We start from the raw sequence: 57,671 nt of genomic DNA, 5'->3' as shown, positions 1-57,671 counted from the left end.
GGCTTTGACGCCATTATCATTAACGCCAACAACACGCGCGCATTCGGATCGGTGGTGCGTAAAGCCAACGAAGCCAATGTTGTCGTTCTGTCGTTTGACAACGTGATTGATGACCCCAACCAGATCGCGATCAACGTTGATCAAAAAGGACTTGGAATGTCGGCCGGTAAGTTCCTTCTGGAGCAAAGCGGTGATGGTCCGGCCAAGTTCCTGCATGTCCGCGGTCCGGCTGGCCAACCCGTCGACATTGCACGTAATGAAGGTTTCCATGAGGTGATCAAGGAATCCGGGCGTGATATCGAAGTCGTCGATGTCGTTGGAAACTGGGCGCCAGGTGATGGACAAAAAGTGACGGCAGATGCCATTGCGGCCGGCGGTGTATTTGACGGTATTTACGTTCAGGGCGGCTCACAAGGTGTTGCCACCGCAATGCTCGATGCAGGCGTGTTCAAGGCCCCGATTTCCGGCGAAACCGAGAACGCATTTCGTCAACTTTGCAACAGCGCAGAGCTGAGCTGCCAGTCGGGTGGAACGGGACCGGCACAGTCATCTGTGACCATCAAAACCGCCATTGCGGCCTTGAAGGGTGAAGTCGTTCCGTCAGAAATCGCGCTTCCGACCTCGATTTCCTATTCCCCGTTCAAGGAAGGTGTCGAGATGTTCCCGAAACTGCCGGGCAGCTTCTTTGCGGGTAACAATTTTGAAGCCTGCAACATTGGCTTCACGGCTGAAGAAATCGCGTCTCAGACAGGCGAAAACAACTAACAACAATAAACGTTCGGATACCGTCGATGCCGCGCGTGGCGTCGACGGTATTCAATAAAGTTAGGAAAACTGCCGTGTCAGAGAGCAAATCTCCTTATCTATTGTCGATGTCGGGCATAACCAAACGTTACGGTGGTGTCCGCGCACTGGAAAATGTCAGCTTCGATATGCACCGCGGATCAATCCATGCGCTGCTTGGTGAAAACGGTGCAGGGAAGTCGACGCTGATCAAGATCCTTTCGGGCGTTGTGCAGCCCGATAGCGGAACGATCGAACTTGATGGCAACACCGTAAGCTTTGCAAATCCACAACAGGCCAATGATCTGGGCGTGTCTTGCATTTTTCAGGAATTGTCGCTGCTGCCGGACCTGACAGTAGCCGACAACATTGGCATTACTCGTCCGCCACTTAAATTCGGAATGATCGATTATCGGGCCCAGCGCCGCATCGCCGAAGAGGCCCTTGCGCGCGTAGGCGGCGAAAACATTGATCCGATGGAAACGGTCAGCAATCTTTCACTGTCGCGGCGCCAGATGGTTGAAATCGCCAAGGCACTGGCACGCAACCCAAAAATTCTGATCTTGGATGAAGCGACGTCTGCCCTGACGGCGGCCGATGTCGATAAGGTCTTTAAGATGCTTCATCGGCTTCGCGATGAAGGGATGGCGATCATCTATATTTCGCACCGCATGCCCGAAATTGCTGAACTGGCCGATACCTGTACGGTTTATCGCAATGGCACGAAAGTCGAGACATTCAAAAACGGCACAAAATCGGACAGCGCCGTTGTCGAGATGATGATCGGCCGCGAATACAGCAGTGTCTATCCGGCAAAAAGCACCCGACCCACCGCATCCAAGCCGATCCTGAAGGTCTCAGACTTTTCCTGGAACGATGAACTTAATGGCATCGATCTGGAAATGCGGCCGGGGGAAATTGTCGGGCTCGGTGGTTTGGATGGGCAGGGGCAACGACAGCTGCAGTTGGGGCTGTTTGGGACCCTGATCGGGGCGAGCGGATCGGTGGAAATCAATGGCGCGCCGGTAAAGTTGAACAGCCCGAAGATGGCGAAGTCAGATGACATCGGCATTGCTTTGGTGCCCGAAGACCGCAAATACGAAGGTCTGATGTTGTCGATGACTGTGCGTGAAAACCTGTCTTTTGCCGCGGTCGAAAAAATGAGCCGGATGGGCGTTGTTGATAAGCGCGCAGAAGAGGCCGCTATTGACGAGATGATCGCACTCCTCAAGATCAAGGCAGATGGCATTGACGGTCCTGTCGGGGCGCTATCCGGCGGTAACCAGCAGAAAGTCGTTATCGGCAAGTGGCTGATGACCAAGCCACGCATCATTCTGTTGAACGATCCGACACGTGGAATTGATGTAGGCACCAAGCAGGAAATCTATCAACTGTTGCAGAAACTGGCCTCAGAAGGATGTGCAATCCTTTTGTATTCAACCGATTACGACGAGTTGATTGGCTGCTGTGACCGTGTGCTGGTGATGTATGACGGCAGGATCGTTCGAACCCTTGCCGGGGAAGACCTTAACGAAACAAATCTGGTGTCAGCCGCGCTTAACCTGCCGGAACAGGCAGCGAAGAGACCTGAACCAAAAAAACTACAGGAAGCGTCGCTATGACTGTGAGCTCAGAACCAGCAGATCTGGTTTCTCGCCAAAAATACTTCGGCTGGGTTGGCCGCTTGTCGGCGGCACAGCGCGGTATTCTGATCGCAATGCTTATCTTTGCCGCCATGTTCATCGTCTATGGCTGGAAGCAGGCAGCGGGCCTGACGCCCAACATGATAAATACCGCGGCCAACAAGGGCGCATTGCTGGCACTTGTCGCCATGGCGCAAACCTTGCCGGTTATTACCCGCGGGCTTGACCTGTCGGTCGGGGCAACATTCGTTCTGGCGAACTGCCTTGCTTCGACGATTGTTGTTGATGGGCCGATCGCAACCACGTTCGGCATTTTTGGTGTCCTGCTGCTTGGGCTGGCTTGCGGGGCAGTAAATGGCTTGATTATCGTCTATGGACGGTTGCAGCCGCTGATCGCGACACTGGCCACCAGTGCGGTTTATTTCGGTATTGCACTTGCCGTTCGACCCCAACCGGGTGGATCGGTCAATTTTGAACTTGCCGACTTCATGACGCGATCATCTTTTGCCGTGCCGCATAGCGTTTTGCTGTTGCTGGCCGTCGTTGTGTTCATCTGGATCCCGTATCGCCGATCAGTTCTGGGAAGGGCCGCCTTTGCCATCGGTTCGTCCGAACAGGCGGCGTACATGTCCGGAATTCCGATCAATCGCGCGAAGATGCTGGCCTATACCCTAAGCGGTTTGCTGGCATCGATTGGTGGCATCCTTTTGACAGCATTGACCTATTCGGGCGCGGCAAAGATGTCTATTGCCAATGAGTACACACTCAACTCCATCGGCGCAGTTGTCATTGGTGGCACGTCTTTGTTTGGCGGTGTCGGCAGTGCAGTTGGCTCGATTTTCGGGGCCTTTGTCATGCGGACTGTTGGTGATCTGTTGATCGTGTTTGACATCAACCCAGTCTTGCAGCCGCTTTTCGTCGGCGTCGTACTGCTTGTTGCGGTCAGCCTCGGGTCGCTGCGTGTGCTCCGAATTAAGAACAGACTAGATATTTATCGGTAAGGCGGAAAAATGAGTGTTTCAGGCGTAATCGCAAGGCAATTTGATCGGGCAACCCTTATTGCATTTGCATGTGTGATTGTTCTGCTTCTGATCGGGGCAATGGTTGAACCTGCCTTTCTGTCACCGAAATATTTGATCCAGCAGCTCCATACCGCGTCCTTCCTGGGTGTGGTGGCAAGCGGGGTGATGCTGGTCATTCTGCTCGGGCATATTGATCTATCCATTCCCTGGACAATCGGCGTTGGTGGCATGATGGCAACCGGTGCCACCGGATTCCTGGGACCGGAGTGGGGCGTTACACTTGCTGTTCCATTCGGTGTTTTGTGTGGTGCATTGATCGGGACAGTAAATGGCCTGGGTGTGGCATATTTGCGTGCGCCAGCCATGATCTTCACGCTTGGTATGAATGCTGTGGCCCAAGGCCTTATGGTTTATCACACCGGCGGTTTTGCCCCGCAGGATCGGGCGACCGAATTCATGCGGGAACTGGCGGTCGGGCATTTCATTCCGGGCATTCCCAATCCGCTTCTGATCTGGATCATTCTGGGGGCAGCGATCGTCTTCATGCTGAACCGGTCCGTTCTTGGTCGACGGATCTATGCCGTCGGAAATCAGGAACGTTCAGTTTTTCTGAGTGGCGTTGATACACGCAAGGTCATTTTGGCTTGTTTTATCTTTTCCGGTGCGTCTGCAGCGTTGACGGGCGTTCTACTGGCGGGGTGGGCCAATAGGTCCTATCAGGCGATGGGCGATCCCTATCTTTTGCCGACCATTGCGGCGATTATTCTTGGCGGGACGAATGTTCTGGGTGGTCGCGGCAAGTATGTTGGGACGGTTGCCGGCGTCATTTTGATTACCATCCTGCAATCGATGCTCTCGGTCGTTCAGCCGCAGCGGTATTTTGCCCAACTCGGTGTCGATATTCCTGCCGATACCTTCCGACAGGTGGTGTTCGGAGTTGTGATCATCGGGATGTTGTTGATTTATGGGCGGCAACAGTTGGTGCGTTAAGGGCTTTGCGCTTAGGGGCGTAAACTTTCGGACATTAGATACATTTAGCAAAGGACGTTCAATTGCCTAACTGTGCCGCAGACAAGCACCAAGATGCATTCGGTATGGTGGAACCTTATCAGGTTCTCGACAGTCGGTTCCGCGACCTTGTGTTGCCAAATGTCAGGCTGAGAAAAATCTCTGGCGGGCATTTGTGGACAGAGGGACCTGTTTGGTTTCCAGCGCATCAATGCCTGTTGTTCTCTGACATTCCAAATCAGAAGATTTTCCGTTGGATGTGTGATGGTTCGGTCAACGTGTTCCGGGATAATTCAGACTTTGCCAACGGCAATACGATGGACGTGAACGGTCGTCTGATTACCTGTCAGCACGGCACAAGATCGGTTACACGAACCGAACATAACGGCGCAACCACGACACTTGCCGATGGATTTGAGGGCAGGCGGCTTAATTCGCCAAACGACGTTGTGGTCAAATCCGACGGGTCGATCTGGTTTACGGACCCGACCTACGGAATATTGTCGAACTATGAGGGCTACAAGGCCACACCGGAACAGAAATACAACAATGTATTTCGCCTTGATCCTGAAACGGGCACTTTAGCCAGCGTGACACCCGAGTTTCATAAACCAAACGGTTTGGCATTCTCAAATGATGAGACGCTGCTTTATATCGCGGAATCAGGCAGCAGCCATGACGAGGAAGTTCCCGCCGTCATTCGGGTTTACGATGTTGTTGACGGGAAAAGACTTGAGAACGGTCGTGACTTTGCCAAGATCGATCAAGGTCTGCCGGACGGGATCAGAGTTGATTGCTATGGCAATGTCTGGAGTTCTGCGGCCGACGGCGTGCATTGCTTTGATCCGACAGGTGTTCTGCTTGGCAAGATACTGGTGCCCGAAACAGTATCGAATTTAACGTTCGGCGGTGCACGGGGGAACGAGCTTTTGATTACGGCAACTACAAGCGTCTACGCCATACATGTCAACAGCGAAGCATTGGTTCGATAGACTAAGTCGTTGGCGGACTTTAGACCCGACGCAGTGGCTTAGTAGTCGTCGAACCTGAAAATAAGCGAGGTGTTGATGCCACCGAATGCAAAATTGTTGCTCATCAAATGTTCGGCTTGGATGTGTCTGGCACTGCCTGAAATATAGTCCAGCTCGGCGCAGGCGGGATCGACCTCTGACAGGTTTGCAGTCGCCACGAAATTGCTTTCACGCATCATTTCCAGCCCCAGCCAAGCTTCAATCGCACCGCACGCACCAAGGCTGTGGCCAAAGTGGCCCTTAAGGGTGTGTATCGGGACCGCACGATCGAAAACAGCACGAGTAGCTTCACTTTCTGCGATGTCTCCGTGGTCAGTTGCCGTGCCATGTCCACTGACAATGTCGATGTCGTTGCCACACAGCCCTGCATCATCAAGAGCCCCCTGAAGGGTGCGGGCCATTGTTTTGCTGGCTGGGTGCGTTATGTGTGAGCCATCCGAGTTGGTCGCAAACCCGACAATCTCGCCCAGAATTTTTGCTCCGCGTGCCTTTGCGTGCTCATATTCTTCAAGGATCAGAGTGCCCGCACCTTCGCCGATCACCAATCCATCGCGTTTGACGTCATAAGGACGGGGTGTTGCTTCTGGCGTATCATTGCTGACGCTGGTTGCAAAAAGTGTATCAAATACGGCCACCATGGTAGGGCATAGTTCTTCGGCACCACCGGCGATCATGACATCTTGCTTGCCATATTTGATTGCCTCGTACGCATATCCGATCCCCATGCTGCCAGATGTGCAGGCGGTTGATGTGGGAATGATCCGCCCGGTAATCCTGTAAAGGACACCGATATTGACCGCTGCTGTATGGCTCATCATCTGAATGTAGCTGGTGGCGGTGATGGCGTTGCTATCGCCGTGTTCCATCAGGCGGGTAAAGCCAAGGACAGGCGGGGTGCTTCCAAATGACGATCCATATGCGATGCCGAGCCGCCCGCCTTCGAACAATGCGGTATCATTCCGCAAACCCGCCATTTCAAGCGCGTCGTCGGTTGCAGCGACAGCCATCTGCGCGACGCGCCCCATGCTGCGCAACTGTTTCCGGTTAAACCGAGTTTTGAGCGAAAAGTTCGGAACAGGTGCGGCAAGACGGGTACGCAGATCGTATTTGTCATCCCACTCCGACATTCGCGCAATGCCGGTCTCGCCAGCTTGTATGCGGGCTTTGATGGTTGGCCAGTCGTTGCCAAGTGCTGTAATGCCGGACATTCCGGTGACGACAACGCGGCGGGTCATAGCATGCCCCCATTCACACTGATGACCTGACGGGTGACATATGATGCATCGTCGCTGCACAGGAATGAAATGGTCGCGGCGACTTCATCTGCTGTTCCGTAACGGCGCATCGGGATCATGGCCTTGACCTCATCTTCGGGCAGGTCTTTGGTCATCTGTGTTTCGATGATCCCGGGTGCCACAGCATTGACGGTGATTTTACGTTTCGCGAGTTCCAGGGCGAGGGACTTTACCGCCCCGATGATCCCGGCCTTTGACGCCGAATAATTCACCTGGCCGCGGTTGCCTGCAATTCCTGCAATTGATGTCAGGGCCACGATGCGCCCACCTTTACGCTTCTGAATAATTGGCATCAATAGCGGCTTGATAACGTTGTAAAATCCGTCAAGATTAGTGTGAATGACGCTGTCCCAGTCATCGTCTTCAAGGGCGGGAAATGGACCATCCCGTGTGACACCAGCATTCAGAATGATGCCATATGGTGCGCCATGTTCGGCGATATCGTTTTCCAAGGCTTCGCGTGTCGCGTCCCGATTGGAGATATCAAACTGAACCAGGCGGGCCTGAACCCCGGATGACAGAACATCTTTTGCGACAGTTTCAGCGCCATCACGATCAGAGTTATAATGAAGAACGATGTCAAAGCCATCCCGTGCAAGACGTCGTGCTGTTGCGGCACCTATGCCCTTGCTGGCGCCTGTTACCAATATGGTCCTGGTCATTGGTCTGTTGTTTCTTGGTTGTTGTCCGAAGGTGATGTCAAAGAAGTTTCATTGTCTTTGGGCTGATATACATTGATGCGTGCGGCGACAAGTATTTCCTCGCCCAAACGGATCTCCCCGTCAAACACACCCATTTCACCATCTTCAAAGATGTTGCTTATGTGAACCGACAGGGTGCGGCCAACCGGGAACCAGTTGCGTGACAGCGTGACCTTACGCGAACCCAGAAGGTATCCGATACGTGGTGTCGCGTCAGGATCATTGTTTTTTGCGCGCCAGCCGCTATAGGCGGCAACAGTCTGTGCAATATATTCAATGCCCACATAGCTCGGCACACCTTTTTGGGGAACGCAGAACATGCTGTTGGCCGTGATGTCGACTTCAGCGGTCATTGAGGTTTCGTCAGCGGACATCGCCCGATCAATCAACAGCATCGGCTTGGCATGCATGACCAGTTCACTGATCGGGGGCAGGGCATGATTAAGGCGCTGTGACATGTTGCTCATGAGGTCGTCCATCCCTTTCCAAGGATGACAGAGACATTGCTGCCTCCAAAGGCAAATGAGTTGCTCATCATTGCCAGGCGATCAGCCGGCGCCAAGGATTGCTGTGCAGAAACAAGGTTCAATTCCGGAATGTCATCATCCCTTTCGCCATCCCAGCGGTGCTGCGGGAGCGGTGCACCAGTCTTGTTTTCGCTCAGCGAAAGCCAAAGAATTGCAGCTTCGATTGCGCCAGCTGCCCCCAAGCTATGCCCGGTCAGGGGTTTGGTCGAACTGGCCGGTACGTTTGATCCGAGAACTTCTGTAACGGCCTTGGCCTCCATAACATCATTAAGTGGCGTTGCCGTGCCATGGAGATTGATATAGGCGATCTCGTCTGCTGTCAGGCCTGCATGCGCCAAGGCGGTGCGCATGGCACGTGCCGCACCAACGCCATCCGGGTGCGGGGCGTTGGGGTGATAGGCGTCCGAGCTTTCACCAACACCAAGCAATTCGATATCGCCGGCATCCTTGCGCAGAATGAAGAGGGCGGCACCTTCACCAATATTGATGCCGTCGCGATTCCGGCTCATCGGGTTGCAAATCGACGTGGACAGCGATTGCAACGTATCAAACCCGCCAACGGTCAGCCGACACAAACTGTCAACGCCCCCAACAAGAACGGCATCGCAGATATCCGCCTTTAGCAATCGCATGCCCGATGCAAAAGCCTTCGCACTCGACGAGCAGGCCGTAGAAACGGAATAGGCAGGGCCCCCAAGCTTAAAGGCATCCCTTAAAAATGCCGATGGGGATCCTATTTCCTGATGTTCATAGCGGAAGGTATCAGGAAACGCGCCGGTTTCGACGCGATGCTGATAGTAATTGGTGCCTTCTTCAATCCCGGAGGTGCTTGTTCCGATCAGAACGCCAATCCGTTGCCGGCCATAGGTGGCAATCAGCTCTTCAATCTCATCCCCGATCTGGCTTGCGGCAGCCCACAGAAGACGATTGTTGCGGGTATCATGGGCTGATAATTGCGGCGGCAGTGCAGGCAGGTCTGCCGTAACAGAGCCAAGAATGGCGTCACGGTCCGGTAAAAAACCGCTGCGTTTTATCATGTCTGCCGGTCTGCGCCCGGCAAGTGTCGCCGCGGTCTCTGCCTTGCCATTTCCCAGCGCAGAAATGATGCCGAGCGATGACAGATAAAATGCATGCCGGGCCATACTTAATTCCCGGTCCGTATTGAATTGATCTTGATGCGATAGTTGAATTGCTGGTTTTGGAGAATGGCCTGACCTTGCCAGACGTCTTTGATCGGATGTTCGATGGTGGCGTATTTGCGGCCCGTATCGTCAAGCCGAATGGTTCGTTCACCAAATCCTTCATGAACCGACATATTATCGGGCAGGGCATCTTCAACAGCATCAAGTGGCCAATAGGTCATGACAATGTCCGCAAGAAGTCTGTTGGTATCAAATTCTTGCGGCAGCCAATTCGCATTCTGGATTATGATTTGCTCAGCGGTCCAGTCGATTTCAACAGCACGACGGCCAAGATCATCAATCAGAACAATTCGCGCGCGATCGGACTGAATATTGATGCGCCCCTGAAAGGTTGCGGTCCCGGACTGGGTTTGATTGTTCCATGTTGCTTCAACCTGTTGGGCAACATCAATTGTCTCGTCTTCATCCCAAGGGGCAGCGGGCAGCGTAAACTCAAGCCCATCAGCCAAGGCAACCTTATGCCCAGCATTGCCTGAAAACACTTCCGGCAGGGTTACCTGAGGCAGGTTCATTGTCTCACACGCCGACAGGCCGATCATGCAGGCCAAGATCATTGCGGCTTTTAGGATGCGGGAGCGCATAGGTCGTGCAACATCTCAAGATAACGGTCGGTTTTGGCAACCAGCGGATTTTCCATGTTCCATGCATAACCTGCCAGGATGGAAACGACCATACGTTTCAGTTGGGAATCATCATCTGGTTGTTCAAAAATAATTTTCTGCAAGCGGCCGTCATACCATGCATCGACATAAGATCTGAAGGTTTCCACGCCTTGGATCAATGGTTTGGCAAAGCCCGTTTCCCAGTCGATGTCCGTGCGTCCCTGATGTCGCGCGATCAACATATCCGCAGCCAATTCCGCAGAATGAAGGGCAATTGTAACACCTGACGAGAATACCGGATCAAGAAAACCGGCAGCATTGCCAAGCAACACGTACCCATCGCCGCACAGCTTTTCAGATTCCGCATTGTATCCAGCGATTGATTGCAATTGTCGGGTTTGTTTCGCATTTGCCAGCAAATGACCAAGACGGGTTTCGGATATCAACCGGTCAAAGATATCCTGTTCACGCATACCGGCAAATTCAGGGTCGCCATCAGGATAAATAACCCCAACGGATGCGGTGCCATCTGAAAACGGGATCAGCCAGTACCAGATATCGTGACGATCAGGATGAACGGTGATCAGGATTTTGTCACGGTCGTAGCCAGTATCGTCAATGCGGTCCATGACATGGGTAAACAATGCTCGGCGGGAAATTGATTGCGGTGCACGGGCAAGTCCCAGAAGCTTTGGTAAAACACGGCCATAGCCGCTGGCGTCGACAATAAAACCAGCCCGCAATTCGGATGTTGCGCCAGCTTTATCCTGATAGGTGATGAGACAATCACCATCTGAGGTCTCTACCGCTGTGACCGTATGACCAAATCGAAGGTCAACACCGGCGCGTGCGGCCTCGTTGGCAAGGATATGATCAAATTCCGCACGCTTTACCTGATAGGTTGTCCCCCAACCAGTGGTCTCGAAATTCTGGCGGAAATCAATAGTGCGATGTTTTTTGCCGCACTCAAAGACAGCGCCGTTTTTGTGCTGGAAACCCGCTTTTTCAAGGGCGGGCAGAAAACCGGCACGTTCAAGCACATTCATGCAATTGGGCAGCAGACTTTCGCCGATGACGAAGCGTGGAAACTCCTGCGCCTCAAGCACTGTGACGTGAAGTCCTGCATCGTGAAGCAGTTTGGCCACTGTACTGCCAGCGGGACCGGCGCCAATGACGGCGATATCGCAATCTTGTCTCAATTTGCCTGTCCTGTTGTTGTCGTGAGCTTGTTTGGTGCTGTCATCCAGAAGGCAAGGAACCAGGCGCCAACCAATCCGATTGCTATCACAGTGCCGATATCGCTAACCAACGGGACTGAACTGGTCGCCAAAAGTCCGAATGCAAGAACGCTGCTAATCAGCGACAGAAAAACAGCAAGCTGGGTATGGGTTGCTTGTTCCCCCTCATTTCCTTCACTGAGGAAAAGGACATAATCCGCGCCAATCGCAAAGACGAGGAACATCGCCATTGTTGTAAAGAAACTGATCGAAACACCCAACACAGTCCCGCCAAGGAGCGCAAACAAGATCGCGCCGGCAGGGGCGGAAAAGATACGGATACCTTTTTGAACGCCATAGCGCAGCGAGGCAAGAAACAGCGCAATCAGCAGAACCGAGCCAAGTGCGACATAGGCCCAATAGCGGTATTCAGCGAATTGAGCGCTGATCGTTTCCGTCGGGCTGATCAGGCGGGCTTCCTCAAAAGGCTCAAGAACCTTGGCGACTGCAGCGCCATCTGAAACACCACGCAGCCGGATGATATCAGATGCACCGGTTTGAAGAGTAGTCACCTCTGGCAAGGTATTGCCTACCTTATCAGGACTAAGGTACGGCGCGTCCAAATCCGGGGTGTTGAGGGAAATTTGCAGAACTTCAGCCAATGCAGGGGCGAATGGCTGGTAAAGGTTGTTTCGAACCAGTTCTCTGTTGGCTTTCTGGCGCGCAATGGATGGGACAAAATCTGATAATGCGATAGCACCCTGAATTTTCCCATCGGCGATCAGCGGCGAGATGGCTTGGCGAACCGCCTCGGATGTCTCAAGGCGCTGCTGTGCGTTTTTGCCGTTAATCCTGATAAATGCCGGGCTTCCGCCCAAGCCAAGGGTTTCAGATATGGTCCGGGCGTCTGAAACCAGGGTCGGATTGCTTTGGCCAAGTGCGCGTATGTCATCATGGCCGGGAACAAGATAGGCAGTAACGGGAAGGGCAGCGATCAGGATGCCTGCCACAATCAATCGCAGCCGTGCTGAAACAACAACGTAGGACAAGGCGACCATAAGGTTGTTGTGTATGGCCGCGATCGGCGAGTTAGTCCGAACTTCACGGGCCGGAAAAAGCGGAAGCAGGAATTTTACTGAACAATAGGCCGAAAGCAGCCCGGCAATCGAATAGATGGCGATTTGAAGCAACAAACTGGTGGGGCTCAGTCCCAGCGCGATAAAGCCGATCACCGAGGTTAAAAGCCCCAAACCAAGACCGCTTCGGATTGCGTTAAAACGATCATCGGGCCCCGTCTTACCCGTCGGAACCACAAGACAATGCAGGGCATAGTCAATTGAGATCCCGATCATTGTTGCGCCGAACACCAAGGCAATCGCATGAATGGTGCCGAAAAAGGCCGTCAAGGCTGTGGCACCCGCAATCAGTCCACTTCCGACAACCACAATCGCGCCGATAAGTGGTAACACCGAAAAGAAGGTCAGGCCGATCATGATTGCGATCCCAAGTGTCGCAATCAAAGCAATGGTTTGAACGTCACTTTTGGCCGTGGCGGCTTCGTTCACAGCAAAGAATATCTGACCGGTTTTAATGATCGTAAGTTCGGGGGAATTTTGGTGCGCGTCTGTGATAATCCGGTTGATCTGATCAACCCAGTTTTTTGCGTGGCTGCCAGATTGGTCATTTTGTAGCGAGACAATCAACGGAAGATAAATGCGATCAATTTTGGTGACGATGTCATTCCCGGGGCCGAGTTTTGTCGCCAACCCAGTCAAAAATTCCGGCATCAGCAGGAACGGGTCCAGCTTTAGTGTCGTGCTGGTAAAGGATGATGCAGGCGAATAGAGCTGTTGAAGTGTGCGTTGATACAGCTGCTCTGCTTGTCCGTTGGCAAGTGCAGTCCTGTCACTGTCAGACAACAACCCGCTGGCATAGGGGCCATAGAGGCTGCGCACGTCTTCAAGGCGTCCGGCGTTTTGTCCTGGCAGCGTGACGCTTTCAGTGCCTGCAATCTGCGAGATTTCTGTTTTGAGCTGTTCGGCAAGGGCCTCTAGCTGATCCCGGTCAGTAGTATGCGACAGCATCAAAATCGCCTGTCGACCATTTTCCCGTAGCAGGGCGCGTACCGCATCAATATCGCTGAGGCCATCCTGATTGCGCTCCTGTTCCTGGCCAATCAATGACAGAAAGTCAGCATCCAATTGGGTCCGGTCTGTCGCAAACTGCCAAACAGAGAAGCTGGCCATCACGAGAAGACAAATGATCCAAATGAATGCGCTGCGCATTATTCGGGTATCCCGTCTGTGAAGAGTTTGGCGAATTCAGGGGGAAGAGGAAGCATTCCGATCACCTGATCATCAAACGTAATGACATCCTGATCTGACGATGGTTTTTTGATCGTCACCGTTTTCACAAAGATATCGCCAGACGCCGCGATCCGGTTCACCTGGGTCGCGACAGCACCGTTAGCTTTCGGCGTTAGGATGGCTTCCCATGTGTTTGATTTTTTGGTGTTTTCGGTAATATTAAACTGGCTTTGCAAGGTTTCCCAGTTACCTGACAAAACCGAAGAGATCATGCGGACGAACTGTCGTGTCTCTGATCCGCTTGCCATGGAATTTCGGTCACCATTTGGGGTAATCGTAAAAATTCCATCATCCTCAAGGACGGTTATTCCGGGAAACGGGAAAGTTGTTTTCCAGATCAAACCATTTTGAGGCGATATAACGAATTCACCACGCGACAGCAGCGGCTTTTCAAATCCGTCCAGATGACGGGCAAGCTCAAACCTGCCGCGAAGGTACTCGTTCTCATCAAGCGGTGCGGGTTTTGCTGTCTCTGCGTGCAATGCCCGCTGCCCTGTCGACAGACCGACAATGACGATTGCACACAGTGTGATCAGAACAAGAAAACGGTGGGTCACAGGAGAACCTCCATCTTTTCGATGAAGAAATCCGGGCTGCGATACAGCATTTCGCCGCTGTCTTTTTCAACAGCGACCTGAATGGTAAATCCCTTGGTCAGTTTCTGGCCCGTTTTCGCATCCGTAACCAGATAGTCGATCTTCAGGCGGTTTTCATATTCCCGCAGGGTTGCCGTGATCGTGATTTCCTGACCAAAGCGACACGGGGCGACATATTTGACGCGCATGTCGACGATTGGCCAGACAAAGCCGGACTCATCCATCTGCGGGTAATTGTAGTCAATCTTGTCGAGCAGGGCACACCGGGCATTCTCGAAGAACTGAACATAGTTGCCGTGCCAGACCACATTCATCGGGTCGAGATGATAAAACTGTACGATTTCAGTGACAGATGCGCTGATCATCAAACGCCCTCATTGCCACATATGGCGTGTTCCTGGTGGTTATTCATTTTTATCCTTCTTGTCTGCCCAGAAATCGTAAAAATTGAACCATTGCAGCGGTTGTTTCACAACAAGCTTTTCCAGCCAGCTTGCATATGTTTTTGCATATGTCGTGATTGTGGCTGTGCGTGTCTTGCGCGGCAAGTCTATGCGCTCAGCCAGTTTTTCCCAAGAAATGTTGAAACGTTTGCCATCTCGCCAGGCCGCGACCATGTAGACCGGGCACCGCAGAAGGTGAGCAAGGATAAATGGCCCCTGCGGGAATGGGGCATTCTGGCCGATAAAGGGCACAGAAACCGTTTTATCCCGGGCGCCGATGGCCACACGGTCAGCAGCAATCACGATCCATTCACCACGTTCCACCTTTTCACGAAGAAGCATCGCGGTATCCGGGCCGATATCGCTAACCTCGATCAAGTCGACCTGGCTTTCCGGGGCAAGCTTTTGAAGCACGCGGCCAAATCGGGCGGCGTTTTTCTGATGAAGCAGCACATTGACCCGAAAGTTACGATCACGGCTGGCGATGGCGCGAACGAGCTCGATATTGCCAAAGTGCGAGACAAAGAGGATTACCGCCTGATCCCGGGGGATGTAAGAAAAAAGACTGTCCGCATCTTCAGGCAGGTCAAGATCATCAATGTTCATTTCGCCGCACCAGGCAGCGATTTTATCAAGGGCGGATTCCCCGAACTTCATGAAATGGCCAAAGCAGTCACGCCAGGTCGGCTTGGGATCGCCATTATGCTTTGCTACGCGTTCAAGGAAGTCTCGCGATGCCGCCCGTGCTGTGCGCCCTGTCACGAAGAAATAGGCAATGATCGGCGACATCACTGCCAGACAGAGCTTTCGTCCACCAAAACGATAAACCTGTCCCAGTAAACGCATGCCCCAATAAATGCCGCGTTCATCGATTTCAGACCAATGATTTTCGGTGTTTGCGTTTGTGGGTGACTCAAACTTTCCGCCCTTGGCAATGAAGCGTGGAAGCCTTGCAAGCATGCCACACACCAGTCGGGTATGCATCCAGCTGATCAGAACGTTATCGCGCCACATGCGGAAGTTCGACGTGTTTCCAACCGGGTAGGTGACGTTGATGGGCATATGGATTACGGGCACGCCCTGCCAGAAAAGGCGAACCATGATTTCGGTGTCGAAGTCCATCCTGTGGCCGATGCCATGGCGTTTCCAGATATCAAGGCTTGGGCCAATGGGATAGATGCGAAACCCGCACATGCTGTCGCGGATATGAAGCGACAGTGTTTCAATCCACACCCAGACATGGGTCACCCAGCGGCCGATCTTGCGCCCGGTGGGGATGCTGTCATCATATATCGGAAGTCCGGTAATAAGGGCTCCGGGCGATTGTTGCGCAAGTTTGACCATGTCATCAATGCGATCAAGTTCATGCTGACCATCGGCATCAATCTGAAAGGCATGGGTGAACCCATGACGCTTGGCCGCGGCCATGCCCGTCATCACGGCCACGCCTTTGCCAGCATTTTCATCAAGCCGTTGGCAGAAAATACCGCTAACAGGTGCATGTAACCTGCTTACGGTGTTTCGGGTTTCGGTGTCCGAACCATCATCGACGATAAAAACCGGGATGTCGTGCGCACGAATGCGCGTTACGACACTTTCCAGCGCGGAACTGTGGTTATGGGTGGGGACGACGGCACAAAGCTTCATGCGGCGTCACCATCATATTTCAATATGCCCGAGCTCAGATCGCCGTCACTGTCCGAGAAGTAACGGAATTTTACTTTCTGGCGACTTGCATCAAGGCGCATTTCCAAGTTCACAACATGCCCCGGGAGGATCGGTTTTCGGAACTTAAGCTGGGAAACCTCAGAGGTCGTTTCCGGCGTTCCGAACATGGAAGACGCATAGGACGTCGCCCAATGCAGTTGGGTGACGCCTGGTAAAATCGGCATGTCCGGGAAATGACCGGCAAAGTAAATCAGGTCTTCGCGCAGCCTCAGTTTGAGCGCGACCTGATCGTCGGTTTGAAAAGTATCCAGAATATCGGGTTCTGTTGGCCTTTGTGCGAACACAGCGCGTAACAGATGAAGCGGGCGCTTGCCCTGGCTGTCTGTTGGGATCTGGTCAACAAACCGCCAGCGCTGCGGCAGAGCGGCGTCTTCTTCAAAGTCGGCGATCTCACGACGTAACAAACGGCCCATCCGAAAAGTGCCCAATTCTTTGTGCCGGGCAACCCCCGCATCGCTAAGAACAATGATCGCACCAAGTCGGCGATCCTTATCGTCGGGAAGTAAAACAACCGCCTCCGATACCAGATCAGAGACCATCAAATGTTGTTCCACCGAACTCAGTGAAACACGTTTTCCTTCAACCTTTACAATTCGGTCGGCACGCCCCAGCAAGCGAAACTTCCCGGAAGTCTGGTCAATATCGGCTTTGTCTTCGGTTTGATACCAGTCTGACTGGGCAATATGCGGTCCCTGCACCGCAAGGCATCCCTTATCATTCAGACGCGGTTTTACGCCGGGCAGGGGCGTCCAGTCTGTTTCAGTGGACGTTTGGCGCCGATAAGCAATGCCGCCGGTTTCCGTGCTGCCATATATTTCGATAGGGCAAGTCCCGAACATGTCCCGCGTCGCTTGTGCATGTTTGTAGTCAAGTGGTCCGCCGGACGAGAAAATCAGAGATGGTCGTGCTATATCGGCCAGACCCGGATGCAGGTTTTTGAGATGTGCGGGACTGGTGATCAGGACATCTCCCTGATTGAGGTCACCCTGCATCATTTCCCAGAATGGCGCAGGGTCAGCGGTGAATATCCGGCCAGACATAACCGGCCAGATCACACGAAAGATCAGGCCGTAAATATGCTGGTGCGAAACAAGCCCGACAATCCGTGCGCTTGGTGAAATCATCGGTGACCACAGCGGGTCCTGAATGGTGACTTCTTGCTCAATCTGTTCAAGTGTTTTCGTGATGGGCTTCGGAAGGCCTGTACTGCCGGATGTAAAAAACACGGCAAAACAACGTGTTGGAGTCGGTATTGTGTCTGGTTGCTGAGGACAGGTTGCTTGACCAGCTTTCATCAGATCTTCGATTGATGCGTCATCAAGGAAAAGATCAAACTGATCATCGATGGTGCCGAGATAGGCGGGTTTGTCGGTCGCAGGCAGGATTACCGTCGAGCCACGCTGCCATATTGCCATCAGGGCAATCGCGAACAGATGTGCAGATTGACAGTGAACTGCGATGCGTTTTTCACCCGGAAGGTTTGCTGCAAGTGTGATGGCATCCTTCATCAACTCCGCACGCGTAATTAGCCGTTCACCAACAATGCATTGGGGCCTATTGCGGCTTTCTGTCTGGTAAAGGGCTGTCAAAAATCCGGTCATACTCGATGATCATTGATATGATGTTGGTGGCGGGCTTTGATGATGCGGCGAACAGGCCATTCCCCGACGAACAAACTCGCAATCAAAATATATGAAATCAACCCGTTATATAGGGTCCATGTTTCAAGTGTTGCGTAAAGTGCGGTCCACAAGGCAACCAGGCCATTCGCAATAAAAAACGCGATCCATACTTTGGTCAGTCCGCGGGTGTACATCACCCCGAATGTATCTAGTTCCGGTGTTTGCAGGCGGGCGAACCGCTCAATAATCGTCATCCCAGAGAACAGCGACAGCGTAAACACCAGGGCAAGCGTCGCACTGATAATGACCGGGTAGAAACGCAAAGCCAAGATCTCGCTGGCAAAGCCTGCTGCGCCGAGGATGACAGCAACGATGCCGGCAATGAGTCCCGCACCATATTTATTGGCGATGAAGAACATAATAGCGCGTGCAATGACAAAGATGATGGCCGCGATCAGGATAATACGTGGGGAAACCGCGCCCAAACCGAAATACACGATAACCGGATAGGCGATGCCCAACAGGGCAATAACGATGGTCAAAATCCGTTTAGGAACTGACCAGGTCATGAATTTTCTCTACCACATCATCGACCGTACGCACCGACCGGAATTCCATGGCCGGGATTTTCTTGCCGGTAATTTCCTGAAACTTCACAATAAGATCAACCGCATCGATACTGTCGAGATCAAGGTCTTCCATCAGGCGGGCATCGGGCTGGATGTCCTCGGCCGGGACTTCGAACATATCGACAAGGTAATCGTGGAGCTGCTGATAAACGTCTTCACGGCTATGCATGATCACCCCTCCTTGCCGGACTGTTCGATGAAGCGCGCAAGGTTGCGGACCGAAGCGAAGTGGGTTTTGACATCTTCGTTCTTGGCATCAATACGTACGTCGTACTTCTTCTGAATGGCGACCCCGAGTTCGAGCGCATCAATGGAATCAAGTCCAAGCCCCTCGACAAAAAGCGGTTCTTCGCCGTCAATTTCTTCGACTGTGACGTCTTCAAGGTTAAGCGTCTCGATAATAAAGGCTTTAAGTTCGTTTTCCAGCGCGGTCATTCTTCAGTCTGTCCACAAAATAATCCCTGATGAACCGGGTAACATACCGGGCCTGTTTGGCACGGCTGAGCTCCGGATCATGCAAATCCCCAAATGCAAGCGGCTTATCCGCCACGATACGATAGCGTATTTTCGATGGTGCGATCCTATACCACGGTACCCCTTTTTTCAGAGTATCGTGATTACAGTGCACAACCACCGGAATCAAGTCGGCTTGTGTTTCTATCGCGATGTTGGCAACGCCACGTTGGAATTTCCCCAATGTTTGGTTGCTTGGCGTGCGGGTTCCTTCCGGAAAAATCAGGACGCACGCACCATCACTCAGATGATATTTCGCCTGTTTAATCAGGTGTTCCGGGTTGTCATCATTGCGAATAAAGCCGGCAGCCCGCACGACACCGAACAAAAACGGATTCCGAAACAGCTGGTGCTTTACGACACATTGGCACTTATCACGCTGTGCCAGGATCATCACAACATCAAGCAGAGTAGGGTGGTTCGCGATGATGATCGACCCGTTTGCTGCACGAAGCTGCGCAATATTCTTGGTTTCGACCGAGGCGACGCCAATTACATCAAGCATTCTGGCAAAAACTCGGAAACCGCGACAAATCACGAGCTGCGCATAGCGCCTTCGCTTTTCGCGGTCCTGAAGTACCAGCATCATGGCCGGAAAAATCGTAAGCGCCATAAAAAGCCCGCCGAGCCCGAAACTGGCAAAGGCAAAGCCCGTGGCTACAAGGCGCCAGTACCAGTTAAAGCCTTTTTGGGTGCCTTTGCGCTGAGGTCCTGGCCGCTGAGCTATATTGTCAGTCATTTTTGGTAACGGTCCAACAGCCGTTGGTTCCGGAAAGTGTGTGTTTTCCTAGACCGCTTTCCAAAAACTCGACAAAGCGTTCTGCCTCGAGAGGTGCCGATATCCGGGGCGTTTCCGAAGTCGTGCCGAATTCGGCCGTGTAGCTGTTGGATTGGCTGGCATGTGATAAAGGTTCGAGCCGCACGGCCAGCGCGGTTCCAGTTTGGTCACCCTGTTCAAGATGTCTGTAAACAGCAGGCAGCGGCAGGTCGATATAGCACAGTATGACGGGCAGGTTGGTGTCATTGATCTGACAAATTGCCTCTGTCATACCGGCGATAAGGCTATCCGGCCCGGCGGCAACGGCAGTATGGCTTTCAGTTATTGACCAATTAATCGATGCGATGCCCACCAGCGCATTGTGAACCGACATGCCAAAGTCGGCCGGAGACAGTGCTTCGTCCGTTATGACCTGGTGCAGAAGCTTTACAGTGCGTTCAATATTTCCGTGTCTTGATGCAAACACGATGTATGGATTGTCGTCTGTGCGCAAGGTTGTCGCCAAGACCTCTGCTGCGGCACGGCCATACAGATCCAGTCGGCGTTTCCATGCCGGTTTCAAACCGCCAGCCAAGTCAGCCTTGCCGATCCCGGTTTTGCTGGATTGAAGCAGCCCGGGCGTTCCGTATTTCAGATCAGCGTGATCGTTAGACCCGCACCAGAACGCCCAGTTTGTAAAGCTGACTTGCACTGCCATAAGTGGCGCGGTCAGTTGGCAAGTGCGGCTTTGGCCGACACTTCACGCAAGATATCCTGACGCAGGTTATTGACCCAACGATTGTAATTGTAATGGATCGAGGTGCCGTCATAGTTCAGGTTTGTACTATCGGCATAGACGATGGAGAATTCGGTTTTGTCAAAGCCGATTCTAACTTTTGCCATGTGCGAGCGTGGCGAGTAGGTGGCGAACAGTACGCCGTCCGCCTGACGGGTAATGATCCAGTCACGGTCGGACGCGGCTTTGATGATGCTTTCTTCAATTTGCGCAAGGCTGAGCTTTTCAGTGCCGGCCGGGAATGCATGGTGAGTGACATTTTCGATAGGTGCCGTACGGCAGGCCGCGACAAGAAGTGTCAACAAACCGACGACGGCAAACTTTAAACGGCGCATATCCAACCTACCAATTTTCGATATTATGTTGTGCATCCGATGCGGATGATTGTTGCATGTTACAACAATACTTAATTGTGTAATGAAACCATGATGAACCATTCAACCAAAACTTGGCCTTCAGACGAAAATTTCCCATCAGTTCCCGTTAATGTTGCGGGAAATGGAAGTGTTTTATGGTCCATTTTGCGATTGGAGCATGGGGCGAACGCAAGCCGTCGCGCACAGCGCCTGCGATCGTCAAGTGCCGCGCAATCAATGCTGCGTAACCTCGCGCTGAAGCATTTAGGACCTTCGCAGGCATTTGAGGTGTCCAAGGAGCCGTCGGGCAGGCCGGTAGTCAGGCTTTCAGATAAAGCCCTGATGGCAAGTATCAGCCATAGCCGAGATTTGGTCTGCGTCGCACTCGGATGCGATGAACAAATCGCGGTTGGCATCGATGTTGAGTTTCACGAACCTGACAGAAATATTGAGGGTATGATCCGGTCGCTTGGCTGGGCCGATGTGGGACTGTCGGCAGGAGCATTTTATAATGAGTGGTGTCTCTATGAGGCACGGTTTAAAGCGACCGGCATTACCGCTCGAAACGAGCAGCCTGAGATGTGCGTTTGTGCCTTGGCGGTGCCGGCGCAGTATAGCGGAATGTTGGTGTGGGCGTCAGAACCCAGCGATAGTTCAAATCGATAATTTGTCATAATATATATTATAGAACTATTCGGTGCTGTGTCGCGTTAGGGCATTTCGACCTCACCTCTGAAGTCTTAGGTGCTTAGTTCACCTCAATAACCAAGCCATCATAAGCTGGTTCGACGTGATCTGGCGTGTCTGCCATCGCCTGTGCGTAGTCAAACTGGATGCTCATGTGCGTCATGTAGACTTGCTTGGGCTTGAACTCTTCGACCCAGCCCAGAAGTTTTTCGAGATGTGCGTGCGTGTTGTGCGGACGATGCCGCAAGCAATCCACGACCCAGACATCCAGATCATAGAGATGATCTTTGGATTCTTCAGGGAACTCAACCACATCCGTTGAATAGGCAAACTTCCCTATCTTGAAACCCAGGGTCTCGCCATAGCCGTGGTCTTGGCTGAACACCGTGATTGGAACCCCTGCTGGCGTGATTGGCCCCGTGATGACATGCGGGATCAATACCGGCTTGAAATAGAACTCAACGCCTTCTGGCAGTGGCGTGAAGACATAATTGAAGCGATGATCAATGTCCGAGATTGTCTGTGCATTTGCATAGATATCAATCGGACGCTCCATGGCGACATTCAACCAGCGAACATCATCAATGCCATGCACATGATCGGCATGTGAATGGGTAAACAGGATGGCATCGACGTGGTCGATCCCGTGCGTCAGCGCCTGCTGGCGAAAATCCGGTGTCACGTCGACAAGGATCTTTTTCCCGGCTTCCTCGATCAGGATCGAGCTGCGTAAACGTTGGTTTTTCGGATTGTTCGGGTCGCACTTTCCCCATCCAAGGCCAACCGATGGCACACCATTTGAGGAGCCGCAGCCAAGGATGGTTACCTTCGTCACTGTTATTCGGCTCCCAGCGCAAGCAGGTTTTTCCGATCAGCTTTTGTGAACAGTGTGAAGAAGTTATCCGTCGTTATTCGCGTGATTTCTTCGATGTCAACACCCTTGATTTCGGCTAGCTTCGCCGCCGTATGGGCAACGTAGCTCGGTTCGTTCGGTTTGCCGCGCTTGGGCACTGGTGCGAGATACGGCGCGTCGGTTTCCACCAGCAGCCGATCCAGCGGTACGTCTTCAACAGCGGCACGAATTTCCTTGGCCGAATTAAAGGTAATGATGCCTGAACAAGAAATATAAAACCCGATCTTCAGAGCGCGCTGCGCCAGAGCAGCGGAGCTCGAAAAGCAGTGAATAACGCCGGTAAACGGCCCCTTTTCATATTCTTCTTCCAGAATATCCATGGTGTCGTCATCGGCATCACGGGTATGGACGATCAAGGGCAAACCCGTTTCGCGGCAAGCCGCGATATGGGCACGAAAGCTTTGCTGCTGCGCATCGCGCGGGGCATTGTCATAGAAATAATCAAGACCGCTTTCGCCGATGCCGATGACTTTCGGGTCGGATGCCTTTTCGATCAGGGCATCCGGGCTTGAAAGCCCCTCCTCGCCCGCTTCGTGTGGATGAACTCCAATCGTGCAATAGATATGATCAGATTGTTCGGCAACCGCGCGGACCTTGTCAAAGGTCGTAAGTTTCACGCCGATGCTGACCATCATGCCAACGCCGGCATTTTTGGCCCGCGCAAGGGTTCCGCTCAGATCATCGGAAAACTGCGGGTAGTCCAGATGGCAGTGGCTGTCGACAAGGGCGACATTCATGCCTTCTCTCCTTCATCCTCGGTCTCGACATAGCGCGGGAAAACGCCAGCCGGTTTCGGAATTTCCGACCCCGGTTTCAGGGCGTTGTTCGGTCCAAGCGCATCAAACCCGCGCTGATCATCGGCCAGCACCAGCTGATCAAGGATTTTGGCCGCGGAGTCCGGCATGATTGGCTGTACAAGGATGCCGACGTGGCGAATGACCTCGGCCAGGACATACAAAACCGTCTCCATGCGCGCCGGATCGGTCTTTTTCAGGCCCCAAGGCGCCATTTCATCGACATAGCGGTTGGCATCACCCACAAGGCTCCAGATCGCTTCCAGCCCCTTGTTGAACGCCTGTTCGTCAAAGAGCGGACGCACGGTATCAAGCATGCCGTGTGCCTTGGCGAGGATTTCCTTGTCTGCGTCGGTGAACTCGCCCGGTGTCGGGATCGCAGCATTACAGTTCTTGTGGATCATCGACAGAACACGCTGGCACATATTGCCAAGATCGTTGGCCAGTTCGCTATTCATGCGGTTGACCATGGAACGATGGGAAAAGTCACCATCATTGCCAAACGGCACTTCACGCATCAGGAAATAACGCGTCTGATCCAGACCATATTTATCGGTCAGGTCATACGGGTCAATCACATTACCGATCGATTTGGAGATCTTCTGGCCTTCGTTGGTCCACCATCCGTGCGCAAAGACTCGCTTCGGCGGTGTGATACCGGCCGCCAGAAGGAAGGCAGGCCAGTAAACAGCATGGAAACGCAGGATATCCTTGCCGACCATATGCAGGTCAGCGGGCCAGTATTTTTCAAGTTTGGCCGGATCTGCATCCGGGTAACCGATCGCGGTCAGATAGTTGGTCAGGGCATCGAGCCAGACATACATGACGTGGTCTTCGTCACCTGGCACCGGAACGCCCCACTTGAAGCTGGTGCGTGATACGGAGAGATCATGCATGCCACCCTTCACAAAGCTTATCACTTCGTTGCGGCGTGATTGCGGTGCGATGAAGTCCGGGTTCTGTTCGTAGAACTCCAGCAGGCGATCACCCCAAGCAGACAGCTTGAAGAAATAACTCGGTTCAGACACCCACTCCACCGGTGCGCCGGTTGGTGCGAGTTTTTCGCCGTCTTTTTCGATCAGTTCCTTCTCGCCGTAGAACGCCTCGTCACGGACCGAATACCAGCCATCATAGGAGCCCAGATAAATCTCGCCCTTTTCAAGCAACGTATTCCAAAGCGCCTGACAGGCCTTTTTGTGACGTTCTTCCGTGGTGCGGATGAAGTCATCGTTGGAATAGTTCATGTGAACGGCAAGATCGCGGAAGTTTTGCGAAACCTGGTCTGTAAACGCCTGCGGGGCAATGCCCTTCGCTGCGGCCGATTTGTCGACCTTTTGACCGTGTTCATCGGTTCCGGTCAGGAACATCACGTCATAACCGTCCAGGCGCTTGAAGCGGGCCAGAACGTCACAGGCAAGCGTGGTATAGGCATGGCCAATATGGGGCTTGTCGTTGACGTAATAGATCGGTGTCGTGATGTAATAGGGCTGTTTGTGCCCGGTCATGGTGGCAAATCCTTCGCGCAAGTCGTGAAACAAAACGGCCCGAAATGGGCCGTGATGGTCAAAATTTCGGCATGTGGGCAGTGATGTCAGGTTCGCATGGTTTCTTCAAGCATGAAGAATGCATTCAGCAAGGCCTGCTTGCGATCAAGATGCAAACCGCGGGTCGCGCCCATCAATTCGTTGATCTTTTCCCATACCTCCAGCCATTGATCAAGCGGTTGCGCGGCTGCCATGCGCTGCATGGCGGGCAATTCACCGTCAACGACTTCGCGGGGCGCCTGCCCTGTGGCGGCAAACCGGATCATTCGCGCAAGCCACCAATGCATCAATTCGGTGATTGTTGCAAAGGCCGCGTCTTTGTCTGCAGGTGAAAATCGCTCTGCAAACTTGTGTTGGGCTGCTACATCGGCATTGGGGAGTGCGGCGATGATATCGACAAGTTCAGTATAAAGCTCAAGCCCGCCCACTTCATGGAGTTGAAGTGCACGACCGATGCTGCCTTCTGCGAGACCCGAAAGTGCGTCACGTGCGCCAAGATCCATATCCGGGCAATAGCGCCCAAGAAGATCGACAACCTGATGATCTTGCAGTGGGCCAAGATTAAGGCGCCGACAGCGCGACCGAATTGTCGGTAGCAACCGTCCCGGATGATGGGCAACAAGGATCATCATGGCGTTGGCTGGCGGTTCTTCGAGAACCTTGAGGATCGCGTTGGCAGCATTGCGGTTCAGTTCATCGGCGGCATCAACAATAACGATCCGCCATCCGCCCTCTGCCGATGTCTTCGACATGAAATTTCCAACCGTCCGCACGCTGGCTACGGTGATTTCGCCCTGCAGGCGTTTCTTCTTGTCGTCGTACTGACGCTCGATAACCTTAAGATCACCATGACCGCCACCGGCAATCCGTCGTGCTACCGGGTCTTCCGGATCGACATAAAGACCGTCATTCTGGTCGCCAAAGAGCCCGGCACCGGCATTGTTTCCGCCGCCGGATAGGATGAAACGTGCCATACGATAGGCAAGCGTTGCCTTGCCGACGCCCTTGGGGCCACAGAGCAGCCAAGCGTGATGCATGCGTTTGCTGTTCCAGGCATCAAGAATGACTTTCTCGGCCTCTTCGTGGCCAAGAAGGGCATCATTGCGTCGCGGCTCAAAGGGGTTTTCTTCTTCGGGAAGGTCGTCCTTGGCCATGATCAGGTCCCCTGCCCGGCAATGCGCCCCTGAACAGCGGCGATGACACGTTCACCTACGCTTTCGATGTCTCCACTGGCGTCAATGACGACACAACGGTCTTTTTCAGTTTCTGCAATTTCGCGGTAACCGTCACGTATGCGCTCGTGAAATGCAAGTCCCATGCGTTCATAGCGGTCCTCAGCGGCACTGACATTGGCAAAACGTGCCCCAGCTCGGTCAAGACCAACTTCAAGCGGCAGATCAAAAATTACGGTCAGATCAGGTTTGAAATCGCCGATCGCCAGTTTCCAAAGATTGCGGATATAGTCTGCACCAAGGCCATGGCCGTAGCCTTGATAGACAACTGATGAGTCTGCGAACCTGTCACAAAGAACGACTTTGCCTTCGGCAAGGGCCGGACGAATGGTGCGTTCAACATGATCGCGACGCGACGCAAACATCAGAAGCGCTTCGGTTACGGCGTCCCAGCGACCGGGATCGCCTGTCAGAATAAGGTTGCGGATTTCCTCGGCACCCGGCGAGCCACCGGGTTCGCGCGTGACGACAACATCCCGGCCCTGCTCGCGGAACCAGGTTGCCAAATGGTGGATCTGGGTGGACTTTCCGCTGCCTTCACCGCCTTCGAAACTGATGAACAAACCGGGCTTCGACTTCACCCGTTTGCCCCCCAGAGAAGATATTTGAAGGCTGCGCCAATACGGCCAACAAATCCAAGGCGTCCGACATCATGGGCGGCATAAAGCGGGAACTCGATGGTGTCCTGATCGGGGACTTCGACCTTAAGTGTTGCGATCTGATCGCCCTGACTGATCGGGGCCGGCACCGGACCATCATAGACGACGGTGACCTTCATATCGCGGCTGGCACTACGCGGCAGTGTCAAAAGGATTTCCTTGTCAGCGACAAGATCAACCTTGGTTTCCGAACCCAACCAAACATTAGCGGAACTGACGGTTTCGCCCTCTGCGAACAGATCGTAGTTGTCAAACTCGCGGAAGCCCCAATCCAGAAGCTTTTGGGACTCCGTGCGACGTTCACGTACAGAATCCAGACCGTTGACCACAAGGATCAACCGACGCCCGTCACGCTCGGCCGAGGCCGTAAGACCGTATCCGGCCGCTTCTGTGTGACCGGTTTTGAGGCCGTCAACACCGGCACTCGTGCCCAGCAGCGGGTTGCGGTTGGGCTGACGGATACCGTTATAGGTGAATTCCTTGACGGAATAGAGCTCGTAAAGGTCCGGGAAACTGCGAATGGTGTCGCGCGCAAGGATGGCAAGATCATGAACTGTCACAAGGTGGCCGTCCGCCGGCCAGCCGGTGGCGTTCTTAAAGACGGACTTGGTCATGCCGATTGCGCGAGCTTCTTCGGTCATTGCCTCGGCAAAGGCTTCTTCGGATCCACCAATTCCCTCTGCGACGACGATTGCCGCGTCATTTCCCGACTGAACGATAATACCGTGCAGTAGGTCAGAGACCGAAACGTTGGAGTTTACCTCGACAAACATTTTCGATCCGCCCTTACGCCAGGCTTTCTCGCTGACGTGGAAGGTGTCGTCCATCGAAACGCGACCGTCCTTGATATACTTGAACAGCATATGAACGGTCATCATTTTGGTCATCGAAGCCGGCTCGGTCAGGGTGTCCCCTTCTTTATCAAGCAGCACTGCGCCAGTATCGAAGTCCATAATGAAAGCTTCACGTGCGCTGGTCTCTATTGCCTGCGCGCTTGCAAAGCTCATCGACATTGCCATGACTGAGCCAAAAATTAAGGCTCCGGCCACTACCCGGTTCAGAGTGCTTTTGAACGGAACTGGCGGCATCAAAGTCATGGCATTCTAACCCTGTAAAATAATTTCTCTATGCACCGGGAAACGGTGTATCCGCTGATTTGCTTATGTCGCAAATTCGGCAGAATTGTGCAACACCAACAAGCCCGGCATTTTAAAGCGGTAGCATATCCGGCTTTTTTCAATCAACAGACCGATGTCGCCGAGCCGCCATCAGCACACTCAACGACAACTTTTGCCCCGTTTTGGCCAGTTGCAATCACCCGTTCAAGCAGAATGTCCGCTTCCGGGACAGTTTCCAACGGACCAAGCCGCACGCGGTAAAAGGTCGTACCCTTGACGTCGATTGACTCAATCTTGCTAGGCGCAAGATCATAAAGGCGATTGCGCAGGTTTAAGGCATTGTCATAAATGGAAAAGGCACCTGCCTGGACATAGATCGAAGACGATGCGACAGGTGCAACTTCAACCACGGAGGCCTCTTCGACCACGCCTTCAAGTGGTGCGGACTGAACACTTGCGCTGGAAGACGGCGGCGTCAGTTTGATACTCGAAGTGGTCGGTTCACCTGCATCGGTAATCGGTCCGTCATCAAGGCGGACTGTTTCAACAACATCGCGCGGTGCTGCCGTAACGGTGCTTTGTTCGGCTGAGGTCACTTGCGGGGCGGCTTTACCTTGCGCGATTGCTGCGATCTGACGGCTTTCGGCTTCAACCACTTCGACGAGAACCTTTGCCGTGCCTTTTCGCTCGAACCCAAGAAGCTGGGCTGCGCGGCGCGACATATCTATGATCCGCCCATGGGCGAATGGTCCTCGGTCATTGACCCGTACCTTGATCGACTTGCCGTTTTCAAGGTTTGTCACCCGAACTATGCTCGGCAGTGGCAAAGTCCGATGGGCGGCGGAAACTTCATATTGATCAAAAATCTCGCCGTTGGCGGTCTTCTTGCCGTGGAATTTGGGGCCATACCAGGATGCAATACCGGTTTCAGTGTACTCGTAATCTACGGCCGGATAATACCACTGGCCGGCAATCTCATATGGATTACCGATCTTGTAGTTGCCAATTTGGGCAGGTTGTTGTGACTGACCGCCAAGCCGCTTGACGCCATGGACGGCCAGTTGCGTTTCAGCACAGCCCGCCAGCAATACGCCAAATGCTGCAACCGCAAGGGTGATGCTGCATTTGGTTCGCAGATGTGCGAAGGCACTTTTTCGTGGTTTGGGCATCAAGGTGTCCCCGCTTGTAGATGCTCTGTCCATGCTCGTTCAGACAAGATATCCGTTTTCCGGACGTTGTTTTAACGACCGGCAATCGCATCGGCCAATGTGCCAACCGCAATCGCAAAGTAAGTCGAACGGTTCCAATGCATGATGGTATGGAAGTTGTTATAAACCATATATGCGGGACCTTCACCGTCATTTACGATGACAATTGATGCTTCCATGTCTGCCGCAGGCAAATCTGCGCCGTTTGGCATGCGAACGCCAAGCTCCTGCCACTCAGAAATTGGTTTTCGGATATCGCGACCTTCAAACTCGGTATTGAAGTTTTCCGGCAGCGAAATCTTGCGGCCCCAGCGCTCGTCTGCATGCCATCCGACCGAGGACAGATAGTTTGCCGCAGAGGCAAAGACGTCTTCCTTGGCCCCCCAAAGATCAATCTTGCCATCACCGTTGCCGTCGCGTGCGTAATTCAAGAAGGTAGATGGCATAAACTGCGCCTGCCCCATGGCCCCTGCCCAGGAGCCAGACATCTTTTCCGGCGCGATATGGCCAGCATCGATGATGGTCAGCGCGTTCATCAATTCCTTGCGGAAATACTCGGCGCGACGTCCCTCAAATGCGAGGGTGGCAAGTGAATCGACGACCGAGTATCCGCCGGTGAAACGACCAAATCCGGTTTCAATGCCCCAGAAGGCTGTCAGGTAATGACCCGGAACACCGTATTTCTTGGCCGCGGCGTCAATGATTTCACGGTTTTCGGCGTACTTCTTACGACCTTCATTTATGCGGGATTGCGGCACAACCCGATCAAGATATTGTTCAAAGGTCAGTTTGAATTCCGGCTGGCTACGATCATATTCGATCACTTTAGGGATCGGTTTGGTATTGGCAAAGGCAACGTCGAGTGTGGCATCGGAAATGCCTTTGCTTGCGGCTTCCTTTTTGAATTCAACGAGCCATTCGTCAAATCCTTCGGTGGTGAATTCTGGAAGTTTCTCATCGGTCTGTGCAAAGGCCGGTGCATTTGCCGCCATCACAGCAACGACGGAGGCGGCAGTCAGTAGTTTCCAGAATTTCATCTAAGCCTCATCCAATCATGTAATCAATTTTCCGCCCCGGGATCTTGCGGCCCAGGGAACCATGCGTCTGTGCGGCCGGTCCAGTAATAGGCGGTCAAACCAACCCATTCCCGCAAAGCACGGCCAAACGATTTGATACCGTCAGAGACGTTAAGACTTGCTAAATGGATGTCATTTGAGGTGGATCTGTCGACCGGATACGGGATCACATTCCAGCCGGCCTGACGGAATACACCTACCGCCCTCGGCATATGTTGCGCCGAAGTGATTAGTACCCAAGGCTTTTTGGCAAGTTCAGGCCACTCGCGATAAACTATCTCCAGAGATTTCGTGGCGTTCTCGTGCGTGTTCCGCGATTTTTCTTCAAAATACATATTCGACGTCTTCAGGCCCGATTCGTCCAGCCAATTTGCCAGGACAAAGGCTTCACTAAATCCACGCTCTGTCAGATTGCCATCCCCGCCGGTAAACAAGACAGGTTTATCAGGATACAAGCTGGCAACCCGCAGCATCGCGAATATCCGGTCTGCGGACTGTCCTACATTCATTTCGCCGCGCTCTAGGTAACTGTCTGGGTCAAGGCTCCCAGCCAACGTCACGGCTCCTGCAAACTCGATCTCTGGAAGTTTTGGTTTCTCGAACCGGGTTTCGAGAGGATGCGACAGCATATCTCCAACCGGGATAACCGTGATTAGCAACGAGGCTCCGCTCACAATAATCAAGCCAACTACTGCAAATTTGCGTGTTCTTTTGAGGAGCATGAACCCCAACAGAACCGTGAGGAGGAAACCGTGCATGAATACAGCATCGCTCAGGATGCTTACCGTTTTGGACAGGAAGTAGAACACGTGTGAAAATTCCAAAAAGAATTGGTTTATCGAATGTCATTACCATACTGAAATCAGGATAAATCACCAGCTTTCGCTGCAATATTGGATTGCCCTATTGACAGGTCATTCTCCCCAATTTATTGAAAGCGCCCAGAGCGAAACGCTCCAACCAGTTTTGCGGAGAGGTGGCAGAGCGGTTGAATGCAGCGGTCTTGAAAACCGCCGTGCCTTTACGGGTACCGTGGGTTCGAATCCCACCCTCTCCGCCATTTACTCCAAGACAGTGCAAACGCCAGTTCAGTAATCGCACGGTGATGTTCTCTGCGTGCTGCCAAGCCGTATCTGTCAGGACGTCATAATCGTCGAAAGGTCACTGATATGAGCGAATTGCCACCCTGCCCCAAATGTGAATCCCCTTACACCTACGAAGACGGTGACTTGTTAATCTGTCCTGAATGCGCCCATGAATGGTCGCTTGCAACTGGACAGGCGGATTCAAATGTTGTTCGCGATTCCAATGGCACGCCACTTGCCGATGGCGATACGGTTTCAGTAATCAAGGACCTCAAGGTCAAAGGATCATCAGCCGTCGTCAAAGTCGGGACCAAGGTTAAGGGCATTCGCCTTGTCGATGGTGACCATGACATCGACTGCAAGATCCCGGGCATCGGTCAGATGGGGCTGAAATCGGAGTTCGTAAAGAAGGTTGTTGACTAGGCAACTGAATAAAAGCTCGACCAGAAGCAAAAAAGCGCACCGAATGTGGTGCGCTTTTTCTTTTTATGGGTATTTGTGTCTAAGAGCTTAGTCAGCCCCGCCTGTCCGGAATGTCGTTCCTGGTTTCGGCTTCAAAATACGCTGGATGAAGAGCGTGCCGATTGCCATCCCCACCCCGATCAGATCCGTAATCAGACCGCCGGAGATCATGAACAACGCTGCGATAACAAGCAGAATGCGTAGGAACCAAACCGCCGAACGGCCAAGGAACCAGCCTTGAACGCCAGAAGACAGAAGGAATACGCCCACTACGGCTGTAATCAGCGCTTGACCTATCTGAAGATAAGTTCCGTCCATCAGGATGGCAGAGTTGTAGAAGAACATGAACGGTACGATGAAGGCGGCAATACCGATCTTGAATGACGCAACCGAGGTTTCCATCGGGTTGGCCCCGGATATCCCGGCCGCAGCATAGGATGCCAACGCCACCGGCGGTGTGATCGCCGAAACCACAGCAAAGTAGAACACGAAGAAGTGCGCCGTAAGTGGTTCAATTCCAAGCTCAATCAGGCCAGGTGCTACCACAGATGCCGCAACGGCATAGGCCGCTGTTGTTGGCATTCCCATGCCAAGCAAAATGGCAATCAGCATGGCAAAGACCAGCGCCAGAAGCTGGGAGGCTTCGGCCAAACCAAGCAGCAGGTTGGAGAAGCGTGCTCCAACCCCGGTAAGCGCAATCACACCGACAATGATACCCGCACAGGCACAAACTGCGATGATCTGGATCGACATGCCGCCTGCGAGCTCAAAGGCCTTGGCAACCGACCGTGCCCCGACGCGATTTGGCGTTAACCAACTGACAACGACAGCCGCAACAGTAGCAAGGGTCCCTGCCCTGATCACGGAATAGCCGAGGAACAGTGCGATGATCAGAATGATGATCGGAAGGAACAGGAATACCTTTTTGATCATTACATCAAAGCGCGGCAATTCATCTTCGCGCATGCCGCGCATGCCAAGTTTCGCGGCCTCAAAATCGACCATGAAATAGATCGACACGAAGTAAAGAATGGCCGGAATGACGGCTGCAATCGCGATCTCGGTATATGGAATGCCGGTGATCTCGGCCATGATGAAGGCACCGGCCCCCATAATCGGCGGCATGATCTGACCGCCGGTTGATGCCGCCGCCTCAATCGCGCCGGCGGTCTTTTTGTGATAGCCGACCTTTTTCATCAGCGGAATGGTGAGCGAGCCGGTGGCCACCACGTTCCCGGCAGACGTACCGTTAATCATACCCATCAAGCCGGACGCAAAGATCGCAACCTTTGCCGGGCCACCACGGGCACGACCAGCGACCGAGAAGGCAAAGTTCACGAAATAGTCGCCAACCTTGGACGCCTGCAGGAATGCTGCAAAAATGATGAAGAGAATGATATAGGTCGACGAAACAGCGGTCGTCGGGCCGAGGATCCCTGCATCGGTGTAAACCTGGCTAAAGAAACGCTGCCATGTAACAGACGGCGACTGCAGGAACCCTGGCAGGAATTCACCAACGAAAACGTAGATCAGGAAGATCGTTGCAATGACCACCAATGCCAGACCGGCGACCCTTCGGGTCAGCTCCATAATCAGCAATGTGCCAGCAACAGCGGCGATTGAAATTCCGATTGGCGCAAAGGGTGTGCCCGTCGAGTTGCGCATCAATGTGCCATAAATCGTGATCAGATAAACAGCGACCGCGAAGGCACAGACGCACAGCACAAAGTCGGGGGCCGAATATTTTTCACGCGATGTTTTGTGGAACCAGGACAAAACAATACCGCCGACTGTCGCCACCAGAAGCGGTGTTCCGAAAAGCCAGGTTTCATTAAACTTGATTGTCGCATCAATGCCGTTCCACATCACGCCGTTCTGGATGTCGAGCGCGAAGCTAAACGCCATACCGGTGGCCATGAATGCCGGCACGAGAAGAACATATGACAGATACCCCAAAAGCGGTGTACCTGTGCCCGGGCTGTCATTGAAACTGGTGGCCGAGTACCACAGAAAACCAAGCGCAAGTGCGCCCGCAACGTGAACGATACGGAAGTTCCATGTCTCAAGCGGAAAGTCGGGAAGAAATGGCAGATTAACAATCCCGCCCGTCATGCCCGAGAGCGAAACACCATTCAGTGCAAGCATGTGGAAGGCTGCATAGATTGCAGCGGAAATCGTGATAAAGGTCAGGCCACTGCCTTCGAAGAGGCGTCGATTATGTTCGACCGGCTCTTCGTCAACACCATCGGCGATAAGGTGTTCGTCTTCCACCTGGCTTTTGTTTGTCATCTGTTCCCCCGCTCTCACGCAAGTTTGTTTTTGGCCACAGGCAAGCTGATAATTGAAAGATGGCGGACCGTCCGCCCGGACAGTCCGCCTTCAAGATGTTTAACAGACAAAAATTAGTAGATCATGTCTGCCGGAATGGATGCGCCATTTTCGTTGAACCACTTGGCAGCACCCGGGTGCCACTTCATGACCATGTTCTTGTCCCAGTTTGCCGGAACAGTCGAACGGGCCGCACGGTGGATTGAAACCATCCGCTCGTTGTCAGACATCACAACGTCGGTGGCGGCGTAAACAAAGCTTTCCGGAAGCTCGCAGTTGGCAATGGCAAAGTTCCACATCGAAACCGAACGCGCCGGTTCGGTCAGCGTGGTGTAAGTGTCTGCGGCAATGTCAAACTCGGATACCGGGAAGGCATCCATGATCTGTTTCTGTTCGGCTTCGGTGAATTCGATGATGTTCACGTCAGTCTGGACTTCAAGCTGGCTGACAGCCGGAACCGGAACACCTGCGGCGAACGCAATAACGTCAAGCAGGCCATCCTGCAGCTGGCCACCAAGGTCGGCCCAGCCACCATTACGACGTTCGAAGTCAACACCGAGTTCTTCTAGCATACGCGGGAAATATGTATCAGAGGTTGAACCTGCCGGACCAAAGCCGATTTTGGCACCCGCCGGAATTTCCGCAACCGAGGTAATCCCCGAAGAAGAGAGAGCCGTGATCGAGAACGGTGTCTGATACATCGGGAACATTGCACAGGCGTTGGTCATCTGAAGACCCGGTGCAATCGGGTTCGTACCTGCGAGTGATTCCGCTGCCGGCCCCATCGTTGTCATACCAAAGGCGGCTTCACCGGTATGGACAAGGGCCATGTTCTGCATCGGGCCGCCTGTGACTTCACCGCCACCCGAGATGCCGAGTTCTTCTGCCACAAGGTTCGCCCAGCCAGAACCATACGCGAAATAGGTCCCGCCCTGTGAAGCTGTACCAACGGTAAAGCTCTCCGGCCAGTCAGCACGATCCTGAGCTACGGCAGCAGTGCTCCCGAACGCGAGCGCGACCGCCATCCCTGCAAATAATGCGCGTTTCATTAATTTCCTCCGTTTATCGGTATTTTGTGAGAGTTCGCTACAAGTCATTTCCTCATATGGGGAAACTCAAAGTTGATAGCAATGTGGTTCTTAATCAATACCGAAAACAAAGAGATTTCATAGTGATGTCGATCTCTTGTCGGGTGCTACTTTAGTTGCATCCCGCAATGAGAAGACATTCTCATGTATCAGTTTTTCAAAAGCCTGAATGTTCGCGGCGCCAAGTGCTTGTAATCGCGTTACGCAACCACATTTGTTAAATGTAATGTACTTCTTCCGGAGGATTGCTGCATGTCGCTCAATATTGGTAGCCGGATATTGCTTGCTGCGGCAATGATCGTTGTTGCGACGTTCACGGCATTCATCCTCTATTTCGACTATCAGCAACGAACATACATCCAGAATGCGCTTGTGGCTAAATTGACCGAGAGTGGTTCGTTGGCCACTGCCGGCATTTCAAACTGGCTTGATGGCCGGCGCCTGTTGGTTGAGAGCCTCGCCAACAATATTGCCCGTGACAGTTCTCCCACCAATGTCTCTGAAGTCGCAAGCGGTGAGGCATTTGCCGAGTCATTTATCTATTCATATTTCGGCAGTGCTGACGGTGTAATGACAATGTATCCACCCGATGATCTGCCGCCCGAATACGACCCGCGCCAACGCCCATGGTACGCAGATGCAGTTTCTGTCGGTGACAGTACCCTTACCGAACCCTACACCGATGCATCCACCGGTCAGCTCATTGTTACGGCGACCACACCTGTTTTTGATGGATCAAACCTTCTTGGGGTTGTTGGCGGTGATATCGATATTGGTATCCTCGGTGACTTGGTTCGCAGTATCGATTTGGGCGGGATCGGATATGGCTTTCTGGTTAATGATCAGGGAACGGTCCTGATCCATCCGAGTGCAGAATTCACCCTTAAACCCCTGCCGGAAGTGTTTCCTGACGACACACCAACGGTAAAGGAAGGCATGGAGAACATCATTGATGGCACAGGCGATCAGTTGTTCACCTTTTTCCGCGTCAATGGCTTGCCTTCTGTAAACTGGTATCTCGGCTTTGCACTTGATCGCGATGCCGCATATGCGTCGCTTACCGAATTTCGCTACACTGCAATTATTACCGCGATCATTGCCATTCTGGCCATAATGGGCCTGATGGGGCTGCTGGTACGTATTTGGGTTTCGCGGCCGGTTATGAGTATGACGTCGGCCATGACCCGCCTCGCCAATGGTCAGAGGGATGTCGATGTTCCGGGAACGGAACTCAAGGACGAAATTGGCGCAATGGCCGCAGCTGTTCTGGTGTTTAAAAACAACGCTGCAGAAGTGGATCGTCTGGCGAGCGAGAACGAGGCCGCAACCAGACACGCGGCTGAGGCGCGTAGGCGCGCCATGGAACAAATGGCTGACAATTTCGAGAAGAGTGTTCTTTCCATTGTGGAAACAGTGGCTGACGCAGCCGAAAAAACGCAGTTGGTCGCAACTCAGTTATCTGCCAATGCAGAGGAATCGACGGCCCGTGCCGCCGCAGTTTCGAGAGCAGCGAACATAACAACAGAAAACGTGCAGGCCGTGGCGTCCGCAACCGAGGAACTCTCTGCTGCCATTCGCGAAATTGGTGCACAGGTTACGCAATCAATCGAAGTTGCGACCGAGGCAGTTTCTGGCGTCAACAGTACCTCTGCTACGGTAACGGAGCTTGCCGAGGCCGCTGAGCGGATCGGAAAAGTCGTTGGTCTCATTCAAGATATTGCCGGGCAAACAAACCTTCTGGCGCTGAACGCTACCATCGAAGCCGCTCGTGCAGGTGATGCTGGTAAGGGCTTTGCCGTCGTTGCCGGTGAGGTGAAATCGCTTGCCAATCAAACGGACAAGGCTACTGGCGATATTCAGGTTCAGGTCGATGGTATTCAAGGATCGTCGAACCGTTCGGTGTCGGAAATCAGGTCTATTTCCGGAACCATCGAGCGGATCAACGAATTCTGTAATGCCATTGCAGCCGCGGTCGAGCAGCAAGGGGCTGCGACACAAGAGATTGCAGACAGTGTTCAACGTGCAGCATCGGGCACACAGGAAGTCTCGCAAAATGTGTCGGCCGTTTCTGATACCGCCAACATGGTAAGTGAGGAAGCCAACTCGCTCCTTTCGTCTTCCCAGGAATTGCGAAAACTTGCCCAGCGTCTCAGGGAAGAAGTTATCGGCTTCCTGAAATCTGTGCGTGACAACGACTAGGTTATAAACGGGCACTGGTTTGCGTGGTTTGAAACAGTCGTCTTTGCCAACCATCGGCCGGATTCCGTCGTGGGCGCATCTTCTCCCTAAAATCCATGTAGTTTTTTATTGCGTAAAATCCCTTACTGCTGCACGATTTGTGCAATGCGGTCGTTAATGGTGATGTGTAACCGTCTGAAACCGCAGTTTTCTTCATAAAACTGCAAAATATCAGTGGAAATGCTCTCGTTGGACAGGCAATTATTGACGGAATGAGAGGCGCTTTGGCGTGTCTTGTGGGGGAGCATCCGATTTGGGATGCTAAGACGAACGAAGAATGAAGACTCTCAACAGGGATAATTTAAACTCGTTATGAGCAAAGACATACCCGCCCTACAGGTCGAAGGGATGTTCAAAAGCTTTGGGGACCATGAAGTTCTTAAAGGAATTGATCTTACGGCCAACACCGGGGACGTGATTTCGATTATTGGCTCATCCGGTTCGGGCAAAAGTACGTTTCTGAGATGTATCAACCTGCTTGAAACGCCCAATGCTGGCGCTGTTCACGTAAAAGGTGAACTGATCCGCATGAAGAGGCTCAAAGATGGCTCACAGGAAGCCGCCGATAAGAAGCAGCTTCAGCGTATTCGCACCAAGCTTGCGATGGTGTTTCAAAGCTTCAATCTTTGGAGCCACCTGACCATTCTCGAGAATGTCATCGAAGCACCGATCCACGTGCTTGGCGTTCCGAGAAAAGAAGCAATCGAGAACGCAGACGCGTTGCTGCAAAAGGTCGGGATGTATGAACGTCGGGATTATTATCCCGGTCATGTCTCTGGCGGCCAGCAACAGCGTGCAGCCATTGCGCGCGCGCTTGCGATTTCACCTGACGTCTTGCTATTTGACGAACCGACATCGGCACTTGATCCGGAACTGGTCGGTGAAGTTCTCAGGGTTATGACCGATCTTGCGGAGGAAGGCCGCACGATGCTTGTCGTGACCCACGAGATGGGCTTTGCGCGCGGTGTATCAAGTCATGTGATGTATTTGCATCAGGGACGGGTTGAGGAATTCGGCTATCCGACCGATGTATTCGAGAATCCAAAATCGGAACGCATGAAGCAGTTTCTTCAGCGCGATTTCTGATTTGGGCAGACCAGGGCCTGGTTGGCTCTGGCCGCAAGAATGGGAGCACGTCGTTGCGCGCCATTCCAATCAACAAGGGAGACTATGAATGAAAAACTGGATCAAGGTTGCATCTGCCGCAGCAATTGGCATTGCACTGAGTGCTTCGGCAGCAAGTGCTGCCTGGGAAAAAGTCGTTATCGCGACCGAGGGTGCCTACCCTCCGTTCAACATGATGGACGACAATGGCAACCTCATCGGTTTCGACGTTGATTTCGCCAACAAGCTTTGCGAAACCGCAAAGATCGAATGCGAAATCGTTGCTCAGGACTGGGACGGCATGATCCCGGGTCTTTTGGCCAAGAAATATGACGCGATCATCGCTCAGATGTCGATCACCGAAGAGCGCAAGCGCTCCATCGATTTCTCCGACTACTACAGCAACACGCCGGCAGTGTTCGTTGGTAAGGACGGCATGAGCATCACCGCTTACAAAGACGGCGAAGTCATGGAAGACGCGCTTGATGGCATGGTGATCGGTGTTCAGCGTTCGACCACGCACGCAAACTTCCTTGAAGACAACTTCCCGGGTATCGAAATCCGCATGTACGGTACCCAGGACGAAGCCCTGCTTGACCTGACCGCTGGCCGCGTAGATGCGACCCTTGCTGACTCCGGCACCCTCGAAGCATGGGTAAACTCCGAAGAAGGCAACGGTTACGGCTTCGTTTCCAACCAGTTCGCACCGAGCGAATGGTTTGGCGAAGGTGCCGGTATCGGTATTCGCAAGGAAGACCAGGACCTGAAGGAAATCTTCAACAAAGCCCTGGCTGAAATGCTTGAAAACGGTTCTTACGAAGAACTGAACAAGAAATACTTCCCGGCGATCGATCTGCATCCGAATTGATCTGCCTAATCTATCCGGGGCGGCGAATTGTTCGCCGCCCCTCCCTTATTGTTGGGTGTTGCTTTTAATCAGGGGTGAAAAGCACGTTCGGCATCAAGGAAAGCTGGAGATACCATGCTTGATTTATACGGCCGCGGCTGGCAGATGCTTGAAGGGGGACTGGTCACAGTTCAGCTTTGCCTGACCGTTTTGCCATTCATGATTGTTATTGGTTTATTAGGTGCCTCAGCAAAGCTGTCGCGCTATCGCACGCTACGTGTGATCGGGGAAAGCTATACCGTTCTTATTCGCGGCATTCCCGAGCTGCTTGTTATTTTGTTGATTTATTTCGGCGGCACCATTGCTGTCCAAAGCCTTGCCGAAGCGATTTCCGGCGAGGAAACCCGCGTGGATATTCCCGCATTCTGGTCAGGTGTTGCTGCTTTGGCCCTGGTTCAGGGTGCGTTCGCATCCGAAGTTTTCCGTGCCGCCATGCAATCGATCCCCATTGGTCAGATCGAGGCCGCGACAGCGTGCGGCATGACACCGATGCAGATTTTCATGCGCATCAAGCTACCGCAACTTTGGCGTTTCGCCCTGCCCGGGCTTAACAACCTGTTTCAGGTTCTGATCAAGGACACCGCGCTTATTTCGGTTGTTGGTGTCGAGGAAATCATGCGAAAGGCCGCCATTGGCGCCGGAACAGAGAAGGCACCGTTTACCTTCTATCTGGTGGCGATGCTTATGTTCCTTTCATTTACAACGGTTTCGCTGCTGGTCTTCAACTATCTTGAAAAGCGGGCTGCCCGCGGTGTGGCGAGGGCGTAGCAGATGTTTGAAGATTTCATATACGTTCTTGGCAAGTACGATACCTGGCTATGGCGCGGCTTTTTGCTGACCATCGAGCTACTGGTGATTTCGGTAACTCTTGGCACGCTTTTGGCCATTCCGTTGGCTGTGGCGCGTGTTTCGAAAAAGGTATGGATACAGGCCCTGCCCTTTGCCTTCATCTATGTGTTCCGTGGAACGCCGCTGATCGGGCAGTTGTTCATGATGTATTATGGCGTCGGGCAGCTGATTGCCAACATCGACGGCATTCAGGATCACTGGACCTGGACCTATCTGCGCGACCCGTATTGGTATTGTCTGCTGACCTTCGTTCTGAACACGGCGGCCTATGTTGCCGAAATCATGCGCGGCGGCATCCAGAATGTGCCGAATGGTGAACTCGAAGCCGCCCGTGCATGCGGTATGTCGCCGTGGATTACGTATCGGCGCATTATCTTTCCCCGCATGTGGCAGATGATCTGGCCAGCCTACACCAACGATGTGATCTTTACCCTCAAGGCGACGTCGCTGGCATCGACCGTCACCATGATGGAATTGACCGGTGCTGCGCGTAAGATCGTTGCGCGTACCGCCCTTCCCTATGAGGCGTTCATATCGGCCGGTGTGATATATTTGATTATCGTTTACTCGCTGACCTTTGGTTTCAAGGGGATCGAACGCTATCTGCGTCGCAGTGAGCAGCGCAGCGAACCCAAAACAGGCAGAGCAAAAGCAGTAACCTCGGCCTAAAAAATTCCCGATCAAACCCGGTATTCGGAGACAGGTACCTGTCGGCGTGGCGTCGAAGGTGCCTTGATCCGGCCGGGTTGATTTGCCCCACGCCACCACCTTTCAGGATTTCGAAATGCAAGAAGAACGCATTGAACTCGTCCGCCCACAAATGGGCACCTCGCGCGCTTTGACCGTGCGGCGCTTTGGCAAACCGGGCCAAGGCCCAAAGGCCTATTTTCAGGCGGCCTTGCATGCCGATGAATTGCCCGGCGTCATAACGCTGCACCATCTTGAGGCACTTCTGAAGGAAGCAGACGCCAAGGGCGACATCACCGGCGAAATCGTTGTTGTTCCCTTCGCCAATCCGATCGGTTTTACCCAGTATGTCGATATGAAGCCGCTTGGCCGCTTCGAAATGCGCAGTGGTCAGAACTTTAACCGTCACTATCCGGATCTGAGTGCAGCACTTATTGATGCTGTTGACGGCAAACTGGGTCAGGATGCCGAGGCCAACGTTGCATTGATCCGGACCGAGTTGCGCCGCCTGATAAAGGAACACCGCAAGGATGTCAGCCCGCTGACAGATCTGCAGGATTTGCGTCTGACACTGGCGGAGCTTGCGATTGATGCCGATTACGTGATGGACCTGCATTGCGACTGGGAAGCACCGATGCATCTTTACATCAGCGACCATAACTGGCCGGATGCAGCAGATCTGTCGGCACAGATTGGATCGGAATGCAGCCTGATCGCAGAAATCAGTGGCGACAACCCGTTTGACGAGGCATTCAGCCGCCCCTGGGTCGAACTTCGCCGTGCCTATGGCGACAAATTCCCGATCCCGATGGCCACACTTGCAACTACGATCGAACTGCGCGGTGATCGCGATGTCTATGATGATTACGCAATCGCAGACGCCGCCAATCTGTTCAAGTTCCTGCAGCGCCGTCGACTGATTGCAGGTGATCCGGGCCCCCTGCCAGAAGCCAAATGTGATGCCACCCCGCTTGCCGGTGTGGATCGCGTGATGGCGTCACATGGTGGCATGGTTGTTTTCGCGGTTGATGCTGGCGCAAAAGTCAATGCGGGTCAGGAGCTCGGCTATGTTCTTGATTGTGAAACCGGCGAGAAAACCCCGTTCTCAAGCCGAACCGACGGGGTGCTGTATTCCCGCATCGGTATTCGGCTTGTCGTTCCGGGCGGATATCTATGCTCGGTCGCGGGTGAAAAACCGCTTGAAGGACGTGAAGGTCAGCTTCTTCTGTCGAAATAGCGCGCCTTTGACGTTTCCGCATTCTGATTGAAACTGTATTTTGAGACGGATCGATTGATTGCCGAATGAAGGTTGGATACCCTTCAGGCCGTCGTTGATCCGTCTTTCTCATTCGGGCCAGATGGTCACCGATTTTGCCGATATTGACGAACCGCGCAGTGCGCGTTGCAAGGAATGTTTGATGTTCGATCCGAAAACTGTTTCAGAAGTCATTTCAGTTGCCAAGAACAAGGCCGTGCCAGATGCCGCGACAGCACGCCGTGCGATTTCTGTTCTGGATTTGACCAGCCTGAATGATGATGACAATGAACAGGTCATCGAAGCCCTGTGCAAACGCGCGCAAACGCCTGAGGGAAACACAGCTGCTGTTTGCGTCTATGCCCCGTTTATCGAAACCTCTTGGCGGGCACTGGGCCAGTCAGGTGTGAAAACCGCAACCGTGGTGAACTTCCCCGAAGGCGGCACCAATGCCCAGCGTGTCGCCGATGAGACCGCAAATTGCGTTTCCAAGGGCGCAGACGAGATCGATCTTGTCTTCCCCTACAAGGCGTTTCTTGATGGCGATGCCGCGACTGCAACGGATGTTGTCGATGCCACGCGCACGGCCTGCGGAACGATGACCACCATGAAGGTCATCCTTGAAAGCGGCGAGTTTGAAGATCTTGGCAAACTTTACGACGCCGCCCGGCTTGCCATCAAGCATGGTGCGAATTTCGTCAAGACATCGACCGGCAAGGTATCTGTCGGCGCAACGCCCGAAGCCGCGGTTGCAATGCTGACAGCCATTCGCGATGCCCGCGACGAGGATGGTATTGATGCCGGCTTCAAGGCATCCGGCGGAGTTAAATCAACCGAGGACGCCGCCCTTTATCTTGCGATTGCCGATCACATCATGGGCGATGGCTGGGCAAAACCGGAAACCTTCCGTTTCGGGGCAAGTGGCGTTTTGACCGCGTTGCTTGAAACCTGTGGTTCCAAACCGGGTGATGCACCGGCTGCGACTGGCAACTACTAGAATTTATGACTATCTGCTGGGCATCGCATTGCCCGGATAAGGTTTGAAGGAAGACATCAATGGCACGTGCCATCATTATCGTGGCGGACAGCTTCGGGATCGGTTCGGCACCGGACGCGGCAAAATTTGGTGACCAGGGTTCTGATACCCTTGGCCACATTGCAGAACAATGTGCCAAAGGCCTTGCCGATAGCGACAAGCGCAGTGGTCCCCTGAATGTGCCGAACATGGTCGCACTTGGTCTTGGCGAGGCTGCCAAGGATGCCACAGGTCGTGTCCCGCCCGGGCTTGATCATGGCGGTGCAATGATCGGCGCATTTGGCCATGCCAAGGAACTATCGCGCGGCAAGGATACGCCAAGTGGCCATTGGGAAATTGCCGGTGTGCCGGTGGATTTCGACTGGGGTTATTTTCCCATGACCGTCCCGACCTTCCCGGCGGAGCTGACCAATGCCCTGATCGAACAGGCCAAGCTGCCAGGCATTCTTGGCAATTGCCATGCATCGGGCACGACCATCATCGCAGAGCTTGGCGAAGAGCATATCAAAACCGGCAAGCCGATTTGCTATACTTCGGCCGACAGTGTGTTTCAGATTGCCGCCCACGAGGAGCATTTTGGCCTCGATCGCCTGTATGAAGTCTGCGAAATCGCCTTCAAACTGGTTGAACCCTACAATATCGGGCGTGTAATTGCCCGCCCGTTCCTTGGTGAAACGCCTGCTGATTTCAAGCGGACCTCGAACCGTCGTGATCTTGCCGTTCCGCCCCATAAACCAACGCTGCTTGATCTGTTCAGCCAATCGGGTGGCACGGTGATTTCGGTTGGTAAAATCGCCGATATCTATGCCCATCGCGGGATCGCCAAAAAGGTCAAGGCGTCGGGGAACATGGCGCTGTTTGATGCCATGATGAAAGAAATCGACGAAGCCCCGGATAACAGCATTGTGTTCACCAACCTGGTGGACTTCGATATGGAATTCGGTCACCGTCGTGATGTCGCCGGGTATGCAAACGCGCTTGAGGAATTTGATCAACGAATTCCGGAACTGCGCGCCGCGTTAAAGCCCGGTGATCTGGTGATCATTACCGCCGATCACGGGTGTGACCCGACCTGGCGCGGCAATGACCATACACGCGAATTCGTGCCGATCCTTGCCTTCGGACCGGCGATTGCGCCAGGACCATTCGGGATGCGCGAAACCTTTGCCGATATCGGTCAAACGGTTGCCGACCATCTCGGGATTGCGCCGCTGGCGACCGGAACGTCTTTCTTGAATGGATAAAGTGGAATGAACTGGCAGTTCGGACAAAGTGAAGCATCAAATTCGCCGATCAGGATCGAGGCGATTGTAGATACGATTTGTCCGTGGTGCTATATCGGCAAGAAGCGCCTTGAAAAGGCGTTGTCACGCGAAAAGCTTGATAACCTTATCATTCATTGGCGCCCTTTCCTGCTTAACCCGGATATGCCGAGCGGCGGCATTGATCGCAAACTTTATCTATCCGCAAAGTTCGGCGGAAGCGAAAGTGCTGAGCGGGTTTACAAGGCGATCGAGGATGCCGGGGCTGCAGTCGGTATCCCGTTCAGGTTTGATCTGATCAACGTAACGCCGGATTCAACGGACTCTCATCGCCTGATCTACAAGGTGTGCGCAGAACGGCCAGCGGTTGGCAATGATTTGGTCGAAGATCTGTTCGTGGCCTATTTCCTTGAAGGTCAGGATATCGGCAATCATGAACTCCTGGCCGATATCGCAGTTCGCCATGGCGAAGACAGAAACGAAATTCTTGAATATCTTGCCGGTGATATGGACCGGGAATTTGTCAGTCAGGAAAACCGGGTCGCGCATCAGATGGGTGTAACCGGTGTACCGTGCTTCCTGTTTAACAGCCGCCATGCCCTGTCCGGCGCACAGGAACCCGATATCCTTCAACGTATGATCCGACTGGCGCGGCAGGAAGAAATTCCGGTCTAAACAAGAGCCCATTGAGAATTGAAAAAGGCGGAATAACAATTTGTTACCCGCCTTTTCTTTATGCGTTTCCTGCGATATCCGAAAGCCGTTTCATCAATCGTTTGAGGCCTTCAAGCCGGTCAGTCGGACCATCCCACCCTGCGGAATAGACGATCTTGTGGTCCGGGCGCAGGCGGGCGACACCAACCTGTTGCTGGATGAAGCCGATCAAACCGGCCGGGTTCGGGAACTCGTTATTCCGAAGCGTGATGAGTGCCCCTTTCGGGCCCGCATCAAGTTTCTCGATATTGGCAACCCGACACCATTGTTTGATGGTGACCACATCCAGAAGGTTTTCGACTTCCTTGGGCAATTTGCCAAACCGGTCAATCATTTCGGCGGCAAACTGGTCGACCTCTTCACGCGATCTCAGTTCAGAAATACGGCGATAAAGACCAAGCCGCACACCAAGGTCCGGCACGTAGCGATCCGGGATCAGAACCGGCATGCCGATATTGATCTGCGGGACGAAACTTGCTTCTTCGGATGCATCAATCTCGCCCTTGGCTTCTGCCACGGCTTCTTCGATCATCTGTTGATAAAGCTCGATCCCGACTTCCTTGATATGGCCGGATTGCTCTTCACCAAGCAGGTTCCCTGCCCCGCGAATATCAAGATCGTGGCTCGCCAGATTGAACCCGGCACCCAAACTGTCAAGGGTCTGCATGACTTCCAGTCGTTTAAGCGCGGTCGCCGTCAGTTTCTTGCCATTGGGCAAGGTCAGATAGGCATAGGCACGCTGCTTGGAACGTCCAATACGGCCACGCAACTGATAAAGCTGCGCCAAGCCGAACATGTCTGACCGGTGAATGATCATCGTGTTGGCGTTTGGAACATCAATACCTGACTCAATAATGTTGGTCGCAAGCAGCAAATCAAACTTACGGTCGGTGAAATCGGTCATGACCTGTTCAAGGTCACGCGCGCCCATCTGGCCGTGCGCCACATCAAACTTGATTTCCGGCACAAGGTTTTGAAGTTCCTTGGCAACCCGGTCAAGTTCATTGACCCGTGGGCAAACATAGAAAATCTGGCCGCCACGGTAGCGTTCGCGCAAGATGGCCTCGCGCACGACAACCGGGTCATAAGGGGTGATATAGGTGCGCACCGCCAAACGGTCTACCGGCGGTGTGGCAATGATCGAAAGTTCCTTCACCCCGGTCAGGGCCAGTTGCAAGGTCCGCGGGATTGGCGTCGCGGTCAGGGTCAGGACATGCACATCGGATTTCAGTTCCTTGAGGCGTTCCTTGTGCTTGACGCCGAAATGCTGTTCCTCGTCAACGATCAGAAGACCTAGGTCCTTGAAATGCACACCCGTACCCAAAAGCGCATGGGTGCCACAGACGATATCGACATGGCCGCTTTCGAGGTTCGCCTTGACCAGTTTGGCGTTCTTGCCAGTGACAAGGCGCGACAGCTGTTCAACCCGCACTGGCAGGCCTTCAAAGCGCTCCTTGAAATTCAGGTAATGCTGCCGGCAAAGAAGTGTCGTCGGCGCAACAACAGCTACCTGCTTGCCCGACATCACGGCGGCAAAGGCCGCACGCATTGCGACCTCTGTCTTGCCAAAGCCAACATCGCCGCAAACGAGACGATCCATTGGCTTGCCAGCCGACAGGTCATCAAGGGTATCGCGGATGGCGCGTGCCTGATCCTCGGTCTCGGCAAACGGGAAACCGGCGCAGAATTCGTCATAAGCACCCTCAGGTGCCTGAAGCATGGCGCCTTTGCGCAGATGACGTTCGGCGGCAACCTTGATCAGCTTGCCTGCCATATCGCGGATGCGTTCGCGCAGCTTGGCCTTACGGGCCTGCCAGGCAACACCGCCGAGCTTATCAAGGATCGAGATCCCCTCGTCCGATCCATAACGCGACAGGACCTCGATATTCTCGACCGGAACAAACAGTTTATCGCCGCCGTCATATTCAAGCTCGAGACAATCATGCGGTGCGCCGCCAGCTGTCACGGTTTTCAGGCCCAGATAGCGCCCGATACCGTGTTCGAGGTGGACAACAAGGTCACCTTCTGAAATCTCGGACGCCTCACGCAGGAAATTGTCGGCCTTGCGACGGCGTCCACCCGGGCGGCTCATGCGGTCGCCAAGGATATCCTGTTCGGTAACAAACCAAAGGCCCTTGCGCCGGAAACCACGTTCGATATCGAGGATGACGACGCCGACATGCTCAAAGGTGAGATCGTCGGTAACATCTTCCCAGCATTCGCAGGTAACGACTTTGCCCACGCCATGCTCGCGCAGCAATGACACGATGCGATCACGCGACCCATCCGAATAGGCTGCGATAACAACCTGATTTTCCTTGCCGCGCTGTGTGGTGATGAAATCACGGAGTTCGTCATACAGATTGACGTCCGCACGCGCACGCACATCGCCGAAATCGCGCCCTGCCCGCGCACCAAGATCGTAAATACCGCGTTCGGGGTTTTCATCATCGTAATAGGGCGAGAATTCCAGAACCGGGCGGTCTGACAACATGCGGTCAAACTCTGCCTGGTCAAGGTAAAGCCGTTCTGGCGGCACCGGTTTATAGACATTGTCGCCCGATAGCCCGCCGCCCTTGATATTGAGACGTGCCTGATAATAATCATCGATCATCTCAAGGCGGTTTTCGATGACCTCGCCATATTGATAATCAAGGCTGATGATGGTTTCGGGCACATAGGCGAATATCGTATCCAACCCGTCATGAAACAGCGGCAGCCAATGTTCCATCCCGCCATATTTCAGGCCGTTGGAAATTGATTCATAAAGTGGATCGGTCTGCGATACCGCGCCAAACAGCTCGCGATAGCTGCTTCGGAACCGCGAAATGCTATCCGGGTCTAGATAGACCTCGCCGACGGGCAACAGGGAAATTTCCTTAACCTTGCCGACGGTGCGCTGGGTTTCGACATCAAAGCGACGGATGCTTTCGATCTCGTCACCAAAGAAATCAAGCCGAACCGGTTCCTTCATGCCCGGGGCAAAGATATCAACAATATCACCACGGACGGCGTAGTCGCCGGGCTCCATCACCTGTTCTGCACGGTTGTAGCCCATGCGCTCGAAATAGGCGGTCAGCTCGGCGCGGTCATATTCGCTGCCAGCCTTGAACGCCAGCTTGCCTTTGCGCATGACCTCAACGGTCGGGACACGCTGCATTGCCGCGGCGGCGGTTGTCAGGACGATACGGCCATTGCCGGCTGCGGACTCCTTGCTGTCGGCAAGGGTTGTCAGCGTTTCGACGCGCCGTGCGGTGACTTCCGAAATCGGTGAGACACGGTCATAAGGCAGGCAATCCCACGCCGGCAGCGTCAGGACTTCGATTTCACCGGCGAAGAATTGCAATGCCTCCGCCAGTTGGGCCATGCGCTTGTCATCGCGCGCCACATGAAGAACGGTCTTGTTCTTGCCCGCACTATCAAGCAGTTCACGCAGGATCAGGGCGTCTGCGCCTTCCGGCACACCGCCTACCCGTTTGCGACCGTTGGTCGATATGATTTCTTTGAGTTTGTTCAATGTCTTGTCAGGCGTTGCTCAGGTCCCGGATCATGCGCAGGACATCCGTGTCATACTGTGCAGGTGCCGCTTCCTTGCCGGTTGCCCATTTGAAGAAATCGGCATCCGGTACTTCATTGATCAGGATTTCAAATCTATCAAGCTGTTCTGCCGTCAGGGTCGCCAGATGCTTGTCCATGAAACGCCCCATCAGGATATCGTTCTCCTTGGTGCCACGATGGCTTCCACGAAACAGCAGCTTTTTACGGCGCATTTCAAGGCCCGATACGGTGTCGGTCATTCTTCGATCTCCTGACTTCCTGTGCAGTCCCTTGGGGAAGGCCACTGCAGCCTGTTCTGTGGCATGGTTTGTACGGCAAAATCTCCTACGGGTCCATGCCGTGATCGGGTCATTTTGTATCAAATGATGACTTGATGGTTGTGGCGGGATAGTTTTGTTGTATACCCGTGCCATAAACACAATTGTTCTATTAACGTTCTCATCGAAAGTTTCAACGAAAACCGACATGCGCCCGGAAATTCTGTTCCCGCTTTTTGCTGAAATCGACACGCTGGCCGGTATCGGTCCGCGGTTAAAGCCGTTGGTAGCGCGCCTGATTGGCGGGGAACATGTCGCCGACCTGCTTTGGCACTTGCCATCGGGCATTATTGATCGCCGGTTTTCGCCCGACCTTTCGGACACCATTGACGGGTCGGTCGTCACCATGGATGTCTGGGTCGAACGCCATGAGCCCGCGCCCAATCGTCGTCGCCCCTATCGCGTGATCTGCAAAACGCAAAGCGGTACACTTGTACTGGCGTTTTTCAATGCGCGGGCCAAATACCTTAATGACGTTTTGCCGGTCGGTGAGAAGCGGATTGTTTCGGGCAAGATCGATCATTATCGCGGGGAATATCAGATCACTCATCCCGACCGGATTGGTACAGAGGCCGAGCGTGCTGAAATCCAGACGGTCGAGCCGATCTATCCGATGTCGGCCGGGGTTACGGGCAAGACGCTGACCAAGGCGGTGCGCGGTGCGCTTGAAACGCTTCCCGATTTGCCAGAATGGCATGACCCGGCACTGGTCGCGCGCCACAAATGGCCCGATTTGAAAACGGCACTCTACACCATCCACAATCCGCAAGATGAAACGGACCTGTCACCCGATCATCCTGCCCGCAAGCGACTTGCCTATGACGAGTTGTTGGCCAATCAACTGGCCCTGACATTGATCCGGGCAAAGATGCGCAAGCTTGGCGGGCGTGTAACCAAGGGGGATGGACGCCTGCGTGCAGCACTTGGTGATCACCTGCCCTTTGCCATGACCGGTGCGCAGCAACGCGCACTTGGCGATATCTATGACGATATGGCAAGCGAAGGCCGCATGCTCCGCCTGCTGCAAGGCGACGTTGGTTCGGGCAAGACCGTGGTCGCGTTGATGGCGATGTTAAATGCGGTTGAATGTGGACGTCAGGCCGCCCTCATGGCGCCGACTGAGATCCTTGCCCGCCAGCATTTTGAAACCATTTCGCCGCTTCTGGAGAAAATCGGGATCAAATGCGCCATTCTGACAGGCCGCGATAAGGGCAAGTCACGCAAGGCTGCGCTTGAAGGTTTTACCAATGGGGACGTCCAGATTGCGGTTGGAACGCACGCTCTGTTTCAGGATGACGTGATGTTCCACGATCTTGCCTTTGCGGTTGTCGATGAGCAGCATCGCTTTGGCGTGCATCAGCGCCTTATGCTGGCTGGCAAAGGTCAGGCGGTTGATGTGTTGGTCATGACCGCGACACCTATTCCACGTACGCTGACCCTGACCGCCTTTGGCGATATGGAAGTTTCCAGGCTGGATGAAAAACCACCGGGGCGTAAACCGGTTGATACCCGCGTACTGCCGATCGACAAGGTAGATGATGTCATTTCCGGCATCGGGCGTGCGATGCGCAGCGGCACCAAGATTTACTGGGTGTGTCCACTGGTCGAGGATTCCGAGGTTCTGGATCTGCAAGCCGCCGATGAACGGTACCGGGTACTGGCAGAGCTATTTGGTCAGGATCATGTTGGCCTTGTCCATGGCAAGATGAAGGGCAAGGAAAAAGACGAGGTGATGGAAAAGTTCGCCAATGGCGACACATCCATCCTTGTTGCAACCACTGTGATCGAGGTCGGTGTCAACGTGCCCGAAGCAACGATCATGGTGATTGAACATGCCGAGCGTTTTGGCCTTGCCCAGCTTCATCAGCTTCGCGGGCGGATTGGCCGTGGGGATGCGGCATCGACCTGTTTGTTGCTGTATGGCAGTCCGCTTGGACAGGTTTCCAAGGCGCGTCTCAAAATCATGCGCGAAACCGAGGACGGGTTCATCATCGCCGAAGAAGACCTGAAACTTCGCGGCGCGGGCGAGGTTCTTGGCACCCGTCAAAGCGGCCTTCAGGAATACCGGCTGGCCAATCTTGAGCTACATGGTGATTTGCTGGCGATTGCGCGCGATGATGCCCGCCTGATCGTTGATCGCGACCCCGATCTGCAGAAGGCGCGCGGCGATGCATTGCGTCTGTTGTTGTACCTGTTTGAACGCGACGAAGCGGTTCGATATTTCCGTTCCGGATAACAAAGAACAAAGGGCGCACCGGTTGGATGCGCCCTTTTCAGTATTTCATGCCATTTGATACAATGGGATCACGCGTCTTCGGGCGTTTTACCGTCTTTTGACTTCGGCTCGGACGTTTTGGATGTTTCCATCCGGGCCGGAATGTCGCGCGACACCAGAATCGGAACGTTTTCCTTTTCACGCAACGTATCGACATCCTCGTAGGTCTTGGCGGCGACCTGCGGATGATTGCGTTGTTCGGCCGGGCGACGGTCCGGCGGGGTTACGATACCGCCTGACATCACCATTTTAATGGCCTCTTCGACCGTCATATCAAGGATGACAACATCCCGGCGCGGAACGAACAGCAAAAAGCCCGATGTCGGGTTTGGCGTGGTCGGCAGGAAGATGTTGATGACCTTGTCTTCGGTCAGGTTTTGCACCTCACCTGTGGTCTCGCCGGTGATAAAGCCAATCGCCCACATCCCGCGGCGTGGGTATTCCAGAAGAACCGCCTGACGAAAAGCATTCGACTGGTTGGCGAGAACCGTTTCGAGGATCTGTTTAACGGCACCATAGATGCTGCGTACCGCCGGAATACGGCCAAGAATCCGTTCGTAAAGCTTAATTAACGCCCGACCGGCAAAGTTGGTCGTGAACCAGCCAACCACGGTGATGAAAACGATAATAACCAACAGGCCAAATCCGGGGATCCCGTATTCCTGATAACCGACAGGAAGATAGGATTCCGGATTGTAATGCGCCGGGATCAGCGGGATGACTTTGCTGTCGACGAATTCGATAAACCACCAGGCAAGCCCGAAGGTAATCGCAAGAGGCGCGCTGACCAGCACACCAGTAAGGAAATAGGCTCTTATCCGGGCAAACATACCTGGGCTTGGGAGGACGTGCTCCGAACCTTTGTTTTCCGGATCATCGTTGTCGTCGCGCTTGGCGTTCATTGAGCACCTGTGCAGAAGAGCCAAATGTCAAAAGCCGAAACTTGAGATTAGTCTTTGGCTTTTGGTCATTGTACGTGAGAATATGGCAAAGCTGGGACTTAAAGCCGGGTTATTCCCGCTTATTAAAGTGATAGCAGTATTCAAGTTTGCGGTGCAACCAACAAACCGTAATTTGCAGATCAGAATTGTTGTGGAGACGTTTTGCAGGTCTGGATTGTTGAATATATTTACGATGATGACGGTTCGGTCGGGATAAAGACGGCCAAGGTACGTGCTCCTGATTACGAAACCGCACGGCAGTTCGCCATCGGTGACGCGCCATCGAAAGATTTTGTGATGTCACTCCATCCGGAATCCGAAGAACAGTTTCTTGGCACCCCCGGTATTCGGGCCCGAGAAATGACCGGCAAGGTCGTGCATGAGGTCCCTGACCCGGACGATGATTTGGAAGAAGACGATGACGATTACTGAACTTGATCAGCGAACCTTTTTACCGCGTCCTCTCGTCGGTGTTGGTGCCGTTGTCTGGCACAAGGACCATGTTCTTTTGATCCAACGCGGCAAGGAACCGCATGCCGGCACCTGGAGCCTTCCGGGCGGTGCGCAGGAGCTGGGCGAAACGGTGCGCGATGCTGTTTGCCGCGAAGTTCTGGAAGAAACCGGGGTCAAAATCTCAAGCCCGATCCTGGTCGATGCGGTGGACATGATTTCCACCAATGATGACGACAAGGTCGAATATCACTACACGCTGATTGATTTTGTCGCGGTGGCGCTTAATCCCGATATCACGCTTGGCGGTGATGCGGCTGACGCCAAGTGGGTCAGTGTCAAGGAAGTGACCAAATACGCGCTTTGGAACAAGACCATTGAAGTTATTGCGAAATCACGTGATGTGCTCTCATCCGGGTGACCCACTGACAATCTGAGCAAGACCAACGGAATGAGAAAAAGGCGGCACCCATTAGGATGCCGCCTTTTGATTTGGTCTATTTAAGCTTTGTTACGCTGCTGAGTGCTGCGTCAGGACGCTTTCCTGAATTTTCTTGAAGGCGCGTGCTTCAAGCTGACGGACGCGTTCACGGCTGACACCGAAACGTTCACCAAGCTTTTCCAGCGTGATCGGATCATCACTGAGGAAACGGGCCTTGATGATTTCCTGTTCACGTTCAGGCAATTCGCCAAGTGCGTTTTTCAGCATGCCGTTATGAAGAACACGTTCTTCGGCATCGGCAACCAGTGCTTCTGGGCTCGGTGCGTCAGACGACAGGGTATCGAGATATTCCATCCCCTCGTCTTTCGGCATCGGAGTGTTAAGCGAGAAATCGCGCGCCGCAAGACGGCGGTTCATTTCAAGCGCTTCACGACCGGTCACACCAAGTTTTTCGGCAACCTGATCAGCTTCCTCTGGCGAAAGTTCGCCATTGTCATAAATGTTAAGCTGACGCTTGGCTTTACGCAGGCTGAAGAACAGTTTCTTCTGCGCCGCCATGGTGCCGAGTTTGACCATCGACCAGCTTTGCAGGATGTATTCAGTCACCGCAGCACGGATCCACCACATCGCATAAGTCGACAGGCGGAAACCACGTTCCGGATCGAACTTCTGCACGGCACGCATCAGGCCGGTATTGCCCTCCGCGACAAGGTCTGCCATCGGCAGGCCGTAACCGCGATAACCAAACGCGATTTTGGCAACAAGACGCAAGTGACTGGTAACAAGTTTGTGGGCAGCCTCGGTGTCATCATGGTCCTGATAACGGTGGGCCAGCATGTATTCTTCGTCCGCCGTAAGCATCGGGAATTTCCAGACTTCACGGAGATAGCCCGAGAAACCCTCTTCCTGGGAAACAGCAGGTAATTTAATGGCGCTCATTCTATGTCCTCCTGAGAGGTTTGCACGTCGGCATCTATTCTTAATACGGAGTCCGTCAGAAGCTAGATGACGTGCAAACACTATCGGTTGTGAATTAATTCACGTGGACGACCGGATTTTGTCAGAAAAGAAGCGTGGTCCGGTCGTAACTCATTCCAAGGTCACCTATGGAAGAGGACAGTAGACGCAAATAAGAAGTTCATTCATCGTGTCTCATCCTTACTCGAAGCAAATCGACAATTTACATGTCCGCCAATTGGCCGGACGTTGATCCGGCGGTGCCTATGGGCCCCCACCCGCATTTATTAATATATCTAAACCCGACCAAATTCGTCAAGAACTTCTGACCAGTGTTTCAGTTATATTAATCACTCAATATCAGCATCCTAGCAATTATAACCGACAAAAACAGTCGGGTAAGCAAAATGCCGATCCTTCACGCTAGGATCGATATACGGCGAAACAAAGGCAATTTGTGCATCTGTGAAAGTTCAAGGCGAAATTCCGGGGCTTGGCAAAGTGGCGTGCGAATGGCCCCTGCTGTATGGTGACGTCAAAATGCCATTTGACCGGAGTTCATCATGCCAACCTTGCCAGCAGACACTTTATGCCCCTGCGGCAGCCTGAAAGATTACGGCGTCTGCTGTGGGAAGTATCATTCCGGGACGGCAAGTGCCGAAACGGCCGAAAAATTGATGCGATCACGCTACTCTGCCTTCGTACTGCGCAATGGGGACTACCTATTATCAACGCTGGCAGAGGAAAATCGTTCCGGCTTTGATGCAGAAAGTATTGCGCAGCACACAACGCGCTGGACTGGCTTGGACATCATTGAATGCGTTGCTGGCGGTATTCTTGATCAAACCGGGATTGTTGAATTCGTTGCCCATTTTGATGAGAACGGCAAACAACACCAACTGCACGAGCGATCCAATTTCGAACGTCGTGATGGCAAGTGGTTCTATGTTGACGGGATATTCCCGGGCGTGAGCCAAATCAACGCGTCACCTGTCAAAGCCAAAGCCGGTCGAAATGATCCCTGCCCGTGTGGATCGGGCAAAAAATTCAAGAAGTGCTGTGGCTAGCCCACAAATTCCAGTGCCCATTGATGAAATGGCCGAAGTAAGCTTTCATGGGCTTCTTTGTATGGCATCCAGACCAGTTCGTGATCCTGATCGACCGGCGGGCCGAGCTTTTCGGTTAATTCACACAGGAAAAAGGTAGCGCGCTTAAGACGGTATCGATCCTTGGCCGGGTTATTAACATACTGTGACGCAAAACCAAGCCGCGAGATGATGCGCGCCCGATAACCCGATTCTTCATAGGCCTCACGACAAAGCGCGTCCTGTTCGCTTTCACCGTTTTCAACACCTCCGCCAAGAAGAACAATACCCTTGGGGGTGCGCGCAACGGCAACGTCGCCGTTTTCGCGTTTGATCACGGCATAGACACAGTCCTGTACGTTATAGCTTTGCCCCACACGCGGGGTTCCAAATATTGGACCGGTCAACAGGTCATCCTTGTTTCGCGATTGGCCGAGTTTTCGTTCTTAAATCAGATTTTATCGCTTGTTTATAGTCTTGTAGACCAACTTCAGGTGATTTTGTGACAGACGCTTCGGGATGGTTATGCGAACAATCTCACAAAAACAAATCCCCCCAAAACAACCAGCGTTTCGGAGGGATTTTAGATCGATATCATTAAGCGATTGCTTAGAACGGGATCTCATCATCGAGGTCCGGTGCACCCGCCGGTGCGGATCCACCACCGGAAGAACCACCATTGCCCCAACCAGCGTCAGAACCGCCGCCGTAGCCGCCACCACTATCCTGGCCGCCGCCATAGCCACCACCAGAGGATGAACCGCCACCCATGCCGCCGCCTTCGCCGCGGTTATCAAGCATGGTCAGGTTGGAGTTGAAGCCTTCAAGAACAACTTCGGTGGTGTAGTTGTCTTTGCCATCCTGCCCCTGCCATTTGCGGGTACGAAGCTGGCCTTCGATGTAAAGCTTGCTGCCTTTTTTCACAAAGCGCTCAACGACATCAGCAAGGCCTTCGTTGAAAACAACGATGCGATGCCATTCGGTGCGCTCGCGGCGCTCACCGGACTGACGGTCACGCCACTGTTCGGAGGTTGCGATGCTGAAATTGGCGATCTTTTTGCCAGCCTGGGTAAACCGGATTTCAGGATCGCGGCCAAGGTTCCCGACGAGAATGACTTTATTGACACTGCCAGCCATGGGTTATCTTCCAAAGTTTGTGTTGTCCGCTGTCCCGATTGGTCGGGACTTGTGGGTTATCATTGCGCAAAAATGCGCTGCATTAAAGTTTCAAGTGCAATGCGATCCGTTTCATCGAACGAATTGTGCTCGACACTATCGACGTCAAGCACGGCGATCAACTGTCCATCCGCATTGATCACCGGCACAACGATCTCGGAATTGGTCCGGCTATCGCATGCGATGTGACCAGGAAAAGCATGAACGTCCGCGACCACCTGCGTTTCGCGGGTTGATGCGGCTGCACCACAAACACCACGACCAAACGGAATACGAAGACAGCCAAGCGTGCCCTGATACGGCCCGACGACAAGTTCGTTTTCCTTTTCCGGATCAACATTATAGAAGCCGGTCCAGAAGTAATAGTCGAACTTTTGCGATAAGACGCATGATACGGTTGCCATCAGGGCGGGAACGTTGGTTTCGCCTTCAGTGATGCTTGTCAGCTCTTTTTGCGCTTCTTCGTAAAGCGCCTTTTTCTGGTCGGTCTGCACATCAAACTCCCTTAACTTTCGCGCATAGGAACTACCCCGTTCACCCTGTGTGAGACAAGGGTAAAGTGCCCCAATCCGAAAACAAAAACGCCTCTGACAGTCTGAATTTGTCAGAGGCGTTTGGTGTTAGCTGATCTGGTTTAATCAGATGCGCTGACCGCTTTCGATATCAAACAGATGGATTTTTGAGGCGGGAACCGAAAGGCTTAATTTCTCACCCTTTTCGAACTTGTGTGTTCCCTGCAAACGCAACGTGACATTGTCCGCATTGGCCCCGAAATCGAGATAGGCCAGCGTTTCTGCGCCAAGAGACTCCACCATGCGCACACCGGCGTTAATCCGTCCTTCCCCGTCTTTGAGAAGTTCCAGATGTTCGGGGCGAATACCGACCGTGACGTCGCGGCCAGCCTCGATGTCATGATCAAGATCAAGCATCACACCGTCGCCCACCGTGACGTGTTTCTTGTCATCAGACACTTTGCCCTTCAGGAAATTCATCGCGGGCGAGCCGATGAAACCTGCGACAAACTGGCTGGCCGGCTTTTCGTAGATATCAATCGGGGTTCCGATCTGTTCCGCAACGCCGCCATTCATCACGATCAGACGATCGGCAAGGGTCATGGCTTCGACCTGGTCGTGGGTGACATAGACCGATGTGATGCCAAGACGCTGTTGCAGGTTCTTGATTTCAAGGCGCATATCGACACGCAATTTGGCATCAAGGTTTGAAAGCGGCTCGTCAAACAGGAAGACTTTGGGTTGACGAACAATCGCGCGGCCCATGGCCACGCGCTGGCGCTGACCACCAGACAATTGGCGCGGTTTGCGCTCAAGATGATCTTCCAGCTGAAGAATGCGGGCGGCTTCGCGGACCTTTGCATCAATTTCCGCCT

The 57,671-nt window shown here is 53.4% G+C and carries 56 protein-coding genes and 1 tRNA gene (2 of these 57 cut by a window edge); 21 read left to right on the top strand and 36 right to left on the bottom strand.

The window, feature by feature from the left end; genetic code table 11:
* From WBY09_RS10845 to WBY09_RS10825, 5 genes are all read left to right on the top strand, one after another.
* Positions 1-765 carry the 3' portion of a substrate-binding domain-containing protein gene (locus tag WBY09_RS10845; RefSeq protein ID WP_063089524.1) on the top strand. It extends 348 nt beyond the left edge of the window, so only the last 765 of its 1,113 coding nucleotides appear in the window; its start codon lies beyond the left edge, outside the window; its stop codon occupies positions 763-765.
* A 74-nt stretch (positions 766-839) separates the two neighbouring features.
* The gene (locus WBY09_RS10840) at positions 840-2,405 is read left to right on the top strand and encodes a sugar ABC transporter ATP-binding protein (RefSeq protein WP_197147466.1); all 1,566 of its coding nucleotides are present in this window, start codon (positions 840-842) and stop codon (positions 2,403-2,405) included.
* On the top strand, positions 2,402-3,427 hold the full coding sequence (locus WBY09_RS10835; RefSeq protein WP_083997096.1) for an ABC transporter permease: 1,026 nt from the start codon (positions 2,402-2,404) through the stop codon (positions 3,425-3,427). Before WBY09_RS10840 ends, WBY09_RS10835 begins: the two co-directional genes overlap by 4 nt.
* A 9-nt stretch (positions 3,428-3,436) precedes the next feature.
* Positions 3,437-4,438 carry an ABC transporter permease gene (locus WBY09_RS10830; RefSeq protein ID WP_064781396.1) on the top strand — a complete coding sequence of 334 codons (1,002 nt, stop codon included), beginning with the start codon at positions 3,437-3,439 and terminating at the stop codon, positions 4,436-4,438.
* A 104-nt stretch (positions 4,439-4,542) separates the two neighbouring features.
* Complete coding sequence (locus tag WBY09_RS10825; RefSeq protein WP_064781395.1) at positions 4,543-5,448, top strand: SMP-30/gluconolactonase/LRE family protein; 906 nt, start codon at positions 4,543-4,545, stop codon at positions 5,446-5,448.
* A gap of 38 nt (positions 5,449-5,486) precedes the next feature.
* Here the strand turns inward: WBY09_RS10825 and WBY09_RS10820 are convergent, their stop codons facing one another.
* The 17 genes from WBY09_RS10820 to WBY09_RS10740 all read right to left on the bottom strand — a co-directional run bounded on the left by WBY09_RS10820 (position 5,487) and on the right by WBY09_RS10740 (position 20,816).
* Positions 5,487-6,722, bottom strand: a complete 1,236-nt coding sequence (locus WBY09_RS10820; protein WP_336232712.1) for a beta-ketoacyl-ACP synthase — start codon at positions 6,720-6,722, stop codon at positions 5,487-5,489.
* The gene (gene fabG, locus WBY09_RS10815) at positions 6,719-7,444 is read right to left on the bottom strand and encodes a 3-oxoacyl-ACP reductase FabG (RefSeq protein ID WP_197147467.1); all 726 of its coding nucleotides are present in this window, start codon (positions 7,442-7,444) and stop codon (positions 6,719-6,721) included. The genes WBY09_RS10820 and fabG overlap by 4 nt, the downstream gene beginning before the upstream one ends.
* The gene (locus WBY09_RS10810) at positions 7,441-7,950 is read right to left on the bottom strand and encodes an ApeP family dehydratase (protein WP_197147468.1); all 510 of its coding nucleotides are present in this window, start codon (positions 7,948-7,950) and stop codon (positions 7,441-7,443) included. The genes fabG and WBY09_RS10810 overlap by 4 nt, the downstream gene beginning before the upstream one ends.
* Positions 7,947-9,152, bottom strand: coding sequence for a beta-ketoacyl-[acyl-carrier-protein] synthase family protein (locus WBY09_RS10805; RefSeq protein ID WP_197147469.1), 1,206 nt, complete (start codon positions 9,150-9,152; stop codon positions 7,947-7,949). Before WBY09_RS10805 ends, WBY09_RS10810 begins: the two co-directional genes overlap by 4 nt.
* A 2-nt stretch (positions 9,153-9,154) precedes the next feature.
* Positions 9,155-9,724: a DUF3261 domain-containing protein gene (locus WBY09_RS10800; RefSeq protein ID WP_197147470.1), complete on the bottom strand. Its 570-nt coding sequence runs from the start codon at positions 9,722-9,724 to the stop codon at positions 9,155-9,157.
* A gap of 50 nt (positions 9,725-9,774) precedes the next feature.
* Positions 9,775-11,013, bottom strand: coding sequence for an NAD(P)/FAD-dependent oxidoreductase (locus tag WBY09_RS10795; protein ID WP_197147471.1), 1,239 nt, complete (start codon positions 11,011-11,013; stop codon positions 9,775-9,777).
* Positions 11,010-13,316, bottom strand: coding sequence for an MMPL family transporter (locus tag WBY09_RS10790; RefSeq protein ID WP_336232710.1), 2,307 nt, complete (start codon positions 13,314-13,316; stop codon positions 11,010-11,012). Before WBY09_RS10790 ends, WBY09_RS10795 begins: the two co-directional genes overlap by 4 nt.
* A complete protein-coding gene (locus tag WBY09_RS10785) occupies positions 13,316-13,954 on the bottom strand; it encodes a LolA family protein (RefSeq protein WP_197147473.1) in 639 nt (212 codons plus the stop codon). The genes WBY09_RS10790 and WBY09_RS10785 overlap by 1 nt, the downstream gene beginning before the upstream one ends.
* On the bottom strand, positions 13,951-14,358 hold the full coding sequence (locus WBY09_RS10780) for an acyl-CoA thioesterase (RefSeq protein ID WP_197147474.1): 408 nt from the start codon (positions 14,356-14,358) through the stop codon (positions 13,951-13,953). Before WBY09_RS10780 ends, WBY09_RS10785 begins: the two co-directional genes overlap by 4 nt.
* 39 nt (positions 14,359-14,397) lie before the next feature.
* Complete coding sequence (locus tag WBY09_RS10775) at positions 14,398-16,083, bottom strand: glycosyltransferase family 2 protein (RefSeq protein WP_336232709.1); 1,686 nt, start codon at positions 16,081-16,083, stop codon at positions 14,398-14,400.
* Positions 16,080-17,459 (bottom strand): AMP-binding protein, encoded by a 1,380-nt coding sequence (locus WBY09_RS10770; RefSeq protein WP_197147476.1) that lies wholly within the window; start codon positions 17,457-17,459, stop codon positions 16,080-16,082. The genes WBY09_RS10775 and WBY09_RS10770 overlap by 4 nt, the downstream gene beginning before the upstream one ends.
* A 302-nt stretch (positions 17,460-17,761) precedes the next feature.
* Positions 17,762-18,355, bottom strand: a complete 594-nt coding sequence (locus WBY09_RS10765; protein ID WP_286792511.1) for a hypothetical protein — start codon at positions 18,353-18,355, stop codon at positions 17,762-17,764.
* Positions 18,336-18,584 (bottom strand): acyl carrier protein, encoded by a 249-nt coding sequence (locus tag WBY09_RS10760; RefSeq protein ID WP_064781383.1) that lies wholly within the window; start codon positions 18,582-18,584, stop codon positions 18,336-18,338. Before WBY09_RS10760 ends, WBY09_RS10765 begins: the two co-directional genes overlap by 20 nt.
* Before the next feature lie 2 nt (positions 18,585-18,586).
* Entirely contained in the window at positions 18,587-18,850 is a 264-nt protein-coding gene (locus tag WBY09_RS10755; RefSeq protein ID WP_197147478.1) for a phosphopantetheine-binding protein, read from the bottom strand.
* Positions 18,825-19,667: a lysophospholipid acyltransferase family protein gene (locus WBY09_RS10750; RefSeq protein ID WP_336232708.1), complete on the bottom strand. Its 843-nt coding sequence runs from the start codon at positions 19,665-19,667 to the stop codon at positions 18,825-18,827. The genes WBY09_RS10755 and WBY09_RS10750 overlap by 26 nt, the downstream gene beginning before the upstream one ends.
* The gene (locus WBY09_RS10745) at positions 19,660-20,268 is read right to left on the bottom strand and encodes a beta-ketoacyl synthase chain length factor (RefSeq protein WP_336232707.1); all 609 of its coding nucleotides are present in this window, start codon (positions 20,266-20,268) and stop codon (positions 19,660-19,662) included. Before WBY09_RS10745 ends, WBY09_RS10750 begins: the two co-directional genes overlap by 8 nt.
* Positions 20,269-20,414: 146 nt before the next feature.
* Positions 20,415-20,816 carry a hypothetical protein gene (locus tag WBY09_RS10740; RefSeq protein WP_063089558.1) on the bottom strand — a complete coding sequence of 134 codons (402 nt, stop codon included), beginning with the start codon at positions 20,814-20,816 and terminating at the stop codon, positions 20,415-20,417.
* A gap of 93 nt (positions 20,817-20,909) precedes the next feature.
* Here WBY09_RS10740 and WBY09_RS10735 point away from each other — a divergent pair, with 93 nt between their 5' ends.
* Positions 20,910-21,503, top strand: coding sequence for a 4'-phosphopantetheinyl transferase family protein (locus WBY09_RS10735; RefSeq protein ID WP_286792513.1), 594 nt, complete (start codon positions 20,910-20,912; stop codon positions 21,501-21,503).
* Between the two features lie 82 nt (positions 21,504-21,585).
* Here WBY09_RS10735 and WBY09_RS10730 read toward each other — a convergent pair whose 3' ends face one another.
* The 9 genes from WBY09_RS10730 to WBY09_RS10690 all read right to left on the bottom strand — a co-directional run bounded on the left by WBY09_RS10730 (position 21,586) and on the right by WBY09_RS10690 (position 30,877).
* Positions 21,586-22,359 (bottom strand): MBL fold metallo-hydrolase, encoded by a 774-nt coding sequence (locus WBY09_RS10730; protein WP_197147480.1) that lies wholly within the window; start codon positions 22,357-22,359, stop codon positions 21,586-21,588.
* A 2-nt stretch (positions 22,360-22,361) separates the two neighbouring features.
* Positions 22,362-23,174, bottom strand: a complete 813-nt coding sequence (locus WBY09_RS10725) for a TatD family hydrolase (protein WP_063089563.1) — start codon at positions 23,172-23,174, stop codon at positions 22,362-22,364.
* Positions 23,171-24,736: a methionine--tRNA ligase gene (gene metG, locus WBY09_RS10720; RefSeq protein WP_063089565.1), complete on the bottom strand. Its 1,566-nt coding sequence runs from the start codon at positions 24,734-24,736 to the stop codon at positions 23,171-23,173. The genes WBY09_RS10725 and metG overlap by 4 nt, the downstream gene beginning before the upstream one ends.
* A gap of 86 nt (positions 24,737-24,822) precedes the next feature.
* On the bottom strand, positions 24,823-25,929 hold the full coding sequence (locus tag WBY09_RS10715) for a DNA polymerase III subunit delta' (RefSeq protein WP_197147481.1): 1,107 nt from the start codon (positions 25,927-25,929) through the stop codon (positions 24,823-24,825).
* Between the two features lie 2 nt (positions 25,930-25,931).
* Complete coding sequence (tmk, locus tag WBY09_RS10710; protein WP_063089568.1) at positions 25,932-26,588, bottom strand: dTMP kinase; 657 nt, start codon at positions 26,586-26,588, stop codon at positions 25,932-25,934.
* On the bottom strand, positions 26,585-27,673 hold the full coding sequence (locus WBY09_RS10705; protein WP_232308443.1) for a D-alanyl-D-alanine carboxypeptidase family protein: 1,089 nt from the start codon (positions 27,671-27,673) through the stop codon (positions 26,585-26,587). The genes tmk and WBY09_RS10705 overlap by 4 nt, the downstream gene beginning before the upstream one ends.
* A 233-nt stretch (positions 27,674-27,906) precedes the next feature.
* Positions 27,907-28,953 (bottom strand): septal ring lytic transglycosylase RlpA family protein, encoded by a 1,047-nt coding sequence (locus tag WBY09_RS10700; RefSeq protein ID WP_336232703.1) that lies wholly within the window; start codon positions 28,951-28,953, stop codon positions 27,907-27,909.
* 71 nt (positions 28,954-29,024) lie between these two features.
* The gene (locus WBY09_RS10695; RefSeq protein ID WP_064781365.1) at positions 29,025-30,029 is read right to left on the bottom strand and encodes a lytic murein transglycosylase; all 1,005 of its coding nucleotides are present in this window, start codon (positions 30,027-30,029) and stop codon (positions 29,025-29,027) included.
* Positions 30,030-30,052: 23 nt separating this feature from the next.
* A complete protein-coding gene (locus WBY09_RS10690; protein WP_336232701.1) occupies positions 30,053-30,877 on the bottom strand; it encodes a YdcF family protein in 825 nt (274 codons plus the stop codon).
* A 161-nt stretch (positions 30,878-31,038) separates the two neighbouring features.
* On the opposite strand from WBY09_RS10690, the gene WBY09_RS10685 reads away from it, so the two are divergent.
* Together WBY09_RS10685 and WBY09_RS10680 are read left to right on the top strand one after the other, a co-directional pair.
* Positions 31,039-31,128, top strand: a tRNA-Ser gene (locus tag WBY09_RS10685).
* Between the two features lie 109 nt (positions 31,129-31,237).
* Positions 31,238-31,576 (top strand): zinc ribbon domain-containing protein YjdM, encoded by a 339-nt coding sequence (locus WBY09_RS10680; protein ID WP_336232700.1) that lies wholly within the window; start codon positions 31,238-31,240, stop codon positions 31,574-31,576.
* Between the two features lie 87 nt (positions 31,577-31,663).
* Here the strand turns inward: WBY09_RS10680 and WBY09_RS10675 are convergent, their stop codons facing one another.
* Together WBY09_RS10675 and WBY09_RS10670 are read right to left on the bottom strand one after the other, a co-directional pair.
* Positions 31,664-33,904: a TRAP transporter permease gene (locus WBY09_RS10675; RefSeq protein WP_336232699.1), complete on the bottom strand. Its 2,241-nt coding sequence runs from the start codon at positions 33,902-33,904 to the stop codon at positions 31,664-31,666.
* 113 nt (positions 33,905-34,017) lie between these two features.
* A complete protein-coding gene (locus WBY09_RS10670; protein WP_336232698.1) occupies positions 34,018-34,992 on the bottom strand; it encodes a TAXI family TRAP transporter solute-binding subunit in 975 nt (324 codons plus the stop codon).
* Positions 34,993-35,283: 291 nt separating this feature from the next.
* On the opposite strand from WBY09_RS10670, the gene WBY09_RS10665 reads away from it, so the two are divergent.
* The 9 genes from WBY09_RS10665 (at position 35,284) to WBY09_RS10625 (ending at position 45,044) form a co-directional block, all read left to right on the top strand.
* Positions 35,284-37,230 carry a methyl-accepting chemotaxis protein gene (locus tag WBY09_RS10665; RefSeq protein ID WP_336232697.1) on the top strand — a complete coding sequence of 649 codons (1,947 nt, stop codon included), beginning with the start codon at positions 35,284-35,286 and terminating at the stop codon, positions 37,228-37,230.
* 351 nt (positions 37,231-37,581) lie between these two features.
* Positions 37,582-38,355, top strand: coding sequence for an ABC transporter ATP-binding protein (locus WBY09_RS10660; protein ID WP_197147487.1), 774 nt, complete (start codon positions 37,582-37,584; stop codon positions 38,353-38,355).
* Between the two features lie 88 nt (positions 38,356-38,443).
* On the top strand, positions 38,444-39,241 hold the full coding sequence (locus tag WBY09_RS10655) for a transporter substrate-binding domain-containing protein (RefSeq protein WP_197147488.1): 798 nt from the start codon (positions 38,444-38,446) through the stop codon (positions 39,239-39,241).
* Between the two features lie 114 nt (positions 39,242-39,355).
* Entirely contained in the window at positions 39,356-40,048 is a 693-nt protein-coding gene (locus tag WBY09_RS10650; protein ID WP_008891030.1) for an ABC transporter permease, read from the top strand.
* 3 nt (positions 40,049-40,051) lie between these two features.
* Complete coding sequence (locus tag WBY09_RS10645) at positions 40,052-40,798, top strand: ABC transporter permease (protein ID WP_197147489.1); 747 nt, start codon at positions 40,052-40,054, stop codon at positions 40,796-40,798.
* Positions 40,799-40,913: 115 nt separating this feature from the next.
* Positions 40,914-42,053: a succinylglutamate desuccinylase/aspartoacylase family protein gene (locus WBY09_RS10640; protein ID WP_197147490.1), complete on the top strand. Its 1,140-nt coding sequence runs from the start codon at positions 40,914-40,916 to the stop codon at positions 42,051-42,053.
* 181 nt (positions 42,054-42,234) lie between these two features.
* A complete protein-coding gene (gene deoC / locus WBY09_RS10635; RefSeq protein ID WP_252724120.1) occupies positions 42,235-43,068 on the top strand; it encodes a deoxyribose-phosphate aldolase in 834 nt (277 codons plus the stop codon).
* A gap of 59 nt (positions 43,069-43,127) precedes the next feature.
* A complete protein-coding gene (locus tag WBY09_RS10630; RefSeq protein ID WP_197147492.1) occupies positions 43,128-44,351 on the top strand; it encodes a phosphopentomutase in 1,224 nt (407 codons plus the stop codon).
* A gap of 6 nt (positions 44,352-44,357) precedes the next feature.
* A complete protein-coding gene (locus WBY09_RS10625) occupies positions 44,358-45,044 on the top strand; it encodes a DsbA family oxidoreductase (protein WP_197147493.1) in 687 nt (228 codons plus the stop codon).
* Positions 45,045-45,102: 58 nt separating this feature from the next.
* Here the strand turns inward: WBY09_RS10625 and mfd are convergent, their stop codons facing one another.
* Together mfd and WBY09_RS10615 are read right to left on the bottom strand one after the other, a co-directional pair.
* Positions 45,103-48,600, bottom strand: a complete 3,498-nt coding sequence (gene mfd, locus WBY09_RS10620) for a transcription-repair coupling factor (RefSeq protein ID WP_336232696.1) — start codon at positions 48,598-48,600, stop codon at positions 45,103-45,105.
* A 7-nt stretch (positions 48,601-48,607) separates the two neighbouring features.
* A complete protein-coding gene (locus tag WBY09_RS10615) occupies positions 48,608-48,880 on the bottom strand; it encodes an FAD assembly factor SdhE (protein WP_197147495.1) in 273 nt (90 codons plus the stop codon).
* 226 nt (positions 48,881-49,106) lie between these two features.
* Between WBY09_RS10615 and recG the strand changes: the two genes are divergently transcribed.
* A complete protein-coding gene (gene recG / locus WBY09_RS10610) occupies positions 49,107-51,194 on the top strand; it encodes an ATP-dependent DNA helicase RecG (RefSeq protein ID WP_197147496.1) in 2,088 nt (695 codons plus the stop codon).
* Between the two features lie 68 nt (positions 51,195-51,262).
* Here the strand turns inward: recG and WBY09_RS10605 are convergent, their stop codons facing one another.
* A complete protein-coding gene (locus tag WBY09_RS10605; protein WP_008891021.1) occupies positions 51,263-52,135 on the bottom strand; it encodes a DUF502 domain-containing protein in 873 nt (290 codons plus the stop codon).
* A gap of 201 nt (positions 52,136-52,336) precedes the next feature.
* Here WBY09_RS10605 and WBY09_RS10600 point away from each other — a divergent pair, with 201 nt between their 5' ends.
* On the top strand, positions 52,337-52,606 hold the full coding sequence (locus tag WBY09_RS10600) for a hypothetical protein (protein WP_120224738.1): 270 nt from the start codon (positions 52,337-52,339) through the stop codon (positions 52,604-52,606).
* Positions 52,593-53,045: an NUDIX hydrolase gene (locus WBY09_RS10595; RefSeq protein ID WP_063089598.1), complete on the top strand. Its 453-nt coding sequence runs from the start codon at positions 52,593-52,595 to the stop codon at positions 53,043-53,045. The genes WBY09_RS10600 and WBY09_RS10595 overlap by 14 nt, the downstream gene beginning before the upstream one ends.
* Positions 53,046-53,135: 90 nt before the next feature.
* On the opposite strand, the gene rpoH is transcribed toward WBY09_RS10595, so the two are convergent.
* Positions 53,136-54,005, bottom strand: coding sequence for an RNA polymerase sigma factor RpoH (gene rpoH, locus WBY09_RS10590; RefSeq protein ID WP_008891018.1), 870 nt, complete (start codon positions 54,003-54,005; stop codon positions 53,136-53,138).
* Between the two features lie 581 nt (positions 54,006-54,586).
* On the opposite strand from rpoH, the gene WBY09_RS10585 reads away from it, so the two are divergent.
* Entirely contained in the window at positions 54,587-55,090 is a 504-nt protein-coding gene (locus tag WBY09_RS10585; protein ID WP_197147497.1) for a YchJ family protein, read from the top strand.
* On the opposite strand, the gene WBY09_RS10580 is transcribed toward WBY09_RS10585, so the two are convergent.
* The 4 genes from WBY09_RS10580 to WBY09_RS10565 form a co-directional block, all read right to left on the bottom strand.
* Positions 55,087-55,515: an NUDIX hydrolase gene (locus tag WBY09_RS10580; protein WP_063089603.1), complete on the bottom strand. Its 429-nt coding sequence runs from the start codon at positions 55,513-55,515 to the stop codon at positions 55,087-55,089. The two genes, WBY09_RS10585 and WBY09_RS10580, sit on opposite strands and share 4 nt — an antisense overlap.
* Positions 55,516-55,717: 202 nt before the next feature.
* The gene (gene ssb, locus WBY09_RS10575; protein ID WP_008891015.1) at positions 55,718-56,245 is read right to left on the bottom strand and encodes a single-stranded DNA-binding protein; all 528 of its coding nucleotides are present in this window, start codon (positions 56,243-56,245) and stop codon (positions 55,718-55,720) included.
* 59 nt (positions 56,246-56,304) lie between these two features.
* A complete protein-coding gene (locus tag WBY09_RS10570) occupies positions 56,305-56,778 on the bottom strand; it encodes a GAF domain-containing protein (RefSeq protein WP_197147498.1) in 474 nt (157 codons plus the stop codon).
* 144 nt (positions 56,779-56,922) lie between these two features.
* On the bottom strand, positions 56,923-57,671 hold the 3' portion of the coding sequence (locus WBY09_RS10565) for a sn-glycerol-3-phosphate import ATP-binding protein UgpC (protein WP_197147499.1). 322 nt of this gene lie beyond the right edge of the window; only the last 749 of its 1,071 coding nucleotides appear in the window; its start codon lies beyond the right edge, outside the window — the gene reads right to left on this strand; it ends in the stop codon at positions 56,923-56,925.

The organism is Thalassospira sp. CH_XMU1458, from assembly GCF_037027205.1.
GTDB classification, from domain to species: Bacteria; Pseudomonadota; Alphaproteobacteria; order Rhodospirillales; family Thalassospiraceae; genus Thalassospira; species Thalassospira tepidiphila.
Note: the sequence above shows the minus strand (reverse complement) of the source record. Positions and strands in the feature narration are given on the sequence as shown.

Bases quoted from the DNA above. Each gene is read 5' to 3' on its own strand.
- WBY09_RS10770 (WP_197147476.1), bottom strand. From the start codon at position 17,459: ATGAAAGCTGGTCAAGCAACCTGTCCTCAGCAACCAGACACAATACCG.
- WBY09_RS10765 (WP_286792511.1), bottom strand. From the start codon at position 18,355: ATGACCTGGTCAGTTCCTAAACGGATTTTGACCATCGTTATTGCCCTG.
- WBY09_RS10735 (WP_286792513.1), top strand. From the start codon at position 20,910: ATGAACCATTCAACCAAAACTTGGCCTTCAGACGAAAATTTCCCATCA.
- WBY09_RS10680 (WP_336232700.1), top strand. From the start codon at position 31,238: ATGAGCGAATTGCCACCCTGCCCCAAATGTGAATCCCCTTACACCTAC.
- WBY09_RS10705 (WP_232308443.1), bottom strand. From the start codon at position 27,673: ATGAGCTTTGCAAGCGCGCAGGCAATAGAGACCAGCGCACGTGAAGCT.
- WBY09_RS10585 (WP_197147497.1), top strand. From the start codon at position 54,587: ATGCCAACCTTGCCAGCAGACACTTTATGCCCCTGCGGCAGCCTGAAA.
- WBY09_RS10595 (WP_063089598.1), top strand. From the start codon at position 52,593: ATGACGATTACTGAACTTGATCAGCGAACCTTTTTACCGCGTCCTCTC.
- WBY09_RS10650 (WP_008891030.1), top strand. From the start codon at position 39,356: ATGCTTGATTTATACGGCCGCGGCTGGCAGATGCTTGAAGGGGGACTG.
- WBY09_RS10825 (WP_064781395.1), top strand. From the start codon at position 4,543: ATGGTGGAACCTTATCAGGTTCTCGACAGTCGGTTCCGCGACCTTGTG.
- WBY09_RS10615 (WP_197147495.1), bottom strand. From the start codon at position 48,880: ATGACCGACACCGTATCGGGCCTTGAAATGCGCCGTAAAAAGCTGCTG.
- recG (WP_197147496.1), top strand. From the start codon at position 49,107: ATGCGCCCGGAAATTCTGTTCCCGCTTTTTGCTGAAATCGACACGCTG.
- WBY09_RS10805 (WP_197147469.1), bottom strand. From the start codon at position 9,152: ATGGCCCGGCATGCATTTTATCTGTCATCGCTCGGCATCATTTCTGCG.
- WBY09_RS10740 (WP_063089558.1), bottom strand. From the start codon at position 20,816: ATGCGCCGTTTAAAGTTTGCCGTCGTCGGTTTGTTGACACTTCTTGTC.
- WBY09_RS10810 (WP_197147468.1), bottom strand. From the start codon at position 7,950: ATGAGCAACATGTCACAGCGCCTTAATCATGCCCTGCCCCCGATCAGT.
- WBY09_RS10695 (WP_064781365.1), bottom strand. From the start codon at position 30,029: ATGAAATTCTGGAAACTACTGACTGCCGCCTCCGTCGTTGCTGTGATG.
- WBY09_RS10640 (WP_197147490.1), top strand. From the start codon at position 40,914: ATGCAAGAAGAACGCATTGAACTCGTCCGCCCACAAATGGGCACCTCG.
- WBY09_RS10775 (WP_336232709.1), bottom strand. From the start codon at position 16,083: ATGAAGCTTTGTGCCGTCGTCCCCACCCATAACCACAGTTCCGCGCTG.
- WBY09_RS10725 (WP_063089563.1), bottom strand. From the start codon at position 23,174: ATGAATGTCGCCCTTGTCGACAGCCACTGCCATCTGGACTACCCGCAG.
- WBY09_RS10835 (WP_083997096.1), top strand. From the start codon at position 2,402: ATGACTGTGAGCTCAGAACCAGCAGATCTGGTTTCTCGCCAAAAATAC.
- WBY09_RS10675 (WP_336232699.1), bottom strand. From the start codon at position 33,904: ATGACAAACAAAAGCCAGGTGGAAGACGAACACCTTATCGCCGATGGT.
- WBY09_RS10700 (WP_336232703.1), bottom strand. From the start codon at position 28,953: ATGCCCAAACCACGAAAAAGTGCCTTCGCACATCTGCGAACCAAATGC.
- WBY09_RS10665 (WP_336232697.1), top strand. From the start codon at position 35,284: ATGTCGCTCAATATTGGTAGCCGGATATTGCTTGCTGCGGCAATGATC.
- WBY09_RS10630 (WP_197147492.1), top strand. From the start codon at position 43,128: ATGGCACGTGCCATCATTATCGTGGCGGACAGCTTCGGGATCGGTTCG.
- WBY09_RS10670 (WP_336232698.1), bottom strand. From the start codon at position 34,992: ATGAAACGCGCATTATTTGCAGGGATGGCGGTCGCGCTCGCGTTCGGG.
- WBY09_RS10625 (WP_197147493.1), top strand. From the start codon at position 44,358: ATGAACTGGCAGTTCGGACAAAGTGAAGCATCAAATTCGCCGATCAGG.
- WBY09_RS10760 (WP_064781383.1), bottom strand. From the start codon at position 18,584: ATGCATAGCCGTGAAGACGTTTATCAGCAGCTCCACGATTACCTTGTC.
- deoC (WP_252724120.1), top strand. From the start codon at position 42,235: ATGTTCGATCCGAAAACTGTTTCAGAAGTCATTTCAGTTGCCAAGAAC.
- WBY09_RS10820 (WP_336232712.1), bottom strand. From the start codon at position 6,722: ATGACCCGCCGCGTTGTCGTCACCGGAATGTCCGGCATTACAGCACTT.
- WBY09_RS10800 (WP_197147470.1), bottom strand. From the start codon at position 9,724: ATGAACCTGCCTCAGGTAACCCTGCCGGAAGTGTTTTCAGGCAATGCT.
- WBY09_RS10660 (WP_197147487.1), top strand. From the start codon at position 37,582: ATGAGCAAAGACATACCCGCCCTACAGGTCGAAGGGATGTTCAAAAGC.
- fabG (WP_197147467.1), bottom strand. From the start codon at position 7,444: ATGACCAGGACCATATTGGTAACAGGCGCCAGCAAGGGCATAGGTGCC.
- WBY09_RS10605 (WP_008891021.1), bottom strand. From the start codon at position 52,135: ATGAACGCCAAGCGCGACGACAACGATGATCCGGAAAACAAAGGTTCG.
- WBY09_RS10830 (WP_064781396.1), top strand. From the start codon at position 3,437: ATGAGTGTTTCAGGCGTAATCGCAAGGCAATTTGATCGGGCAACCCTT.
- WBY09_RS10750 (WP_336232708.1), bottom strand. From the start codon at position 19,667: ATGACTGACAATATAGCTCAGCGGCCAGGACCTCAGCGCAAAGGCACC.
- WBY09_RS10655 (WP_197147488.1), top strand. From the start codon at position 38,444: ATGAAAAACTGGATCAAGGTTGCATCTGCCGCAGCAATTGGCATTGCA.
- WBY09_RS10790 (WP_336232710.1), bottom strand. From the start codon at position 13,316: ATGCGCAGCGCATTCATTTGGATCATTTGTCTTCTCGTGATGGCCAGC.
- rpoH (WP_008891018.1), bottom strand. From the start codon at position 54,005: ATGAGCGCCATTAAATTACCTGCTGTTTCCCAGGAAGAGGGTTTCTCG.
- WBY09_RS10780 (WP_197147474.1), bottom strand. From the start codon at position 14,358: ATGATCAGCGCATCTGTCACTGAAATCGTACAGTTTTATCATCTCGAC.
- WBY09_RS10715 (WP_197147481.1), bottom strand. From the start codon at position 25,929: ATGGCCAAGGACGACCTTCCCGAAGAAGAAAACCCCTTTGAGCCGCGA.
- WBY09_RS10755 (WP_197147478.1), bottom strand. From the start codon at position 18,850: ATGACCGCGCTGGAAAACGAACTTAAAGCCTTTATTATCGAGACGCTT.
- WBY09_RS10645 (WP_197147489.1), top strand. From the start codon at position 40,052: ATGTTTGAAGATTTCATATACGTTCTTGGCAAGTACGATACCTGGCTA.
- metG (WP_063089565.1), bottom strand. From the start codon at position 24,736: ATGACCGGGCACAAACAGCCCTATTACATCACGACACCGATCTATTAC.
- ssb (WP_008891015.1), bottom strand. From the start codon at position 56,245: ATGGCTGGCAGTGTCAATAAAGTCATTCTCGTCGGGAACCTTGGCCGC.